The organism is Prescottella soli (genome assembly GCF_040024445.1).
Lineage (GTDB): Bacteria > Actinomycetota > Actinomycetes > Mycobacteriales > Mycobacteriaceae > Prescottella > Prescottella soli.
This window is the reverse complement of the sequence record NZ_CP157276.1, coordinates 113343-169582: the sequence shown is the minus strand read 5'-3', so window position 1 is coordinate 169582 and position 56240 is coordinate 113343. Positions and strand designations below refer to the sequence as shown.

Here is a 56240-nt window from a genome sequence, read left to right as displayed (position 1 = left end):
GTCGTGGATGAGCTGCGCGAGGTCCTCGATCGAGTAGATGTCGTGGTGCGGGGGCGGCGAGATCAAGCCCACCCCGGGTGTGGAGTGCCGGGTCCGCGCGATCCACGGATAGACCTTGTACGCCGGAAGCTGGCCGCCCTCACCGGGCTTGGCGCCCTGGGCCATCTTGATCTGGATGTCGGTCGCGTTCACGAGGTAGTCGCTCGTCACACCGAAGCGACCACTCGCCACCTGCTTGACGGCACTGCGGCGCAGCGGGTCGTACAAACGGTCGACGTCCTCGCCGCCCTCACCGGTGTTCGATCGCCCACCGATCCGGTTCATCGCCACCGCGAGCGTCTCGTGGGCCTCGGCGGAGATGGAGCCGTAACTCATCGCACCGGTGTTGAAGCGCGCGAAGATAGCCTCCGCCGGTTCGACTTCCGACAGGGGGACGGGCGGGCGCAGGCCGCGCCGGAACTCGAACAGCCCGCGCAGCGTGCCGCCCTCGGCGGAGAGCCGATCGACCTCCGTGCAGTACCGGCCGAAGACGTCGTCCCGCCCCGTCCGGGTGGCGTGTTGGAGCAGGAACACCGTCTCGGGTGTGAACAGGTGCAGCTCGCCGTCCCGCCGGTACTGGTAGATGCCGCCGACGTCGAGGCGTCGGTGCACGAGCGACGACGGGTTCTCGGGATGTGCGGCACGGTGCCGCAGTTGTACCTCGCGCGCGAGAACGTCGAGACCGACCCCGCCAAGGCGGCTGACGGTGCCGGTGAAGTACTCGTCGACCACGTCCTGCGAAAGCCCGATCGCCTCGAACACCTGTGCGGCGGTGTAGGACCCGACGGTCGAGATGCCCATCTTGGACATCACCTTCAGCACGCCCTTGCCCAGCGCCGTGAGGTAGTTGCGGACCGCGACCGAGGATTCGACGCCGGTCAACTCGCCCTCGGCGACGAGGTCCTCGATCGACTCCATCGCCAGGTACGGGTTGACGGCGGCCGCCCCGAACCCGATCAGCAGAGCGATGTGGTGCACCTCCCGCGCGTCCCCCGACTCGACCACCAGCGCCACCTTGGTCCGTTCCTTGGTGCGGATCAGATGGTGGTGGACCGCGGACACCGCCAGCAGCGACGGGATCGGGGCGCGCAGGTGGTCGGAGTCCCGGTCCGAGATCACCAACGTCCGGTATCCGTTCGCGATGGCGGCGCTCGCCGCCTCGCGCAGGTCCTCGATCGCCTCGGCCATGCCCTCGCCGCCACTGTCCGCGTCGTACAGCGCGCGCAGCACGGTCGCCGCGAAGCCCGGACAGTCGCCGTCGGCGTTGATGTCGATGATCTTGCCGAGCTCTTCGTTGTCGAGCACCGGCCACGACAGCACGATCTGCCGGCACGACGCAGCGGTCGGCTCGAGCAGGTTCTGCTCCGGCCCCATCACGCGGCGCAGCGACGTGACGATCTCCTCGCGGATCGCGTCGAGCGGCGGGTTGGTGACCTGCGCGAACAGCTCGACGAAGTAGTCGAACAGCAGGCGCGGTCGCTGCGAGAGCACCGCGATGGGCGTGTCGGTCCCCATCGACCCGAGTGGCTCGACGCCCGCCGTCGCCGTCGGCGCCAGGAGCACCCGCTGTTCCTCCTCGGTGTAGCCGAACACCTGCTGGCGTCGCACCACCGACTCGTGATCGTGCGGGATCCGGCCACGGCTCGGCACCGACCGCAGATCCAGCAGGCCGGCGTGCAGCCAATCCCGGTACGGCTGCGCCGCCCCCAACTGCGCCTTGATCTCACTGTCGGGCACGATGCGCCCGGCCGCGGTGTCGACCAGGAACATCTCTCCCGGTTCGAGGCGCCCCTTCGCGATCACCTCGGACTGCGGAATCGGCAGCACACCGCTCTCGGACGCGAGCACGACCCGGCCGTCCGAGGTGTGCCACCACCGCCCCGGCCGCAGCCCGTTGCGGTCGAGGACCGCACCGACGACGGTCCCGTCGGTGAACGTCACGCACGCCGGGCCGTCCCACGGCTCCATCAACGACGCGTGGAACTGGTAGAAGGCGCGCCGCTGGTCGGTCATCGATGTGTGGTTCTCCCACGCCTCCGGAATCATCATCAGGACCGCGTGCGGCAACGAACGCCCACCGAGATGCAGCAGCTCGAGGACCTCGTCGAACGATGCCGAGTCCGAGGCGTCCGGGGTGCAGATCGGGTACAGCCGCTCGAGGTCGCCGGGGATGACGGTGCTCGCCAGCATCGCCTCCCGCGCGCGCATCCGGTTCCGGTTGCCGCGGACGGTGTTGATCTCGCCGTTGTGTGCGATGTAGCGGAACGGGTGCGCCAGCGGCCACGAAGGGAACGTGTTGGTCGAGAACCGGCTGTGGACGACGGCGATCGCGCTCGTCACGCGCGGGTCCCTCAGCTCGGGGAAGTAGAGCGCCAGCTGCGCCGTCGTCAGCATGCCCTTGTAGGTCACGGTCCGGCTCGACAGCGACGGAAAGTACACGCCGGTTCCGGCGTCGTCGATCTCCGACGTCACCCGCTCCGCACGCTTGCGCAGCCCGTACACCCGCCGGTCCAGATCCACGCCGCCGACCCGGACACCGTCCACCGGCGGCAGCGCCACGAACAGGTACGTCATGTACGGCATGCACGACAGCGCGGTCGCGCCGACGTCGGCACCGATCGGATCCACCTGGACGTCGCGCCAGCCGAGGATGTCGACGCCCTCGGCCTCGGCGATCGCGTGGATACGCCGCCGAGCCTCGGCCCGGCGATCGGGGTGCTGCGGTAGGAAACACATCCCGGCGGCGAACGTTTCGGTGCCGTCGGGCAGCGGCACAGGCAGTTCGAACTCGACGACGTCCCGGAAGTACCCGCCGGGAAGCTGGAGCAGGATCCCGGCGCCGTCGCCGCTGTTCACCTCCGCACCGGCGGCACCGCGATGTTCGAGGTTGTCGAGCGCGAGGAGCGCGTCGGCGACGATCGTGTGCGAGCGGCGGCCGTGGACGTCGGCCACCATCGCCACTCCGCACGAATCGGATTCGTGATCTCGGACGTACAGGCCGCGGGAATCGGGTTGCAGAGAGTACAGCACCGAACACCTCCACACCGGCCCGCGCCAAGCTCGGGAGAGCTTCGCTGCGGACCATCGCGCGTCGCGCACTTCTCCGGCGGCTCCCTGGCGGGGGTCGCCAACTACGGGTGCTGACTGCATCGATCGGGGTCCACCGGCACGCTGTCGACCCGTGAAGGTTGCCGAGTTCCATATCCGGCCGGGCCAGTTTACCGCGCCGAGGCCACCCGAAGCGATGGCGAAAATGCGCACCGCCCGCGCCGGAGAACAGCGCGGGCGGTGGGTACGAACGAGTCGTGACCGGCGGGAATCAACTGCGTAGCGGTCTGCCCTGTGGGTCGCGGACGCTGCCGGTGAGCATCAGGATGCCGTCCACGAACGCCCAGATCCAGATGCACGGAAAGATCACGAACCCGATGCCGAAGATCGTCGTGATCAGGCCCAGCCAGAAGACCAGCATCTGGGTGAGGCCGATGCCGATGCTTCCGAGGTAGAGACGACCGATTCCCGGCAGCGAAACGAAGCCCAGCAGAATCTGCAGCAGACCGGCGGTGGTCTTCGACTTGTCGGAGAGGGGTTCACCGGTGATCGGGTCACGCCCGAACGGTGCGCTCGGGTCACCGTATCCGGCGGCGTACCCGGGAACCGCCGGATACCCGGGCGGACTCGGATATCCCGGGACAGGTGCCTGCGGGTAGCCCATCGACGGCGGAGGCGTCGTCTGCTGGCCGTACTCGGGCTGCGGGGTTCCGTAGACGGGCCCGGTCGGGGGCAGGGGCTGGTCGCCCACCGGCGGCGGGTAGGTCGGTCCGGTTCCCCAACCCGGACCGTTGCCGACGCCCGAGAATGTGTCCCAGCCCGGGCCGGCGGTGTTCCCACCCGACGGGGGCACCGACGAGGTCCCGGACGTCGACTCGGTCATCGACGCGTCCGCGGTCGCGTCGTAGTCGAAGGGCGAGCCGAACTCGGGCGGTGTCGGCGTGGACGTCGGGTCCTTCGCCGATTCGTCACCGGACGGCTTGTCCGAGTCCGTCATTTCTTCTTCCCCTTCAATTTCTTCTCCCCCTCCATCTCGGACCGATCGCTGTCGACGCGATCCGACTGCTCTGATTCGTCGTCGGCAGCCGCGGGTCCTGGTGTGCTCACCAATTCGTGTTCGCTCCCGCGGTGCGGCTGCAGATCCGCCGGATCCTCACGTCCCTTGGTGGCGAGGACGAAGTAGGCCACGGCGCAGACGAAGACGATCGCCGACGTGAACGAGTTCACCCGGATGCCCAGGATGTGGCTCGCGTGGTCCGAACGCATCAGCTCGATCCAGAACCGGCCCGCGCAGTATCCGGCCACGTACAGCGCGAACAGTCGCCCGTGGCCGATCTTGAACCGACGGTCGACCACGACCAGCAGCACGACGATGAGCAGGTTCCACACCAGCTCGTAAAGGAACGTCGGGTGGACCACGTGCTGCACCACGCCGTTCGACACACCGTCGAGGGTGTTGATGCGACCCGACGCGTCGGTGCGCTCGTAGATCTCGAGGCCCCACGGCACCGTCGTCTCGCGCCCGTACAACTCCTGGTTGAACCAGTTGCCGAGACGCCCGATCGCCTGCGCGAGGATGATCCCTGGCGCGATCGCGTCGCCGAACGCGGGCAACGGAATCCCGCGGCGACGGCAGCCGATCCAGGCGCCGACGGCGCCGAGCGCCACCGCACCCCAGATCCCCAGGCCGCCCTGCCACACCTTGAGCGCGTCGACCGGGTTACCGCCGGGGCCGAAGTACGTCGGCCAGTCCGTCATCACGTGATACAGGCGGCCACCGATCAGCCCGAACGGCACCGCCCAGACCGCGATGTCCAGGACGGTGCCCTTCTCACCACCGCGGGCGACCCAACGCCGATCGCCCCACACGATCGCGACGATGATGCCGGCGATGATGCACAGCGCGTAGGCGCGCAGGGCCAGCGGCCCCACGTACCAGACGCCCTGCGGTGGGCTCGGGATGTAAGCGAGGATTTGCGTCGAAGTCGCCATCGGAGTCACGGGGCCACGGTAGCCGAGCGCACACCCTCCGCGAGTTCGGCAGTGAGCGCGCGCACAGCGCCCAGGCCCTGCTCGACCGCCGAAACGATCGCCGAACCGACGATCACGGCGTCCGCGTACGACGCGATCTCCGCGGCCTGCGCACCGGAGCGAACGCCCAGGCCGACACCGACCGGGATGTCCGAGTGGGCCCGGATGCGCGCCGTCAGCTCGGGGGCCATCGACGAGACGCTGTCACGCGCACCGGTCACACCCATCGTCGACGCCGCATAGATGAAGCCGCTGCTGGCCTCGAGCGTCATCGCCAGCCGCTCCTCGGTCGACGAGGGCGCGACGAGGAAGATGCGGTCGAGATGGTGCCGCTCGGACGCCTCCATCCAGTCGCCGGCCTCCTCCGGGATCAGGTTCGGCGTGATCATGCCCAGGCCTCCGGCCGACGCCAGGTCGCGGGAGAACGCGTCGACGCCGTACTTGAGCACCGGGTTCCAGTACGTCATCACGACGGCCTTGCCGCCCACCGACGCGATCTGCTCGACGACGGTGAACACGTCGCGGAGCCGCACGCCGTTGCGCAGTGCCGTTTCGGCGGCCGCCTGGATCGTCGGCCCGTCCATGACCGGGTCGGAGTACGCGACCCCGACCTCGATGATGTCGCAGCCCGAATCGACCATCGCCTTGAACACGTCGATCGACGTCGGCACGTCCGGGTAGCCGGCGGGCAGGTAGCCGACTAGGGCCGCCCGATTCTCCTCCCGGCAATGGGCGAACGTCGGCGCCAGGCGTGACTCTCGTTGGCTCACTTGGCCGTACCTTCCTCGTTCGACGCACTCGCAGCGGCGGCGTCTTCGTTGTCGTCGTCGAACAGGCCGAACCACTTCGCGGCGGTGTCCATGTCCTTGTCGCCGCGGCCGGAGAGGCTCACGACGATGATCGCGCCCTCACCGAGTTCGCGACCGAGCTTGAGTGCACCGGCGACCGCGTGGGCGGACTCGATGGCAGGGATGATGCCCTCCGCGCGGGAGAGCAGCAGCAGTGCGTCCATCGCCTCGGTGTCGGTGATGGGCTCGTAGGACGCGCGTCCGGTGTCCTTGAGGTACGCATGCTCGGGACCGACGCCCGGGTAGTCCAGGCCGGCCGAGATCGAGTGCGACTCGATGGTCTGCCCGTCCTCGTCCTGCAGGAGGTAGGAGTACGCACCCTGGAAGGCGCCCGGGGAGCCACCGGCGAAGGTAGCGGCATGGCGACCGGTCGCGATGCCGTCGCCCGCGGCCTCGTATCCGACGAGCTTGACCGCCGGATCGTCGATGAACGCATGGAAGATGCCGATCGCGTTCGATCCGCCGCCGACGCACGCAACGACCGCGTCGGGCAGTCGGCCGGCCATCGCCTGAACCTGTGCCCGCGCCTCGAGGCCTACGACGCGCTGGAAGTCGCGCACCATCATCGGGAACGGGTGCGGTCCGGCAGCGGTACCGAAGCAGTAGTACGTGCGGTCGGCGTTGGTGACCCAGTCACGCAGCGCCTCGTTGATCGCGTCCTTCAGTGTCGCCGAACCGGTTTCGACGGACACCACCTCGGCACCGAGCAGTCGCATGCGGGCGACGTTGAGTGCCTGCCGCGCGGTATCGACCGCGCCCATGTAGACGATGCAATCGAGACCGAGCAACGCACACGCGGTCGCGGTGGCCACGCCGTGCTGGCCGGCGCCGGTCTCGGCGATGATGCGGGTCTTGCCCATCCGCTTGGCGAGCAGCACCTGCCCCAGCACGTTGTTGATCTTGTGAGATCCGGTGTGGTTCAGGTCTTCCCGCTTGAGGACGATCCGCGCGCCGCCGGCATGCTCGCGCAGCCGGGTCGCCTCGAAGATCGGTGACGGGCGGCCGGTGTAGTCGCGCTGGAGACGATCCAGTTCGTGGAGGAACGAATCGTCGGAGCGGGCCTTCTCGTACTCGGCCGTGACCTCCTCGATGACCGCCATGAGCGCCTCGGGAACGTGCCGTCCGCCGTAGACCCCCCAATGGCCGCCGGGGTCCGGCTCGTGACCGGAGCGCTCCGTCAGACCGGCGCTGGCAGTGGGCAGATTCCCACCCTTGGAGACGAGGGCGTCATTGCGTGAAGTCACCCCTCCAGTCTGCCCCAACGCCCACGAGAACGAGTGGTCGGGTCCCGATCCACGCGACGGATCAGCGAGCCGGCTTGGGGCACGACGGATGCGCGCCCGCCGTCACCAGTTCCGCCACGGCGGCCCGCGGGTCGCCGCTGGTCACCAGCCCCTCACCGACGAGAACCGCGTCCGCCCCGGCACCCGCGTACGCGAGCAGATCGGCGGTGCCGCGCACCCCGGACTCGGCGATCTTGACGACGTTCGTCGGCAGCCCCGGCGCGATGCGGCCGAACGTGTCCATGTCGACCTCGAGGGTCTTGAGGTTGCGGGCATTGACGCCGATGACACTGGCGCCGGCCTCGAGCGCCCGGTCCGCCTCCTCCTCGGTGTGGACCTCGACGAGCGCCGTCATGCCCAGCGACTCGGTGCGGTCCAGCAGCGAGGTCAGAGCGCTCTGCTCGAGCGCCGCGACGATGAGCAGGATGACGTCCGCACCGTGCGCCCGCGCCTCGTGGATCTGGTACGGCCCGACGATGAAGTCCTTGCGCAGGATCGGGATGTTCACCGCACGACGGACCGCGTCGAGATCGGCGAGCGATCCGTGGAACCGGCGCTCCTCGGTGAGCACGCTGATCACCCGGGCACCCCCGGCCTCGTACGCGGAGGCGAGCACCGCGGGATCGGGGATGTCGGCGAGTGCACCCTTCGAGGGGCTGGCCCGCTTCACCTCGGCGATGACGCCGATGCCGGAGGCACGCAGCGCGGCCGCGGCGTCCAGCGCGGGCGGCGCGGCGGCGGCAGCGGCCTTCACCGCGGCCATGTCGAGAATGGATTCGCGGGCGGCGACATCGGCGCGCACCCCGTCGAGAATCGAGTCGAGAACGGTCATCGTGGCTCGAGTCCTTTCCGGCATGTCAATACCGATGTGAGGAACCTCATCGGATCTTGACTCAGCCTAGAGGTCGCGGTTATTCGCCCTCCGGGCGGGTACCCGCAGACCCGGTGTCCTTGCTCACATCGTTCACCCGCGGGCTCGACCCATCACTGGTCGGGCCGTCGTCGACACCGTCGACGGTGGGGTCCTCCCCTGCGTCCAGCGCGTCCCACAGCATGCGCTGGGTCTGCTGCTCCGGCTGCCCTCCGTCGGCCCCGCGCTTCGCGGCTGCCTCCTTGCGCGCGGCCGGACTGTCGTACTTCGACGAGAGTCCCCCGGCCGCAGCCGGTTTGCGGATCAGCACGACCGCCGCGGCGAGCGCCACGACCGAGCCGAACAGCACCAACAGTGCCGGCGCGGTCGACACGTCGGTGGCCGTCACCTGCGTTCCGACGCGTTCGAAGCCGGCGATGTCCGCGGCGCGCTCGTTCGACGCCCCACCGGTCAGCAGACCGATCGCCGGAATCGCGGCGACGACCGCGACGACCGCGACCAGGACCCCGAGCACCCGGACCATCCAGCCGCGCACCGCGAACGCGGCGGCGATCGCTGCGACAAGGACGAGCGCGAGCGGCGTGGTCGCGGCCGCCCACGTGCCGCCGTCGAGGTTCGTGACGCGATCCACGCCCAACCCGTCCGACGAGTTGACCGTCACCCACGTCATCCGCGACGCGCCCCACAGGCACACCGCCGCGACCGCGAGCAGCAGCGCCGCGATCCCGACGGCGCGACGACCGCCGGTCCTGTTCTCACTCACCGCTGTTCACCTCCGAGCGACCCCCGAAGGGCCGCAACGTCTGCGCTGCCGCGATGGCACTGAGCACTGCCATCGCCTTGTTCCTCGCCTCGGTGTCCTCGTAGACGGGATCCGAGTCCGCCACCACACCGGCACCGGCCTGCACGTACGCGGTGCCGTCCTTGATCAGCGCCGTGCGGATCGCGATCGCCGTGTCGGCGTCGCCTGCGAAGTCCAGGTAACCGACGATCCCGCCGTAGATCCCGCGCCGCGTCGGCTCGAGCTCGTCGATCAACTCCATCGCCCGCACCTTCGGAGCACCCGAGAGCGTGCCCGCCGGGAAGCATGCCGTCACTGCGTCGAGGGCGTGCTTCCCCGCGGCGAGGCGGCCCGTCACCGTCGAGACCAGGTGCATCACGTGGCTGTAGCGCTCGATGTGCCGGTAGTCGTGCACCTTCACGGTACCCGGCTCGCACACCCGCCCCAGATCGTTGCGTCCGAGGTCCACGAGCATCAGATGCTCGGAGTTCTCCTTCTCGTCGGCGAGCAGGTCCTTCTCGAGCAGGATGTCGTCCTCCTCGGTGGCACCGCGCCACCGCGTGCCCGCGATGGGATGCGTCGTCGCGACGCCCTCCTTCACCGTGACGAGCGATTCGGGGCTCGACCCCACGATCGAGAAGGCCGTCTCCCCGTCTGCGCCGGGGACCTGCACCAGGTACATGTACGGGCTCGGGTTCGACGCCCGCAGCATCCGGTACACGTCGATCGGCTCTGCGGCGCAGTCCATTTCGAACCGCTGCGACAGGACCACCTGGAACGCCTCGCCGGCCTCGATCTCGCCGATGAGTCGGCGCACGTCGATCCCGAAGCCCTCAGTGGTGCGCTGCCGCCGGTAGTCGGGCTCGGTCCGGGCGAACGTCGACACGGTCGACGGCGCGGGTGCGGCGAGCGCGTCGGTCATCCGGTCCAGGCGGGCGACCGCGTCGTCGTAGGCCTCGTCGACCCGTTCGTCGGAGCCGTCCCAGTTGACCGCGTTGGCGATGAGCGTGATGGCGCCCTCGTGATGGTCGACCGCAGCGAGATCCGTCGCGAGCAGCATCACCATCTCGGGGATCTGCAGGTCGTCCACCGCGTGGCTGGGCAGTCGCTCGATCCGCCGGACGGCGTCGTAGCCGAGGAAGCCGACCATGCCGCCGGTCAACGGTGGCAGATCCGGGAGACGTTCGCTGCGCAGCAGTTCGAGTGTGCGCCCGAGCGCGACCAGCGGATCGCCGCCGGACGGGGCACCGACGGGGACGTTGCCGTACCAGGCGGCCTCGCCGTCACAGACCGTGAGTGCGGCCGGGCTGCCCGCGCCGATGAACGACCAGCGCGACCACGATCGGCCGTTCTCGGCCGACTCAAGCAGGAAGGTGCCGGGACGGCTGCCGGCCAGCTTGGTGTACGCCGACAGCGGGGTCTCGGCGTCCGCGAGCACCTTGCGGATGACAGGGACCACACGATGCTCGACGGCCAGCGCGCGGAACTGTTCACGCGAGGTCGTCGAATCGTGTCGGGCTGCCCCGCCGGGAGACGCCGAGGTTGCTGCTGGGATGGTGGTGGACTCGCCGCGCATGCACCCATCATCCCAGGGCGACCGATCGAGGCCGCGGCCACGGGTCCCCAACGGTGGCGACGGCAATTGTCAGTCGACCTGGATCGACCGTTTCGAAAGACCCATCCAGAACCCGTCGATCACCTGCTCGGGGTTGCTCGACGCTCCGCGCGCGACGAACAGGGCCGCGATGACGAGTCTCGCCCGCTGGGAGTTCAGTTTCACGTACGGCGGGTGGGTATCCGCCACGCGTACCGAAGGGAAGGAATGTGATGGCGTCCCCGTGTCAGATGGGCTGTCGGTCAGGTGAATGATCACCACATGTCACAGGCGGACGAGAAGAGCGCCGAGGACCACGAGGTTCTCCGCGCTGGGGCGTTCCGATACGGGTCGTGGTTCTCCGAACCCTGCACGGCGCTGACACCACCCGCTGTCGGCGCCTTCGGGCCGGGCGTGCGCGGCTGGGCGGACCAGCTACTCGCCCGAGTTGAGGAGGATGCGATCGAACACAGTTCGGAGGCTGCTGGGGATGTCGATGGCAGTCGGGAGCGCGGCGACCAGCTCGTCGGCCACCACGCGAAGTTTGACGTTCAGCTCCTGAGATCGCCAGGTGAGAACGTCGAACGCGTGATCGGCATCAATGCCGTAGACGACCATCAGCGCGCCCTTCGCCTGCTCGATGATCGCGCGGGCCTCGACGAGTTCAGGGAGGTTCTCGGTGATGGTGCGGTCGACATCGCGGCGGACAGCGTTGGTGACGTCGACGTAGAAGCCCGACGTCCCGACGGCACGCCCGGCGGCCATGATGCGCTGACCTACCACCACGACGTGATGGACGTTGCCGGCGGTGTCGATGATCCGATGTCTGCTACTGAACGGCTCGCCGTCCTGCAGTACCCGCCGCAGCAGATCCGCCACACCTCCCCGGTCGTCGGGGTGCTTGTGTTCGAGCAGCAGTGCAGTGGTGGGGACGACCTCACCGGGCTCGTAGCCGTGCATGCGGGCGACCGCGTCCGACCATTCCCACCGCTCACCATCGAAGTAGAAGCTGAAGCTCCCGACCCGCTCGAGCCGCCTGGACATCAGGACCCTGAAGTCGTCACTCGGCGTCGCCACCTGTCAAGTTTCGCACCGTTCAACCGGCGCGGTCCAGCAAGAAGGGTTCGCTACCGGACGAGTGTGCATCCGGCGCTGCAGTCGCCTCCAGGGGGTGCCTGACGATCGGGACATTCCACCAATTGGGGTGTCGCGTCGTCTTTCGCCGAACCTCTTTGGTGTGCTTCGCCTTCTCGTGCAGCGCGATCGTCAGTCGACCTGGATCGACCGTTTCGCCAGACCCATCCAGAACCCGTCGATCACCTGCTTCGCCACCTGCTCGGGGTTGCTCGACGCTCCGAGCGTGACGAACAGCGGCGCGAAGTGCTCGACCGTCGGATGCGCGTATGGCATGCCGGGCGCCTGGGCGCGGAAGTCGACGAGGGCGTCGACGTCGCCGGCCGCCAGCCGCTCCCCCGCCCACGCGTCGAACTCCGCCGACCAGCCCGGCGCCGCGGCGTCCGGCGACGGGTCGCGCAGGAAAGGCAGGCCGTGCGTGGTGAAGCCCGATCCGATGATCAGCACACCCTGCTCGCGGAGCGGCCGCAGCCGGCGCCCGAGTTCGAGCAGGCGCTGCGGGTCGAGGGTGGGCATCGAGATCTGCAGAACCGGCACGTCCGCGTCGGGGTACATGACGGTCAGCGGCACGTACGCGCCGTGGTCGAGGCCGCGCCGCGGGTCCTGGTACACCGGCTCGTTGTCGGGCATCAGCGCCGCCACCTGCCGGGCGAGGTCCGGCGCGCCGGGCGAGCGATACGTGACCTCGTAGAAGCGCTGCGGGAAGCCCCCGAAGTCGTAGACGAGCGGGGTACCGGTCTCGATGGCGCCGATCGTCAGCGGCGCCGACTCCCAGTGCGCCGACACCACGAGGATGGCCGTCGGGCGGGGCAGGTCCGCGGACCACTGCGACAGCTCGGCGACCCACCGGTCACTGTCGACCAGCGGCGGTGCGCCGTGGCTGAGGAAGATCGCCGGCATGTCACTCACATGAACTCCTTTGTTGAAGCTTCAAGCTAACATGGGAGTCAACGCACCCGGATACCGCCTGTTCCCCGCCGCACACGCGACGGCACATGTTTGACACGCTGTAGGCATTCACCCGAGATTCTGGCTTTCACTGATCGGAGAACGACCCGATGGGCGCGCAGGACAGCACCGACACCAAGTGGCTCACCGAGGCCCAGCAGGATGCGTGGCGCACGCTCGTCTCGTTCGTCACCCGGTTGCCCGCTGCGCTCGACACCCAGCTGCAGCGCGACTCCGACCTCACCCACTTCGAGTACTTCGTCCTGGCCGTGTTGTCCGAGGCGCCGGATCGTCGGCTGCGCCTGTCGGAGCTGGCGTGCCAGGCGAACGCGTCGCTGTCGCGGCTTTCACACGTCGTCACGCGACTCGAGAAGCGCGGCTGGGCGCGCCGCGAGACGGTGGCCGGCACTCGCGGCGCCTTCGCCGTCCTCACCGACGACGGGATGGCGAAGGTCGTCTCGGCCGCGCCCGGACATGTCGAGACCGTGCAGGCACTGGTGTTCGAGGGCCTCGACGACGATCAGGTCGCCCAGCTGTCCGAGCTGGGCAAGGCGCTGGTCGTGCAACTCGACAAGGGCATCGCCGCGGGCACCGGCAAGGCGTAGGACCGAACCGGCCGCCACTCACCCGAGCGGTTCGCCGCCGACCCCCCAGTTCTCGCGGGGCACCTCGGTGATCGTCACCCACACCTTCGCGGGGTCCTTGCCCGCGGCGTCGGCGTACGCGGTCGTCACCGCGGCGATCACCGCGCGCTTCTGGTCCGCCGTGAGGCCGGGTGTCTGGCTGATCTGAATCATCGGCATGACAAGGATTGTGTCAAACGGTGCCGGGACGAGCCGATCGAACGCATGCCAATGGCCGCGATCCGACCCGTTGCCGTCCGTGACACAGGGCATGTGGGCACGTCCGTGCGGAAGCGTCAGCGTCACAGCACTTCCCACGAGGCCTCCGACCATCCGACCACCGAAACCACCACCCCGCCAATCAAATTCACCTCGCGTACCGAGTCACGTCACGCGGAGCGGCGGCCCCGCCACCACAGGGTTCACCGAGATCGTGCGCACCACGTAGTCAGCCGATGTACCGGACCGGAAGCCAGCCACAGCGCGAGCACTCGACCGCAGCTGCACTGGTGCACACCCATTGGTGCCGCAACCGCGGAATCGGACGACGCGCAGCGGTTCGTACGTTTCGCAGCCGCCGCCGGCGGGAATATCACCCGGGTGGTTGAGCGCTCGGCACGGTTCGAGAGTCGGTGCGCGCTTCCCACGAACACGGAGTGAGGTGCGATCATGATCGTCCTGGGATTGATCTTGTTGGTCATCGGATTTCTGACAGGAGTCTCGATAATCTGGACCATCGGAATCGTTCTGGTCGTAGTCGGCGTGGTCCTTGCACTCATCGGAGCCAGCGGACGCGCAGTCGGCGGCCGACGGTACTGGTACTAGCTCCATCGACACCGCACAGGTCGCCGACGCCCTCTCGGATCCGGTCGAGAGGCGAAGTCCTCACGACTCGCCGCGCAGACGTCCGCGCAAAGGAGTCGCAATCGAAGCGAAAACGATTGCCCTGGCGGGGTCCCAGTACTGACGTCCGGATACCTACCGAGTCACACAACGCGGACCGCCACCACGATCAAGCCCACGGCGACAGCGACTATCGTCGCCGTGCCCGTAACTGGGAAACCCGTGTCGTGGTCAGGCGTGTCGTTGGAGGGACCGGGATCAGTCCCGCGTAGCGCTCGTGGATCGGTGATGGTGTCCTGATGATTTTTTCCTCCAATTTCGTGTTTGTCGCCGGGCCAGGTGGGCTAACCCTCGGGAGGACATCTGCGATCCGGACCGACAGGGCACCGGACACGCGTCTTCAACCCACGGAGGAGTCATGAAAGGTGGTATGCGAGTCGCTCTTGCGGTCGCGGTCGGCTACTTCCTCGGTCGCACAAAGAAGATGAAGGCCGCGCTTATGCTCGCCGGCGCGGGAGCGACTGGTCGGCTTCCGAGCAGTTCACGGGAGTTGGTACGTGAGGGCGTCAAACGGCTCGGCGATTCCGGGGAGGTCTCGAAGCTCGCGGAAAGCGTGCGTGGCGAATTGGCCGACGCCGCCAAGAACGCCGCGATCGCAGCAGCGAGCAACCGGATCGACGCTCTGACGAGTCGGATCGAAGGAACGACCGAAGTTTTGACCAAAGGAGCCGAGGGTTTGACCGAAGGACTGACGGGTGTGCTCGCGCCCGAGGCAGAACACGCGGACACCGAGGAACCCGAGTCCGGCGAGAACACCACGCAGGAAAGGGAAACCGCGGGCGAGCATCGGCACGGCCCGGCAGCCGCCGATCGAGGCGACGATGACCGAGCAGGCGATCGGGAGGACACGAACGCCCCCGCCGGAGCACCACGGCGCCGAAGCACAACTAGCCGGGCGAGATCCACCTCCTCGCGCAGTAGCACGGCGCGAACACGCAAGGCCGCCCAATCGAAGACCACCCAACCGAAGGCGCGGACGAGTGCACGATCTGCCGCGTCGGACGACGCACCGGTTCGCCGGACCGGGAGGTGAACGGCGTGTCCACAACCCAGGAAGAAAAGAAGCCGACAGGCGGTGCGGACCAACTCAAGGACTCGCTTCAGCACCTCGTCGGTGCAGTCGCCGAGAAGGGTGTGAAGTCACTGACCGACACCGTGACGTCGACGGTGGGGAACCTCGACGCGTTCGCCGCAGGCGGCGGTAAAGGGGGGCTCGCCACCGCGGTGTCGGGGTTGGCGCAGGGCGATTCTCCGGCCAAGGCGGCGATGAAGGCCGGATGGTCAAGTATCACCGGCAAGATCAAGGAGAAGGGCCGCGACCTCAAGGAGACCCTGACCGGAGGCAAAGGCAAGGGGAAGGGCAAGGGCGGCAAGATCACCAATATCGTCGAACAGATCGACATCGGAGCCCCGGTCGACCTCGTGTACGACCAATGGACACAGTTCACCGATTTCCCGAAGTTCATGAAGAAACTCGAACAGGTGGAGCAGGTCTCGGACGAGAAACTGCGGTGGAAGGGGCAGGTCTTCTGGTCGCATCGATCGTGGGAATCGACGATCGTCGAACAGGTACCCGACGAACGCATCGTGTGGCGTTCCAAGGGAGACAAGGGTTATCTCGACGGCGCCATCACCTTCCACGAACTCGCACCCGGCCTGACGCGGGTTCAGGTGATCATCGAGTACCACCCACAGGGCTTCTTCGAGAAGACCGGCAACATCTGGCGGGCCCAGGGACGTCGGATCAGATTGGAGCTCAAGCACTTCCAGCGTCACGTCATGACGCAAACGGTGCTGCACCCGGACGATGTGGAGGGGTGGCACGGCGAGATCCACGACAGTCAGGTCGTGCCGCTCGAGGAACTCGAAGACCGGGACGAGGAAGAGCAGGACGAACTCGAGGAACCCGAAGAAGAACCGGAGGAGGAAGAAGAGGAGGAGGATCGCGACCGCGACAACGCGGAGGAAGATTCCGACGAGCCGGCCGATGACGAGCGAGGAGACGAGCAGCCGTCCGACGACGAACACGAGGACGAGAACGAGGACGCGGTGGCGCCACGGCCGAGGCGGCGCCGGAAGCAGGAGGCAACCCGATGACCATGGTGCAAGGTGGTGGAGGCGCAGGTGGTGGACCGAGTTCCAGCAGCCTCGCCGACGTGATCGACACAATCCTGGACAAGGGTCTCGTCATCGACGCCTACGTCCGCGTGTCGCTGGTGGGTATCGAAGTCCTCACAATCGACGCCCGAGTCGTGGTCGCAAGCGTCGATACATATCTGCGTTTCGCCGAGGCCGTCAACCGGTTGGAGATCTCCGGCTCCGAACCGCAGGGCCTACCGGACATGGTGGAGGGCATGACGCAGGGTGCCGCCCACTCGAAGTCGAAGGGCGCTATCGAGGCGGCCGGCGAGAAGGTGGCCGACTTCCTCGGCAGCGTCGAGGAGGCCCGAGAGAAGCAGCCACGAGGACGATCCCGCGGAGGCAGCGAGCAATGACAGAGCAGAAATCCGAGAACGGCGACCGCCCAGCGGTATACGTCTACGGCCTGGTGCCGGCGGATGTCGAGGTGAAACCGGACGCGACCGGCATCGGCACACCCCCACGCCCGCTTGCCACCGTCACGTTCGACGACATTGCCGCACTCGTCAGCGAGATCGATCCGGATGCGCAACTGGGGACACCGGACGACCTTCGGGCCCACGCGAGGATTCTCGACACCACGGCCATGGTCGCACCTGTGCTGCCGTTCCGGTTCGGCGCCGTGATGACCGATAGCGACGCGGTCGTGTCCGAACTCCTGGAACCGTACCGGGACGAGTTCCAACAGGCGCTCGACCAGCTCGAGGGGCTCGTCCAGTACGTGGTGAAGGGACGATACGTCGAGGACTCCATCCTCCGCGAGATCCTGTCCGAGGACGAGGAGACCGCCCGGCTCCGGGAGATCATTCGGGAGCAACCGGAGGACGTCACGCGCGATGAACGACTGGCGCTCGGCGAGCGCATCAGCCAGACGTTGTCCGCCAAGCGTGACCACGACACGCAGCGACTGGTCGAGGCGCTCGAGCCGGTGGCGAAGGAACTGCGGGTCCGCGACGCAACCAACGAGGAGGATGCCGGTTCCGTCGCCGTGCTGATTGCCACGGACGAGATCGACACTCTGGACAAGACGGTCACGCAGCTGGCCCAGGATTGGCAGGATCGCGTCGATCTCACCGTCCTCGGCCCCCTCGCTGCCTACGACTTCACGAAGACCCGAGCGCCCGGGACCTGAGCATGGGCATCTTCACCGCAATATTCGGGCTTCCTCTCGCACCTGTTCGCGGGGTGATGTGGATCAGTGAGATCGTGCGCCGCCAGGTGGAGGAGGAAATGTACAGTCCGGCCGCCCTGCGGCGCCGTCTGGAAGAGGTCGACGACGCTCGATCGTCGGGACAACTGTCCGAGGAGGAGGCTGCGCTGGCCGAGAAACAAATCCTCGACTCGATGACGCACCCTGAGGGTGCCGACGACGCCGGTCGACAGGAGTGAGCCATGACGGGACCACATGACCCGGACATAGCCCGCGACGCCGGCGAGGACGCCGGCGAGGGTATCGACCTGACAGCCCCGCAGGCCGCCGCCGAAGCGGCCCGCCAGATCGCCCAACTCACCGGGCGAACTCCGCTCGGCGCGGTATCCGTCGCGCCGAGCGACGAAGGATGGTCCGTGGAGGTGGAGGTCCTCGAGGACCGCCGCATCCCGTCGTCGTCCGACGTCCTGGCCATCTACGCCGTCGTCCTGGATCTGGACGGGATGCTGTTGTCCTACCAGCGAATTCGTCAGTACACGCGGGGACATTCGAAGGGTTCGGGGTCGTGACGCGGGCGGGAGGCTCCGGCTACCCACAGCCCTACAGTCAGGGACTCGGCGGCGCCGGACACGAACCGGCCAACCTCGCAGACATTCTCGAGCGCGTCCTCGACAAGGGAATCGTCATTGCGGGTGACATCCGCGTCAACCTACTCGACATCGAATTGCTGACCATCAAGCTCCGATTGGTGATCGCCTCTTTGGAGACGGCTCGCGAGGTCGGAATCAACTGGTGGGAGCACGACCCGTGGCTCACCGGGCGCAGCAACGACCTCGAGATGGAGAATCAGCGCTTGCGTGACCGTATTGCGGCACTGGAATCGGGCGACCACGCCGCTGCGGACCTCACCACCTCGCACCAACCGGCAGAGGCCGACCGGGCGATCGCCGAGGAGCAGCACCGTGACCAGGAATGAGGGCGTGTGGGTCTATGCGGTCACGACCGACAGTTCCTTTCCCAACGGGATCTCCGGAATCCGTGGTGTAGCAGGCGAGCAGTTGCGCACGGTGGCCGCCGGCGGCTTCACCGCTGTAGTGGGGTCGGTCGATCTCGGCGAGTATGGTGAGGACGCACTGCGACGCAATCTCGAAGACCTCGATTGGCTCTCGGACGCCGCGCGCCGTCACGACGCAGTCGTAGCCGCCATCTGTGCCGGCGGCGCAACGGTCCCCCTTCGCCTTGCGACGGTCTACTACGACGACGAACGAGTGCGAATCATGTTGCGCGAGAATGTCAACGACTTCACGGACGCGCTGGATCGGATCGCGGACCGAGCGGAATGGGGTGTCAGGGCCTACGCCGATCGCGGCAAGTCCACCGAGCGCGGTGACACCTCGGACGAGAACGGAACGAGCTCAGGAACGGCGTATCTCATGCGCCGGCGGGCGCAAGCAGCTGCTCGCAGAGACGCGGAGTCTGTTGCTGCGAGACAGGCGGACGAGATCTACGCCCAACTCGCGAATCTCGCAGTCGCCGCGACGCGGCAACCGCCCACCGCGCCGACCCTCTCCCCTCACCGGGCATGGGAAATCCTCAACGCGACATATCTGGTCGACAACCGCCGGACCCACGAATTCGCCACGGCGGTCGACGACATCAATGCTCGTGTCGACGGGGTCGAGACCGTCCTCACAGGTCCGTGGCCGCCGTACTCGTTCACGTTTGTCGAATCGAGCGGGGGATGAACGTTCCCGCCTACCCGGATCGCCGGATCGCGCTGGTGGATCTGCTCGATCGGGTCCTCGGCGGTGGCGTGGTGGTCGCCGGCGAGATCACCCTCTCGATCGCGGACGTGGACATGGTCCACATCTCGCTCAGGACGCTGGTCTCCTCGGTCAGTGCGCTGACGCCTTCGCCGGGCCGGACGCCCGAGAGCGGCCCGTGAACGAGATTCCCGACCCATCGCACACCACGGAGGACGATTCGCTCCGCGAGCGCGGTCCGTCGTTGCGACAACGGATCGATTCTGATCCCGAATCGGTCGAGCGCGGCCTCGTGGCGCTGGTGCTCACTTTGGTCGAACTGCTGCGTCAGCTAATGGAGCGGCAGGCCCTGCGCCGGGTCGATGCCGGCGATCTGTCCGAAGAGCAGATCGAACGCATCGGTACGACGTTGATGTTGCTCGAGGAGAAGATGGAGGAGCTGCGCGAGCATTTCGGACTCACGCCCGAGGATCTGAACATCGACCTGGGCCCGCTCGGACCGTTGCTCGCCGACGAATGACGTCCCGGGAGCGCCGACATGATCGATGCCCACCGATCGTCGTTTGTCGCGGAAGGTCGCCGATGAAGATCGCGATGGTCTCGGATTACGCCAGTCCAATCGCCGCCCCGGGTGGACCGGATGCCGGCGGACAGAACGTCCATGTGGCCGCCTTGTCCGCGGCTTTGGTCCGACACGGTCACGAGGTTGTCGTCTTCACCCGCCGGGAGAGCGAATCGGTGCCGGAACGGCTGCGGGCACCCGAGGGCTACGACGTGATACACGTGTCGGCCGGACCAGTCGAGACGATTCCGAAGGACGACTTGCTGCCGCACCTGCGGCAGTTCGCACATCGAGTTCGAGACTATTTCTCCCACTCGGAATTCGACGTCGTCCATTCGCATTTCTGGACGTCCGGACTGACCGCTGGGCTGGCCGGACGGACCTGTCATCTCCCGATCGTCCACACCTTCCACGCATTGGGCATCGTGCAGAAACGCTACGAGGGAGCAGGCGATACGAGCCCCCCGGAACGGATCCCGCTGGAGTGCAAGGTCGGCAGGAGTGTTGACGCAGTCGTCGCGACATCGTCGGACGAGGTGTTCGAACTGGTTCGGATGGGCATTCCGCGTTCACGCATCGCCGTGGTGCCGTGTGGCGTCGACGTCGACGAGTTCCGACCGGACGGTCCACGCACTCGTCGTAGCAATCGCTCGCGGCTCACCAGCGTCGGACGCCTGGTCCCCCGAAAGGGATTCGACGTCGCGATCCGCGCACTCGCGAAGCTCGCGAACACCGAACTCGTGATTGCCGGTGGCCCTACCGACGGTGCAGTCCGGGAGGATGCCGAAGCACGAAGATTGTCGGATCTCGCCGCACGGCTCGGGGTGGCCGAGAGACTGGCGATGCCGGGTCGGGTTCCGCGGAATCTGATGCCCAGGCTGTTGCGCTCGACCGATGTGGTCGTCTGCTCACCGTGGTACGAGCCGTTCGGGATCGTGCCTCTCGAAGCGATGGCGTGTTCGAAACCGGTGGTCGCCAGCGCCGTCGGAGGGCTGGCCGACACCGTCGTCGACGGTATCACCGGAATCCATGTTCCACCACGCAATTCCGACGCACTCGCGCATGCCGTGCATACCCTCCTGCGCGAGCCGCTGCGGCGGGAACAGTACGGGTACGCCGGGCGGGACCGGGCGGTACAACGCTACGCGTGGGATCGCATTGCCGACGAAACCGAGCGGATATACCGCACGGTCTCGGGGCAGCTACTTCCCCACTCGACCGGCGGTGTCGGTCGATGAACCCACGGCATCGAACCGTCCTCCGAAATCCCCGACTCGGGGTTTGGAGGCGCCCGGCGGCGGGAACTTCTGAGGTGTCGGTGCCGATCGAAACACGCGGCAATCCCGCCTCGTGCCCGGGCGACCTTCGGAGCGAGGAATCATGACTCAAACCTCCGCAACCTCGAGGAAGTCCGAGAACTTGGGACCTGTGATCGAACTGCGAACTCCGGCCGAAGCCTCGCAGCTGGCCCCGATTCGAGGTGTGTCCGCAGCACTGGCCGGGCAGTGCAACATGAGCCTCGACCAGATCGCCGATCTGCGACTCGCCGTTGACGAGGCGTGCAGCACTCTCTTCAGAATCGCAATTCAAGGCTCCGAGATCTTCTGCAAGTATCGGCTGTCCTCGGACGCGTTCAACTTCTCCGCCGGTGTCGCCACCACCCGAACGGAGGTCGACCGGCCATATGAGCGTCGATTCGGTTGGCACGTACTTCGCACACTCACCGACGATTTGGAACTGCATCGACATCATGGCAACGGTAACGGCAAATCCTCGACAGTGACGATTTCGTTCACCATCGTAGCGGTGTCATGACGTGAGCCGCACAGCCGATCGCCCCGACGAATACAGCGATGTGAAGCCGATATTCATATCCCTGAAGTCGATGGACCCGGACGATCCGGCGCGTCAGGAACTGCGCCGGGACATCATCACCCGGTGCCTGCCACTGGCCGAACACATCGCGCGCCACTTCGACAAACGGGGAGAACCGTTCGACGATCTGGTTCAGGTCGCCAGCTTGGGTCTCGTCAACGCGGTGGATCGGTTCGATGTGGACCGCGGATCCGATTTCCTCGCTTTCGCGGTACCGACGATCATGGGCGAGGTACGCCGACATTTCCGGGACGCAGGTTGGGTGGTTCGCGTTCCGAGACACTTGAAAGAATTGCACCTGGATCTCAACCGGGTGAGTTCGACTCTGGCTCAGCGGCTGGGGCGTTCCCCGACCACTCGCGAGATGGCTGCCGAGTTGGGTGTCAGCGACGAAGATGTCGCGCAGGGTCTTCAAGCGGCAAACGGCTATCAGGCAATCTCGGTGGACGCGGGCATGAGCGGAACTGAGACCACCCTGACGCTCGCCGAAGTGTTGGGCGACACCGACAGCGCGCTGGCCGACGTCGAGGACCACGAGGTAATTCGGGTACTCCTGGAAGAACTGCCCGCACGGGAACGGACCGTTCTGCTTCTTCGCTTCTTCGGCAACCAGACGCAATCGCAGATCGCCGATCGGATCGGAGTCTCGCAGATGCACGTCTCGCGCATCCTGTCGGACACCCTCACGAAGCTCCGAGAACGGGCAGAGAGGTGAATCTCGCACTCGGCCACCGGACCGCCCCCTTCCGTTCACGAGCCTGCCGAGGTCATCCCGCACGGCTCGCTGAAACCACGCGTCGGTTCGGAAGACCCGCGAACCGTCACCGGAAACCCCGCGGCGGCGCCGCGCTACCTGTACATAGGGTCAAGTCAGTGTTAGAAACGTAGAAGGTTGAGCAAGCAGCCTGTCGCCACACAGGAAACGACTCTCATGGCTTCCGTCGCCGGTCCGGCGAACCGAAACGCCAGGGACGCGTTCGGATGAGATGGAGGCATGGCGTGCCTGATCTCTCTATTTCAGCAAACACCCTGATTCTGACCGACGGCCACACTACTGACGAGCGGTCTCCGACGCCGCTTCCAGCTGCCGCGTTGGTCATCGAGCTCGCTACCAGTCTTGACATGAGTACGGCCGACGGTTTCCGCCATGCGTACCTCGACTTGGTCGACGCAGCCTCCGCGGACGGCCTCCCAGCGGGAAGCCCCATCGTCCTCGACCTGTCGCGCGTCGACTTCGTCAGCATCGAGGCCACATCGGCACTCATCGAGGCGAAGGAGCTCGCCTCCTGCCGTGGTTTCGACTTCAAACTCGTCATCGCGACGCGGGGCGTCGAGCACGCCCTCGCCGCTACCGAGACACGCCGGCGTTTCTCGTGTCACCCGACCGTCGAATCGGCTGTCGGCTCCGAGATCGTCGGAGGGATGTCCGAACCAACGGAGCACGACAACGAGCGAGTGCACTGATGGGCTACCCGGACGACTCCTACGATGAACTGGGCGAACGCTTCGACGATCTCAACGAGGCGTTGCAACAGTTGTCCGACGTCCTGGACGAATACGACGAACTCACCGTGGTTCTCCAGCATCTCGTTGAGACCGCTGTTCGAATCGTTCCCGACGCCGACCTGGCAGGCGTGACACTCCTGAATGAGGGAACGGCCCCTGAAACCGTTGCCGCAAACCATCCCAACGTGAGGGAAGTCGACGCCGCGCAGTATGCCGGCAACCGCGGTCCCGGCCTCGTAGCTGCTCGCGAGGGTCGGAGCGTGGTGGCGGACGTAGACGAAGTGCGTGCATTGTGGCCGGAACTGGAGGAACCCGCCGCACGAGTCGGTGTCAAGAGCTTCATCGCATTTCCGCTCTCCCTGTCGGATGAGACGCAGGGTTCGTTCAACTTGTACAGCAGCGATCCCCAAGGTTTCAGGTCGCTGGACGAATCGCTGCTCGAGGTATTCACCACGGCCGCGGTGACCGCATTGCTGCAGGCCGAACGCCACCGTCGGGCGGTCCGTTCCATTCGCAACCTCCAGCAAGCGCTGACCTCCCGAGCCGACATCGACCACGCGATCGGCGTCGTCATGGCCCTGCACAGCATCTCGTCGCAGGAAGCTTTCGACCGACTGGTCGGCAAGTCGCAAGAGTCGAATGTCAAATTGCGTGTGGTGGCCCGCCAACTCCTGGACAAGGTGACCAACGGTTCGGATTGACAGCGAATTACGAGAAGACGGAATCATTTGCGTCGCATGGCTACTGGTCGGATCGCACAGCGTTCTTGCCGCGCTTCGGCATCGAACGGCCCGAGAATGCCGCGCGAGCCGAACATCTCGGCCCACGAGCCATGCCGACTACTATTCGATGTTTGCCCGGAAACGTCACGGGTAGCCCTCTGAGAACAGATCTCCTCTGCATGAAGGGAATTGATGATCATGTCGGACAAGAAGAAGTCGGGTCCCGCAGAAGGCGTCAAGGGAGTCGTCGAGGACGTGAAGGGAAAGGTCAAGGAGGCGGCAGGTGCAGTCTCCGGTCAGGACGATATGGTCCGCGAGGGAAAGGCCCAGCAGGACAAGGCCAAGTCCCAGCGCGAGGCCGCGGGCAAGGAAGCCGCCGCGGAGAAGGCACGCGGCAAGGCTGCCGCCCACGAAGCGCGTCAGCGCGCCGAACAAGAGAAGTAGCGTCTGCGCAAACAGAAGTAGCGTCTGCGCGGCGGGCGAGAGACCATCACGGCGCGGCACGTGACGTCGGCCCACCCGACGCGGCGCAGCCATTCAGATCAGTCAGGGTGCCGGGGTGTGTCCACTCCAGCCGAACAACTGCTGCCGGAGGACTCTACCCAGACTCGGCGGCAAGCAGGACGTCGGTGTCGAAGCAGGTGTGGGTGCCGGTGTGGCACGCGGCGCCTTCCTGGTCGACGATCAGCAGGACGCTGTCGCCGTCGCAGTCCAGGCGCACCTCGTGCACGTACTGGGTGTGGCCGGACGTCTCGCCCTTGACCCAGTACTGCTGCCGCGAGCGCGAGTAGTAGGTGCCCTTGCGGGTCTCGAGGGTGCGCGCGAGGGCCTCGTCGTCCATCCACGCGACCATCAGCACGTCGCCGGTGGACTTCTCCTGCGCCACCGCGCTGAACAGGCCGGCCTCGTTGCGCTTGAGGCGGGCGGCGATCGCCGGGTCGAGGCTCATCGGACGGTGATCCCTTCTGCACGCATGGACGCCTTGACGTCCCCGATCGTCATGTCCCCGAAGTGGAAGACACTGGCGGCGAGGACGGCGTCGGCGCCGGCCTCGACGGCGGGCGCGAAGTGTTCGACCGCTCCGGCGCCGCCGCTGGCGATCACCGGCACGTGCACCGCTGCGCGGACGGCCCGGATCATCTTCAGGTCGAAGCCCGCCTTGGTGCCGTCGGCGTCCATCGAGTTGAGCAGGATCTCCCCCACCCCCAACTCTGCGCCGCGGATCGCCCACTCGACCGCGTCGATGCCGGTACCGCGCTTGCCGCCGTGCGTGGTGACCTCCCACCCGGACGGCGTCGGCTCCTGCCCCTCCGGGACGGTGCGGGCGTCGACCGACAGCACGATGCACTGCGAACCGAACCGCTCCGACATCTCCCGCAGCACCTCGGGGCGGGCGATCGCGGCGGTGTTGACGCTGACCTTGTCGGCGCCGGCGCGCAGCAGGCGGTCGACGTCCGCGACGGTGCGCACACCGCCGCCGACGGTGAGCGGGATGAAGACCTGCTCGGCGGTGCGGGTGACGACGTCGAGCATCGTGCCGCGGTCACCGCTCGAGGCGGTGACGTCGAGGAACGTCAGTTCGTCCGCGCCCTGCGCGTCGTAGGTCGCCGCGAGCTCGACGGGATCGCCTGCGTCACGCAGGTTCTCGAAGTTGACGCCCTTGACGACGCGACCCGCGTCGACGTCGAGACACGGGATCACCCGAACAGCCAATGTCATTGTCGTGGCCCTCCTTCAGGCCGCTCCTCCGGATTACCCAGAGAGTGGAGAATGTCGAGCAGTTCAGCGTGCACGCCGGGCGCCGCGGCGAGCACCGACCGGGAGCCGACGTGCCAGTCGTCGCCACGCAGGTCCGTGGCGACGCCGCCGGCCGCCCGCACGAGCGCTACACCGGCGGCGTTGTCCCACACGTGGTGGCCGAACACCACCGCACCGTCCAGGATGCCCGCGGCGGTGTAGGCCAGGTCGGCGCCGGTCGATCCGTGCATCCGGATCCGCGACGACACCCGGCTGAGCTGACCGAGCAGCTCGAAGCGGTACGCCCCCGGGATCCGGCCACGGCTGTCGATGTTGAACGCACCGAACCCGATCATGGCGTCGGACAGCGCGCTCGGCTGGAGCTGAGGCAGCGCGACGCCGTTGCGGAACAGCGGACCGCCCTCGGCCGCGGCGAATCGTTCGTCCGTCAGCGGCAGCCACGTCAGCCCCAGTACCGGGACGCCCCCGCGCAGCAGCGCCAGCAGCATGCCCGCGGTGGGCAGGCCGGCCGAGTAGTTGAACGTGCCGTCGATGGGGTCGAGGATCCACACGTCTCCGACGGACAACTCGGGCCCACCGAATTCCTCGCCGTGCACCTCGATCCCGGTGCGGCGCTCGAGCTCCGCGGATATCGACTTTTCGAGTTCGAGGTCGACGGCGGTCGCGAAGTCCCTGGGGCCCTTGCGAACCGCGCTGGGGGCACCGAGCCCGGCGACGAACCGGTCCCGGGCACCGTCGAGGACGTCGCTCGCCATCGCGAGCAGCTCGAGCGGGTCCCGGGGCAGGCTCATCGCGTCGTTCCTAGCGCGAGACCGCGGCCAGGGCCTCGGGAAGCGTGAATCGTCCGGCGTAGAGCGCCTTTCCGACGATCGAGCCCTCGACGCCCTCGCCGACGAGACCGGCGATGGCCTCGAGGTCGGCGATCGTCGAGACACCACCCGACGCGACGACCGGCGCGTCGGTGGCTGCGCACACCGCGCTGAGCAGCTCGAGGTTCGGTCCGGTGAGGGTGCCGTCCTTGCTGACGTCGGTGACGACGTAGCGCGAGCAGCCGTCACGGTTGAGGCGCTCGAGGACCTCCCACAGGTCGCCACCGTCGGACACCCAGCCGCGGCCACGCAGGCGGTAGTCGCCGTCGATCAGCTTGACGTCGAGGCCGACGGCGATGCGCTCGCCGTGCTTGGCGATGGCTCGCGCGCACCAGTCGGGGTTCTCGACGGCGGCCGTGCCGAGGTTGACGCGGGCGCAGCCCGTAGCGAGGGCGGCCTCGAGGGACTCGTCGTCGCGGATGCCACCGGACAGCTCGACCTTCACGTCGAGCTCGCCGACGACCGCGGCCAGCAGGTCACGGTTGGATCCACGCCCGAACGCGGCGTCGAGGTCGACCAGATGCACCCACTCGGCACCGTCGTTCTGCCACGCGAGGGCGGCTTCGCGGGGCGCACCGTAACTGGTCTCGCTCCCCGCCTCTCCCTGAACGAGGCGAACAGCTTCACCGTTGGCGACATCTACAGCAGGCAAAAGGACCAGGCTCACTGCGCCGATCCTAGTGGGTCATCGCCCACGACCGGGCCCCGGGTCGTCACCGGGCTCGTCGTGTCGACGTCCCTGGTCGCCGTACGCGCGCCTGGTCATGCGTTTCGAAACCGCACCCATCGCTGCGATGGCGACGACGATGCCGACGAGGGCGATCACGAGCCCCACGACCGGCCCCGGTTCCAGGATCACGATCAGCGCCGCGACCACGACGAGAACCGCGGCGGCAGTCCCCATCGTCGCGAGCGCGAGCCCCGCGATCGACAGGTCCCTGCCCGCCCGGTCGCCGGGGCCGCCGATCACAGGCTGCGGACCCAGTTCTCCAGCAGTTGGGCGCCGGCGTCACCGGACTTCTCGGGGTGGAACTGGGTGGCGGAGAGCGGACCGTTCTCGACGGCCGCGAGGAAGCGGTCGCCGTGCTCGGCCCACGTCAGCTTGGGCGGCGCGATGAGATCCGATGGGGGCAGCTCCCACCTGCGCACGCCGTAGGAGTGCACGAAGTAGAAGCGGGTGTCCGGGTCCATGCCGGCGAACAGGACGCTGCCCTCGGGCGCCTCGACGGTGTTCCAGCCCATGTGCGGCAGGACGTCGGCCTCGAGGCGCTCGACGGTGCCGGGCCACTCGCCGCACCCCTCGGCCTCGACGCCGAACTCGACGCCACGCTCGAAAAGGATCTGCATGCCGACACAGATACCGAGGACCGGGCGGCCGCCCGCGAGTCGCTGGCCGATGATCCGATCACCCTTGACCTTCAGCAGGCCCTCCATGCACGCGGCGTAGGCGCCGACGCCGGGAACCACGAGGCCGTCCGCGGCGAGCGCGACCTGCGGGTCCGCGGTCACCTCGATCTGCGCACCGGTGCGGGCGAGGGCGCGCTGGGCCGAGTGCAGATTTCCGGAGCCGTAATCGAGAAGGGCAACCTTGCGTGCGGTCATGGGGAAACTCTATCGATGCCCCTCTCCCGCACCTCGCCCCAACCTCCCCGACGGGCCACTTTCGATCGACCAGGCTGTCGTCTTCGGAGGGAACCACGCAGCCCGCCGTTGTCTTCGATACAGCACGCACGGCCTCTTCTGAGCTGTTCATCGCTACTCTTGCTCTCACGATTATCGCCCGCTGATTCTGCGGTCGTGATGCACGCCTCCGCGTTCGCGGCGTCGGAGCGGCTCTGCCAGGTTTGCCCGTGATGTCAGCGGGTACGGCGGGAAGCGGCCAGTGCCTGCAGCGCGGTCCGAAGCCCGTATCGGGACGCTGGACCCGTTCTGTCATGCTCACGCAAGGGGGTGCGGAGGAATTTCAGTTCCGAGGCTGTCTCCGGGGCGTCGTCGGGGGTCGCGGCCAGGAATCGGTCGGGAAACGCGAGTTTGTGGATGGTGCGCAGGGTCAGAAGATACTGCCGGGCAAGGGAACCGGTGGTGTACGGCAGGTCGTAGCTGTCACACAGTGCGCGCACCTGAGGGGCGATCTGCGCGTAGCGATTGCTGGGGAGGTCGGGAAACAGGTGATGCTCGATCTGGTAGCAGAGGTTGCCGCTGAGGAACGCCAGCACCGGTCCGGCACGAAAGTTCGCCGCGCCGAGCATCTGCCGCAGATACCATTCCGCCTGGCTTTCGTTCTCGAGTTCGGTTGCGGTGAATTTCTCGGCGCCGTCAGGGAAGTGCCCGCAGAAGATCACCACGTAGGCCCACACGTTCCTCAGCAGATTCGCGGCCAAATTCGCTTTCAAGGTTCGCCGCCAGCGACGCCCGCTGAGGGCGGGAAAGAACAGGTAGTCCTTGCCGGCCTGGCGGACGATCTTGCCGATCAGTGCCCGGGTGTGGGCGGACTTCTCGCCGTCGGTGTTGGTGCGGGCATGTTCTGAATGCAAGCCGTGCAGAGCGATGCCCCATTCGAACGTGGCAGCCAGCAACAGATTCCGCAGCGGTTGCAGCAGATGGTGGGGCTTCCACGGTTGGTCGCGGGTGACGCGGAGGACACCGTAGCCGAGGTCCTCGTCCATCCCGACGACGTTGCTGAACACGTGGTGGCGATAGTTGTGGGAGTAGCGCCACTGCGACGAAAGGCCTGCCATGTCCCATTCCCAGTTGCGGGAGTGGATTTCCGGATCGTTCATCCAGTCCCATTGCCCGTGGGAGATGTTGTGCCCGAGTTCCATGTTCTCCACACTCTTGGCCACCGCAAGGGCCGCCGTTCCGAGTATCCACCCGGTTGCGCTCCGACTGCCGTAGATGACCAACCGTGCCGCGGCATCGAGCACTCTCTGGCAGGCAATGACGCGGCGAATGTAGGCCGCGTCTCGCCCACCGAGGGACGTGACGACATCGCAGCGAATCCGGTTCAGTGCATCGCTGAGCGCCTCGACGTCTTCCCCGGTCAGGTGCGCATACTCCCTGATATCGGAGATCGCCATACATACTCCCGCGGGGTCGAAGCCGGCCCGCCACAACGGAGGAAGTCATGTCGTTCCCAGGCGCAACCCTGCCTACGGGGTCAGTAGTAGTGGCGTCGACCAGCCACCGGGTGGCCCGTCATTCCCATGATCTCGAGCACTACACCGACGACGATCAACGCCACCCCGACGTACAAGAGGATGGGAACGCTGACGATCGCACCCACGACGGCGAGCACGATTCCTAGAATGATCATGACGACCACCTGCTTTCGGTTGTTGGAAGAGAAGAGGCCCGATGCGCCCGGCGATGCTGGATGCGGCATGGCACCGAGGTGAATTGCATGACCTGATGGATCAACGGAGCCCTGTTTTGCCTCAATGTGCCGGTCGGGGAGTGGACGGAGGTCCCTGCTGTCTTCCGAAGGGGTGTTTCCAGCTCCGAGCACTGCCGGTGGTGGTGTCGGCATGCCGGACCGTGCTTGTTTGTGTCCCTGCGTCTGCGAGGGCGTCGCGCTGTTGGGCCAAAGCGGCCTCGTTGCGGCGTGATCGCTCGAGCTCGTTTCGCGCGGCGCGTCCCCGTCGCGATGTCCGTCGAGCCCCCGTGAGTAGGAGGCTGAGTCCGACGACGCCGACCGCGCCGACGACGATTCCGTAGAGGAACAGCGCTCCTGTGGATCCGGTGACGTGGTAGCCGAACACTGTGAAATCGCCGGTCAACGCGTGTTCGGCACCCGCGTTGGCGAGCACTCCCGCGACTCCGATGACGATGGCGGCGACCATAATGATGAGGCCGATGAGGATCATGGCAGCTCCCGATCATGTCGTGGGACGGATGTCGGGCGTCGGACCGGTCACTCAATCTGCCTCGCGAGGGTGATCCTCACCCGTACGCCAGACTGGTGCGCCGGCCCTGTCCCTTCGTCGGTTTCTGTGGGCTTGGATTCCTCGGCCGGGGGCGCTCGTGCCGCCAGAGTTTGCTCCTCGCACCGACTTTCCAGCCTTGGCTTCTTGTTCCTCGACAGACTGTGCTGTGTTGGCGCGTCCCTCGTACGGGGTACCTCGGCCGCGTCCGGGCTTGGCCTCCGAGTATCGGGCCGAGTCCACCCGGGCTCACCGCTCGAGGTGACGATCTCGTCGTCGAACGAACCAGACGGCCTGTCGGTCTCGCCGCCTCCCGGTTCGTCCGAGCCTGTGTCACGGGACCCGGGCGCGCCACGCGCGGATTGGGGTTCTTCGCTTGGCGTCGCGTCCTTGTCGTTCACTGTCAGCGCTCCTCACTACCTGCCGGCGAGGTCCGGCACGATATCGAGTACCCGTTCGAGCCCGGTCTACACCCTTGAGGGGAATGGTCACGCTGGGTGTCGGTGGGGCGCCGCGGGGACGCCTCTCGCGCGCAATGCACCCTCGCCCGCCAGCCCGCCGAGCGTGCAGATTCGCCGTTACTGCAGGCTGTCTGACGACTCATGATTCGCGGTCAGCGGCTCGCTCGAATCGATACGCTGAATGGGCGGAGGCGTCCCCGACTGAGCCGCTGTCGATCCATCGAGGTCGGTCGCAGGCCCCCTAACGGCCCGACGACCGCCTTACGTCGTCAGCCAGTCGCCGGATCTCGTCCAGACCGACGTCGCCGCGTACGAGTGGCTCACGGAGGACGCGCCTGCCGACTTCACGCTCGCGCTCACACTGGTGACGGCCCACGCGGCACTGTTCCCGAACGACGCCGCGGATGAACGGTGCAGATTCGGACCCTTTGGGTGATTCCCCATGGGACAGCGGCCTGACACTGTCCCCGAAACTTCGGAGGTTCTGATATTCGATCCGCTTCGGACTCGTGCCATCGAGACTCAGGGCGTGTCTGACAAAGATGGGAACTGACAACGCTCGCGGCACCCTGACACAAGCAATGGCCCTGGCAGGTACTTGATGACGCGAAGTTGCTCGAGCGCCGCGAGCTCGCACCGAACAGCGAGGCGTTGGACCGCACCGAACACCTCCGCAATCCACTCATCCGCCGCAACACCCACGATGCCGACGAGCCCAGACTCGAGCGGCAGATGTCCGAGCAGGACTCCCTCGATGTTCTCGGGGGCTCTCGATGATCCACCGCCGACTCGACCACGCATCGGGTCAGTGCTTCACGGAGAGGGGACGCTACCTCGCAATGCAACCGGCACGACTGCGAGCGCGAGTACCGATGCCAGTGCGAACACCGTCGGGTAGCCCGAGAGTCCCGCGACCACTCCGAGCGCGAGGGACCCGACGCCGGTACCGCCGTCGTACGCGATGTTCCAGGCGGCGCTCGCCGCCCCCACCCGGTCGCGTCCGGCCGAGGCGAGCAGCGTGAGCAGCGCCTCGTTCTGCACCGCACCGAAACCCGCGCCGAACAACAGTGCGCCGGCGATCAGCGCGACATCAGCGCCGCCGACGCCGACAACCGCCAGCGCCAGCAGGCCCATTCCGACCGCGGCGAGGAGGAGGGCCGGCACCATGGTCCGCCCGGCGCCGATTCGGTCGGCGATCACGCCGGCGCCGTAGCGGCCGACGAGCATCGCGCCGGCGGACGCCGACAGAGCGAGTCCCGCGATCGCGGCACGGTTCTCCGACGCGATCGGCAGCAGCGAGGACATGCCGCCGTAGGCCGCGGCGACCACGAACATCGCCAGGCACGGAACCACCAGCACGCTCACCGGCAGGCCCTTGCGCCCCGCCGGCAGACCGGGCTTCGGGACCACCGGCAGGCGGGTGATCGTCAGCAGCGACACCAACGGGACCGCGGTACCCAGCACGAACACGACGGCGTGGTGGCCGGATTGGTACAGCGCCAGCCCGAGCGGTAGGACGATCATCTGGGCTGCCGCGATCGCCACACCGTTCGCGCCGGTGACGCGGCCGAGCAGGTTCGGCGGCGCCAACTCGGCCAGCAGCCCGATGCCGGCGACGGTGACCAGACCGAATCCGATGCCCCGGATCGCGGAGATGATCAGCGCGGGAGCGGTTGCCGTGCTCCACAGGAATCCGAGTGCCGGGAGCCCGAGCAGCAGGCAACCGATCGCGAGCACGACCCGGTAGCCGTGGCGGCGCAGCAGCGCCGGCACCTTCAACTGGGTCGCGACCGTCGTCGCCATGAACACCGCCGTCGACCCGCCGGCCGCCGCGGCTGACCCGCCGCCGTCGGCGATGGCCAGCGGGACGACCGGCAGCAGCAGCGACCACCCACCGAACGTGGTGGCGCCCATGAGGAGAGCAACCAGGATCCCGCGGGCTCGCAGGAGTTCACGCATCAGATCAGCCGCAGGATGCCCGACGCCGCCGCGAGGATCGCGAGTGCCACGAGCACACCCGAGGCCAGCTTGTTGATCTTCCACAGCGAGTACGCGCCGCCGATGGCGAAGCCGGCACCCAGGAACAGGATGTAGATGAAGACGGTATCCATGCCCTACAGCGCACCCTTGGTCGACGGCACGCCCGTCACCCGGGGGTCCGGTTCGACGGCCTCGCGCAGCGCGCGAGCGACAGCCTTGAACTCGGCCTCGGTGATGTGGTGCTGATCGCGCCCGTACAGCACGCGCACGTGCAGCGCGATCCGCGCGTTGAGCGCGATCGACTCGAACACGTGACGGTTGAGCACCGTCGGGTACGGCACCCCCGGGTAGCCGCCGATCACGCTGTGCAGCAGGTGCTCCGGCTCGCCGGTGTGCACACAGTAGGGACGACCGGAGACGTCGACGGAGGCGTGGGCGAGGGTCTCGTCCATCGGGATGAACGAGTCGCCGAAGCGCCGGATGCCGCGCTTGTCGCCGAGCGCCTGGCCGAGCGCCTGACCGAGCACGATCGCGGTGTCCTCGACGGTGTGGTGCGCGTCGATCTCGATGTCGCCCTTCGCCTCGACGGTCAGGTCGAAGCTGGCGTGGGCGCCGAGCGCGGTGAGCATGTGGTCGAAGAACGGGATTCCTGTCGACACAGATACGTTCCCGGTGCCGTCGAGATTGAGCTCGACGACGATGCTCGATTCCTTGGTGGTCCGCTCCACCCGTGCGATCCGATCACTCATCGCAGTCCTTCAACCCTTCAATTCGGTGGAGGCAAGTTTCCTGCTGACCCGCAGCAGCTCGTCGTTCTCGGCCACCAGGCCGATCGTGGCACGCAGGTGCCCGGGGATGCCGACGTCGCGGATCAGGACACCCTCGTCGAGGTAGCGCTGCCACGTGCGGGCGGCGTCCTCGAACAGCCCGAACAGGATGAAGTTGGCGTCGCTGGGAACCACGGTGTACCCCATCGCGGTCAGCTCGGCGCTCACGCGGTCACGCTCGGACGCCAGCTCGGCGACACTGCCGAGCGTCTCGTCGGCGTGGCGCAGCGCGGCGCGCGCCGCGGCCTGCGTGACGACCGACAGGTGATAGGGCAAGCGCACCAACAGCATTGCGTCGATGAACGCCGGCGCCGCGACCAGGTAGCCGAGCCGGCCACCGGCGAACGCGAACGCCTTGCTCATCGTCCGGCTCACGACCAGCTTGGTCGGGAACTCGTCGATCAGGCTCACCGCGCTCGGCACCGACGAGAACTCGGCGTACGCCTCGTCCACGATCACGATGCCCGGCGCGGCCGCCAGGATCTGCTTCAGGTCCTCGAGCCCGATGCTGTGCCCGGTCGGGTTGTTCGGGCTCGTGACGAACACGACGTCGGGACGGCGCTCCTCGATCACGCGCACGGCGGTGTCGGCGTCGAGCGAGAAGTCCTCCCGTCGCGGCGCCGGAAGCCACTCGGTCTGCGTGCCGGTCACCAGCAGCGGGTGCATCGAGTACGACGGCACGAAACCGACGGCCGTACGCCCCGGACCGCCGAACGCCTGCAGCAACTGCTGCAGGACCTCGTTGGATCCGTTGGCCGCCCACAGATTCGAGACGTCGAGCGCGACACCGGTCTGCCGGGACATGTACTCGGCCAGGTCGGTGCGCAGCGCGACCGCGTCCCGGTCCGGGTAGCGGTGCAGGTCCGCCGCCGCGGCACGCACGGCCTCGGCGACGTCGTCGACGAGCGCCTTCGACGGCGGGTGCGGGTTCTCGTTGGTGTTGAGCTGCACGGGCACCGTCAACTGCGGTGCACCGTAGGGCGACTGGCCGCGCAGGTTCTCCCGGATGGGCAGATCGTCGATGCCGACGGCGGATCCGGGGACGGACCCCGCGCTCACTTGAGTGCCTCGAAGCGCAGACGGACGGCCTCGCCGTGCGCCGGCAGGTCCTCGGCGTTGGCGAGCGTGATGACGTGCCCGGCAACGTCCTTCAGGGCCGCCTCGGAGTAGTCGACCACGTGGATGCCGCGCAGGAACGTCTGCACACTCAGGCCCGACGAGTGCCGCGCGCACCCGGCGGTGGGCAGCACGTGGTTGGACCCGGCGCAGTAGTCGCCGAGGCTCACCGGCGCCCACGGGCCCACGAAGATGGCACCGGCGGACCGCACCTGCGCGGCCACGGCGGACGCGTTCTCGGTCTGGATCTCGAGGTGCTCGGCGGCGTAGGCGTTGACGACCTTGAGGCCGGCCGCGACGTCGTCGACGAGGACGGTGCCGGACTGGCTGCCGCTCAGCGCAGTCTCGACGCGCTCACGGTGCTTGGTGAGCTCGAGCTGCGCGGCGAGCGCCTTGTCGACGGCGTCGGCCAGTTCGGTCGACGTGGTGACCAGGACACTCGCGGCCATGACGTCGTGCTCGGCCTGGCTGATCATGTCGGCGGCCACGTGCACCGGGTCGGCGGTGTGGTCGGCGAGGATCGCGATCTCGGTCGGGCCGGCCTCGGCGTCGATGCCGACGAGCCCGCGGCACAGGCGCTTGGCGGCAGTGACGTAGATGTTGCCGGGCCCGGTGATGAGGTCGACGGGGGCGAGCTCGGCGCCGTCGGTGTCGGTGCCGCCGTAGGTGAGCAGGGCGACGGCCTGGGCGCCACCCACGGCCCACACCTCCTCGACGCCGAGCAGCGCGGCCGCGGCGAGGATCGTCGGGTGCGGCAGGCCACCGAACGCGGCCTGCGGCGGGGAGACGACGACGAGCGACTCGACGCCGGCGGCCTGCGCGGGGACGACGTTCATCACGACGGACGACGGGTACACGGCGTTGCCGCCCGGCACGTACAGGCCGACGCGCTCGACCGGCACCCACCGCTCGGTGACGGTGCCGCCGGGGACGACCTCGGTGACGGTGTCGGTGCGGCGCTGATCGGCGTGCACCTTGCGGGTCCGCTCGATCGCGACCTCGAGTGCGGCGCGGACGTCGGCGTCGAGCTCGGCGAGCGCGCGGCCGAGCTCGGCCTGCGGGACGCGGACCGTCGTGGGACGGACGCCGTCGAACTTCTCGCCGTACTCGAGGGCGGCCTCGGCGCCGCGGGCCCGGATGTCCTCGACGACGGGACGGACCTGATGCAGCACCGCGTCCACGTCCACTCCGCCACGAGGCAGCGCGCCCCGGAGCTCAGCGGTGGAAGGGGTACGACCTCGAAGGTCGGTGCGGGCAAGCATGAAGGGTCCTCTCTGGAGAACGGGGTTTACACCGATTATCCGTGATCGCTGCAAGTTCTTTCGTTCCGGCCCCACACGCGCGTCGAACGGATCCCCCACCGCGGTGAACGGTGTGCCTGAACTGCGATTTACCCGAAAGACACCACACTGGACACGTGTCCACCATAGAGTCCCGACCGGCGAGACCTCGTCGGACGCGAACGCAGGGAGCCGCAGTGACCACACACCCCGATCCGGCCGTGCCCACCCGACACGGAGTGACGCGACGCATGTTCCTCGGCGGCCTCGGCGGGACCGCCGCAGCCACGATCGCCGCGGCCGCCACGCACCCTGCTGCCGCCGCGCCGCCGCAGGGCCCGGCGGTGACCGAGGAGCGGCGCCGCGCCGTCGTCGTCGGCAGCGGGTTCGGCGGCTCGATCGCCGCGCTGCACCTCGCGCGCGCCGGCGTCGACACGCTGATCCTGGAGCGCGGCATCTGGTGGCCCACCGGCCCCGACGCGGAGACCTTCCCCCACATGTTCGCGCCCGACCAGCGGTCGGCGTGGCTGCAGCCGCACCCGGTGATGACCGGCGCTCCCCCGGCGGTGTTCGCGCCGTTCACCGGGATCATGGAACGAATCCCGGGTAACGGCATGGACGTCCTGTGCGGCGCCGGAGTCGGCGGCGGCTCGTTGGTCTACCACGGCATGACGATGCAGCCGAACGCCGCGAACTTCGCCGACTGCGTCTCGTCATCCATCGATTACCAACTGATGGACGAGGTCTACTACCCGCGGGTGGCACGCATGCTGCGCATCGCGACGATCCCGGACGACGTCCTCGCGAGTCCGCAGTACCTGTCGTCTCGCCAGTTCCTGGAGGCGGCCAGGGCGCAGGGCCTCGACACGTTCCGGGTACCGATGCCGATCGACTGGGAGTTCGCGCGCCGGGAACTGCGCGGCGAGATGCGCCCGTCGTACACCAACGGCGACGTCATCTACGGCGTCAACAACGGCGGCAAGCACTCGCTCGATGTCACGTATCTCGCCGAGGCCCAGGCCACCGGGCGGGTCGAGGTGGCGCCGCTGCACCGGGTGAACGACGTCGAACTCGGCCGCGACGGGACGTGGATCGTGCACTGCGACCGCATCGGCACGGACGGCACCGTGCTCGAGCGCAAGCGGGTGGTGACCGACGCCCTGTTCCTCGCCGCCGGCTCCCCCGGCACGACACGGCTGCTGGTGAAGGCACGGGCGAAGAACCTCGTCCCCGACCTACCCGACGCCGTCGGCACCGGCTGGGGCAACAACGGCGACCGCATCTTCATGGTCACCCGCGCCGACGGCAGCCCCGGCGCGTGGCAGGGCGGGCCCGCGTGTGTCGGCGTCAAGGACTGGGACAACCCGGCTGGTGCGCTGACGATCGTCACGGGCCCGGTGCCCTTCCCCGTCGACGTGCACACGACGTCGGTCATCGGCTACGGCGTGGTGCCGGGTCTCGGCGTGTGGAACCACGACCCGAACCGCGACGACGCCGTCCTCACCTGGAACCAGGCGTACGACAAGGGACTGACCGACGCGATCCGAGCCCGGATCGAGCAGATCGTCGGCGCCGGGTTCGGGGTACTCGCCGTCGATGTGAATGCGTTCGACACCAACACGTTCCATCCGCTCGGCGGTGCCCCGTTCGGTTCGGTGTGCGACGACGCCGGGCGCGTCCACGGGCACCGGGGCCTGTATGTCCTCGACGGCGCACGCATTCCCGGCTCGACGGGCGCGTGCAATCCGTCGATGACGATCGCGGCGCTCGCCGAACACAGCATGGACACCCTCGTGACCGCCGACGTCGGCGCCGTCTTCTGAAGGAGCAAGCGTGAAGACCGTTCTGCGCTCCGCGATCGTCGCCCTGGCCGCGACGCTCCTCGCCGCACCCGTCGCCCACGCCGGACCGCTCGGCGACGACTTCCTGTGGGGCGTCGCCACGTCCGGCTTCCAGTCCGAGGGGTCGTCCCCGGACAGCAACTGGGCGCGGTACTCGGCGTCGGGCAAGACGCACGACAAGGTCGGTGATTCGGTGGACTTCCGGCACCGGTACGGCGAGGACATCGACAACGCCGCCGCGATGGGGGTCGACGTGTTCCGCTTCGGCATCGAGTGGGCCCGGGTGCAGCCGAGCCCGGGGACGTGGGACGAGGCCGAGTTCGCCTATTACGACGACGTGGTCCGGCGCATCCGCAGTCACGGGATGACGCCGATGATCACTCTCGACCACTGGGTGTATCCGGGCTGGATCGCGGACCGTGGCGGGTGGGCCGACCCCCGGACGCCCGACGACTGGCTGGTGAACGCGGAGAAGGTCGTCGACCGCTACAAGGACGCCGGCGCGATCTGGATCACCTTCAACGAGCCGACGGCGTACGCACAGAAGGAAATGACCTTCGGCGGGATCTCGCTGGGTGACGCGCCGAAGATGTTCGACGGGCTGGTGCGGGCCCACCGCGCGATCTACGACCGGATCCACCAACTCGATCCGACGGCACGGGTCGGCAGCAATCTCGCGTTCATCCCGGCGGTCTTCGGGACGCTCGACAGGTCGTTCGTCGACCGGGTGACCGACAAGCTGGATTTCCTCGGAATCGACTACTACTACGGCGTCTCACTCGACAACACGTCGGCGATCGCCGCGGCCACCGACCGCTTCTACGACGTGGTGCCGCAACCGGACGGGATCTACCACGCGCTCATGGCGTACCACCGGAAGCTGCCCGGCATGCCGCTGTACGTCGTGGAGAACGGCATGCCCACCGACGACGGCAAACCCCGCCCCGACGGATATACCCGCTCCGACCACCTGCGCGATCACGTCTACTGGATCGAGCGCGCCCGGGAGGACGGCGCCGACGTGATCGGCTACAACTACTGGTCGATCACCGACAACTACGAATGGGGCACGTACCGTCCCCGATTCGGGTTGTACACGGTCGATGCACTCACCGATTCGACGCTGACCCGTCGTGCCACGGACGCCGTCGCGACGTACCGGACCACCATCGCGGACGGCGGGGTACCGGCGGACTACCGGCCAGTGATTCCCCCGGCGTTCTGCTCGCTCGTCGATCCGCCGGCAAGTTGCCTCGCCTCCGGCTCCTCGAACGGATCGGCGGGCGGCTCGTAGGCGCCCCACCGCGGTCCACCGGCACGGGCGGGCATAGACTCTGCGCCCGTGTCGTGGCAGATCTGGTTGGCGTTCTTCGGCGCCAGCTGGGTGATCAGTTTGTCACCGGGAGCCGGCGCGATCGCGTCGATGTCGACTGGCCTGCGGCACGGCTTCCTGCGCGGCTACTGGAACATCCTCGGCCTCCAGCTCGCGCTACTGCTGCAGATCGTGATCGTCGCGGCCGGCGTCGGAGCTCTGCTGGCCGGCTCCACGACGGCGTTCCTGATCGTGAAGTGGTTCGGCGTCGCGTACCTCGCGTATCTCGGCGTGCGGCAGTGGCGCTCGGCGCCCACTCCGATCGAGGCCGAACCGGACGACAGCCGGGCCACCGCCGCGGCGTTGGTGCTGCGGGCATTCCTGATCAACTCGAGCAACCCGAAGGCGATCGTCTTCATGCTGGCGGTATTGCCGCAGTTCCTGAACCCGGCGGCACCGCTCCTACCGCAGTACGCACTCATGGCGGCCACGATGGTCGCCGTCGACACCGTCGTGATGACCGGATACACCGGTCTCGCGGCACGGGTGCTCCGGGTACTGCGCTCGCCGCGTCAACAGCAGGTCACCAGCCGCGTCTTCGCGACCCTGTTCTTCACCGCCGCCGCGGCCCTCGCCACCGCGGTGTGATTCGGCCGGATCACGGCCTACCGCCAGGGACCGTTCTGTGCCTACGCTGACGGGACAGTATGTGCGGGCGCGGACGCGGACGTCGGTCGGCTGCCCGCCGACTATCGGGAGCGACCATGTCCACGAGCCCGCGGACCATTGCCGAACGACCGCCAGCCCTCCCACCCGGCGACGATCTCGAACGGTTCGCCGGATACGGGGTGATGGGCCTGCCATTCGCCAGCGGCCACTGCCTCGCCTTCCGGCACTTCCCGGCGAGCTCGATCGGTCCCGGATACGACTCGGTCTGGCACCGGAATCCGGCCGGCCGGTGGGTCATGTACACCAGCGGCGCGACACAGTCCGGTTGTCCGCGCTACTTCGGGCAGGCCCTGACCGAATCGCGAACCGCGGAGATCACCGTCACCTGGACCGGACCGGACGACTTCCGCGTGTCCGTGGCCGACACGATCGACTGGTCGGTGACGCTGACGCGCTCCCTCGCCTCCCGCGCGATGACCGCTGCCGGATCGCTCCTGCCCGCCGCGCTGTGGCGCAACGACCGCGTGCTGGCGCTGATGTCCCGGGTTGCCGGTCCGCTGCTCGGGGCGGGCCGGGTCGGCTTGACGGGGAAGACCCCGAACGGGCAGTCGTTCCGGGCCAATCCGCGCCGGGTGTGGGTCGTGCAGCGCAGCCGGGCGACAGTCGACGGCGTCGACCTCGGACCACCGGGCGCCCTCACCGAGCAGGCGCGGCTCGGTGGGTTCTGGCTGCCGCAGCGGGGGATGTTCGCGGTCGGCGAGGCCTACTTCACGCCCGTGTGAGTCACGCGGCGGCGTATCGCGCGCGGAGGTGCTCGAGGGTCGAGGTGATGCCCTGCTCGTTCTTCGCGCGGAAGCCCATCAGCTGCACCCACTGCGGGAACCTGACCATCGAATAGTCGAACACCTCGGTCACCTCGGTGTGCCCGGGAGTGGTCTCCTCGAACTCCCACCGCCAGTGATGCCCGAGGGGGTGTTTCCATTCGACAACATGTCCGTCCTCGAAGTCGACCACCCGGCTCTTGATCCGGTACGGCGCGCCGTACATCTTCATCGAGACGGTGAACGTGGCGCCCGTGTCGAGACGGTCCGGGCCCGACACCGTGCCCTGCACCGTCCCGGACCCGTCGAGCTCGTGGTGGCGCCGCGGGTCTGCGATCAGGTCGAAGACCGCCGAGGCGGGTGCGTCGACGGTGACCCGGCGGGCAATTCTGCGCGGTCCTCGATCGACCGCCGTGACGTTCGAGTCGCTCATGCGTCAACGGTACGTCGCACCGAGTCGATCGGCACCCGAACGGGGCGGCGAGCACCCGTTCGGCGGCCGACATCGCGTCGAGCGCAACGAAACATTTCGGTGAACGTAATCCCAACGGACGTAAGCGCGGTCGTCGAATCACACCCGTCTTCCCCTGCACAACAAGCCGATTCGATCAACCCACCGGCAGCCCTTTGGTCCGATTCCTCACATCACCACAGAACACGACCTATACTGCCGCACATGCTGATTCACCCGACTCTGCGGATGCAATCGTGGGGATTCACGATCGGCTCGCTACTCTTCGCACTCGGTTCCGCGCCGGTCCTCGCACCGGCCCTCGGAACGGCCACCGCCAACACGGCCTTCTTCGTCGGCTCGTGGTTCTTCACCTACGCGGCGTTCATCCAGCTGATACTCAGCGGCGCGGCCACGACGACGGATACAGACACCGGCAAGCCCGCGATCCGCGCGGAATGGCTCGCTGCGGCCACCCAGTTCCTGGGCACCGTGCTGTTCAACGTCAGCACCGGGGCCGCATTGCACGCCCACACCATCGCCGGCGAGAAGCATCTGGTGTGGACACCGAACGCGGAGGGTTCGATTGCGTTCCTGATCAGCAGTTATCTGGCGATACTCATGCTCGTCCGCGCAAAGCAGTACTGGGCTCCGCGCTCGCTCGACTGGCAGAGCGGCTGGTTCAACGCCCTGGGTTCGCTCGCCTTCGGCCTCTCCGCTGTAGGCGCGTTCATCACGCAGTCGGGAAGCGTCGAGGACGCATCCCTCGCCAACTCCGGCACCTTCGTGGGGGCCCTGTTCTTCTTCGGAGCCTCCGTCATCTTCCTCGGTGCACCGCGGAGTTCGTCGAAGGAGCCCGTCGAGTCCATCTGACCCAGGTCCACGGCCGATCCCGCTGCCGCGACGCGATGTCGAACGGCAGCGGGATCGGCCGTTTCGCGCCCGGAATCCTTTGCGTGACAATCACACTTTCCGCGCACTCGCGTCCGCGCCGGTGGCCCTTCCCGCCACCTCGGGAACGGGTGATATAGGGGGTTATTTCTGCTCCGCCGGCGATCACCCCGGAGGGCTCGCTGTTAGCTTTGCGAGGTATGACGACTCTTCCGGAAAGCAAGAAGCGTTTACTGTTTCGCAACGTCCGGGTGTTCGACGGCGTATCGGCGGAACTCAGCAACGGGGACGTACTGATCGACGGCCACACGATCGCCGCCGTGTCGACGTCCCCCGTCGGGGACGAGCCCGGCAGGGACACTGTCGTCATCGACGGTGGCGGGCGGGTGTTGATGCCCGGCATGAGCGATGCCCATGTCCACCTGGTGGGGAACGCCAATTCCTACATCGACCTCTTGATGGGCACCGAGGGACACATCACCCTCAACGGCGTCGCCGAGGCCAAGAACATGCTGATGCGAGGGTTCACCGCCGTTCGCGACATGGCCGGCGACACCGCGAGCATCAAGTCAGCCATCGACCGCGGACAGTTCCCGGGGCCCCGCATCTACCCGTGTCAGGCCGCGATCTCGCAGACCAGCGGTCACGGCGACTTCGGCAACGTCTACGACACTCCGTCCGCTCTCGGAGGAGCCGAGAATCGCTCGGAAACAATCGGTTTCATGCGTATCGCCGACGGCGAGGAGCGCGTCCTGGCCGCGGTGCGCGAGCAGCTCAAGAAGGGCGCCTCGCAGATCAAGATGATGGTCGGCGGCGGAGCCGCGTCGACGTACGACCCGCTGTACACAGTGCAGTTCACGGACGCCGAACTGCGAGCAGGGGTCAACGCCGCAACCGACTACGGCACCTACGTCGCCACTCACGTCTACAACGTGACCGGCATCCGGCGTGCGATCGAGGCCGGAGTCAAGTCGATCGAGCACGGCCACCTGTCTGACGAGGCCACCGTCAAGTTGATGGCAGAGCGCGAAGTCTGGCTGTCGATGCAGCCCTTCGCGGAGGACGATCACCACTACCCCGACCCCGACCGCGCCGAGAAGAACCGCCAGATCTGCAGCGGCGTGGACCGGATCTACGGCTGGGCCCAGAAGTACGGGGTGAAGGTGGCCTTCGGCACCGATCTGCTGCTCGAGCCGCAATTCGCGAAGCGACAGAGCGAGATGGCGGCCAGACTGGGCGACTTCTACAGCAATGTCGAGGCGCTGCGCATGCTGACCTCGGGCAACGCACAGCTCTTCCGGCTCGCCGGTGAACGCGATCCGTACCGGGACGCCCCGTTCGGGGTCGTGGCGCAGGGGGCCTGGGCCGACGTGCTGCTCGTGGACGGCAACCCGCTCGACGACCTGAGCGTGCTTGCCGACCCGGAGAAGTACCTGTCGGTGATCGTCAAGAACGGTCAGGTCGTCAAGAACAGCCTGTGACGGTCTGACGGCCCGCGGGCCGATCCGACGTCGGTTTCGAAACAGTGAGAGACAAGGACAGCAGCCGAACATGTCGTCGTTCACCCAACGACGAGGGAATGTGGAGTGCGAATTGGTCGAAACACAGGTCGAGGGGTACCAACCCCCGTGGGAACCGGTCTCAGGAACATTGTTGTCCGCCAGAGCAATCGAACTTCACGGCCCATGGGGCCACGTGTTCGGGCCGCTCGATCTCGACATCGACATCGGCGGAGTGACGGTGCTCGCCGCACCGGCCGGTGCCGCGCGTACGGCCCTGTTGATGGCGCTGTGCGGACGGATGCGCCTGACCGCCGGATCCCTCACCGTCCTCGGGTTCGAGGACAAGCCCATGGCGGTGTTCCGCAACTCGACCATCGCGTGCCTCAACGAACTGGACGAGGTCCGCCCATCGGTCACCGTTCGAGATCTCGTCACCGAACAACTGCGGTGGGATTCGCCGTGGTACCGATTCGTCCCGCGCGTCGGGACAAGCGGTGTCGAGGACATGTGCGGCGAGGTGTTCGGCGACGTTCCGCTGCCGCCGCTCAACGCCTTCGTCGACGACCTCCCCGAGATCCAGCAGTTGTTGTTGCGGATCGCGGTCGCGAACACGCGACGACCTCCCCTGCTCGTCGTCGGCAGGATCGACAAGATCGCCGACGACGAAGAGCGCCTCATGGTTCTGGAACGGCTTGTGGCACTTGGCCAAACCCAGTCCGTGATCACCGCCGACGTGAATCCTCTCCCACCGGGGAGTTCCGTCCGCGCCGTCGTGGACCTGCACCAGCTTCTGAACGCCGGCGACATCGGCGTCATGACCGAGGCGAGGTAGCCGATGCTTGCAGGAATTTCCCTGGGCAGCGATTCGAAGCGCTACTTCCGTGGCACGATGCCGCGAATCGCCATCATCACGATCATCCTCATGCCGTTGCTCTACGGCGCGATGTACCTCTGGGCGTTCTGGAATCCGTTCGGCGCGGTGGACAAGATCCCGGCCGCGATCGTCAACAACGACACGGGCAAGACGGCGGACGGCCAGGAACTCGACGCCGGCGACCAGGTCGTGAAGTCCCTGATCGCGTCCGGCCAACTCGATCTCGCGGAAGTGTCCCAGGAAGACGCCGCGAAGGGCCTCTCGGACGGCAAGTACTACTACACGATCACCCTTCCCGAGAACTTCAGCGCCGCGGTCTCGTCACCCAACGGCGACCACCCCGAGAAGGCAGATCTCATCTTCACCTTCAACGACGCGAACAACTATCTCGCGACAATCATCGGCCAGGACGCGTCGGAACAGGTGATCAACCAAGTCAATTCGACCATCGGAGCGCAGGGCGTGGGGCAGGTCCTCACCGGCCTGCAGAGCGCCGGGTCCGGCCTGGGGAAGGCCGCGGACGGGGCCGAACAGCTCGCCACGGGTATCGACCAGGCCAACAGCGGCGCCGATCAGCTCGCGTCAGGTGCCCACACCCTCGCCGACAACATGGTCACGGCACGAAACGGCTCGGACGCCCTGGCTGCGGGTGCCTCCCAGCTGGCGGCGGCGGTCGACGGCGTCGCCGACCCGCTGCTCAGTGCGCTCGAGGGGGGCGCACTGCCGAACGTCGGCGGACAGGTGGCGCAGCTGCGCCAGTCGCTCGCCGATCTGGCGACCCGGGTCCCGAACGCGGAACAACCACCGACACAGACCGTGCAGGCCGTCGAACAGGTCATCAACGTCCTCAACCGCAGTTCGGATCCGATCGTGCAGCAGGCCGTCGCGGCGCTCACACCACTCACCCGCCCGGCTGCTGCGACCGCGGGAACGGCGGATCTGCGTGGGGAACTCGAAGCGCTGCACTCCGACGCCCAGGCACTCGAGTACCAGCTGACCGATCCGAACAGTCCCCTGCAGAGCGGCCTGGCAATGCTGCAGAACGGCGGACTCGCGTCCGACGTGCGGCAACTACGCAACGGTGCCGACCAACTCAGCTCCGGGGCCTCGACGCTCAGTCAGGGCATGGGGCAGCTGACGGACGGCAGTTTCCAGCTGGCCGGCGGCGCGGACAAGCTCGCGGCCGGAACCGCTCAGTTGCAGTCGGGGTCGAAGGAACTGGCCTCGGCCCTGCAGCAGGGCGCGGGTCAGGTGCCGAGCTGGACCGACGATCAGCGCACCGCGACGGCCGAGACGCTGTCCACTCCGGTCGCGCTCCAGCAGGAGTACACGAACGTGGCTCCGACCTTCGGAACCGGCTTCGCACCGTTCTTCCTGTCGTTGGCGCTCTTCGTCGGTGGCATCATCACCTGGATGTTGTTGACCCCGTTGCAGTCCCGCCCCACCGTCGGTGGCGTCGGGCTGTACCGGACCGTGCTCGCGTCGTACTGGCCGGCACTCCTGGTCGGCATCCTGCAGGTGGTCGTGATGTACACGGTCGTGCACTTCGGCGTCGGTCTCGACGTCAAACACGTCCTCGGCACGATCTTGTTCCTGATGTTGATCTCGGCGACGTACCTCGCGATGATCCAGGCGTTCAACGCGCTGTTCGGAGTCGCCGTCGGCCGTGTGGTCACCTTGGCCTTCCTCATGCTCCAGCTCGTGTCGGCGGGTGGCATCTACCCGGTACCGACGACCGCGACGCCCTTCCAGGTCATCCATCCGTTCGACCCGATGACCTACACGGTGAACGGTCTTCGCCAGCTGACCGTCGGTGAGCACGTCGACTCACGACTCTGGATTGCGATCGCCGTGCTCACAGGCATCCTGCTCGTGAGCCTCACCGTCAGCGCCCTCTCCGTCCGCCGTAATCGGCGGTACACGATGGAGCGCCTGTACCCGCCCATCGAGGTCTGAATCCAGACCTGCACCTTGAGTTTCCGGCACAATCACGACCAGTTCCATCCACAGATCGTTCGAAGTATCGGAGGAGAGAAGATGTCGAACAACTTTGCCGCTCCCACTGAGACGCTGGCACCCGCATACACGGGACGACTGGGAACCGATCCGATTCCCGCCTTGCGAATGCCCAAGGCCGAGACCGAGCCCGAAGCGGCCTACCGGTTCATCCACGACGAGTTGATGTTGGACGGAAGCTCGCGACTGAACCTGGCCACCTTCGTGACCACCTGGATGGATCCGCAGGCCGACCGCCTGATGGCGGAGACGTTCGACAAGAACATGATCGACAAGGACGAGTACCCGGCGACCGCCGAGATCGAAACCCGTTGCGTCAACATGGTCGCCGCCCTCTTCAACGCGGAGGAACTCTCCGAGTCCGATCCGACCTCGGCCACCGGTGTCTCGACCGTCGGCTCGTCCGAGGCGGTGATGCTGGCGGGCCTGGCACTCAAGTGGAGGTGGCGGGAGGCCCGCCGGGCGGCCGGCAAGGACACGGACCGTCCGAACCTCGTCCTCGGCAGCAACGTCCAGGTGGTGTGGGAGAAGTTCTGCCGCTACTTCGACGTCGAGCCGAAGTACCTGCCGATGGAGAAGGGACGCTACGTCATCACGCCGGAGCAGGTACGCGAAGCGGTCGACGAGAACACCATCGGTGTGGTGGCCATCCTCGGGACCACATTCACCGGCGAGCTCGAGCCGGTCGCCGAGATCGCGGCAACACTCGACGAGTTGGCGGCTGCGGGCGGGCCGGACGTGCCCATGCACGTCGACGCCGCGAGCGGCGGATTCGTGGTCCCCTTCCTGCACCCGGAACTGGAGTGGGACTTCCGGATTCCGCGGGTCGTCTCCATCAACGTGAGCGGCCACAAGTACGGAATGACCTACCCCGGAATCGGATTCGTCGTGTGGCGGTCGAAGGAGCACCTGCCGGAGGACCTCGTGTTCCGGGTCAACTACCTCGGCGGCGACATGCCGACGTTCACACTCAACTTCTCGCGGCCCGGTAACCAGGTCGTCGGGCAGTACTACAACCTGGTCCGGCTCGGGGTCGCCGGCTACACGCAGATCATGGAGTCGCTGCGCGACACCGCGCTGATGCTGTCCAGCGAGATCTCGAAGATCGACAACATGGAGATCATCACCGACGGCAGTGCCATTCCGGTCCTCTCGTTCGAGGTCGTCGGCGATCCCGGCTTCACGGTCTTCGACATTTCGCATGAACTGCGGGCCCGCGGCTTTCAGGTTCCCGCCTACACGATGCCGGCGAACGCCGAGGACGTCGCCGTACTGCGCATCGTGCTGAGGGAGGGCTTCAGCCGAGACCTCGCCTGGAAGCTCGTCGTCGCGATCAAGGACGTCATCGAACATCTCCGCGCCGGTACGGGACACGCTGCGCAGGCCTTCTCGCACTGAGACACCCGGTAGGCGGGGCGGGGCGCCAGTCGCCCCGCCCCGCCTTCGTGTGAGACGGGACCGGGGGTCAGAGCAGCCGACGGCGTGCCGCAACCTCCAGCGCCTCGGCCCGGCTGGACGCGTCGAGCTTGCGATAGACGTTTCGGGTGTGCGTACGAACGGTGTTGAGCGAGACGTGCAACTGCTGAGCGATTACTCGCAGCGGTTTGCCGGTGCGCAGTTCGGCCAGAATGACCTTCTCGGTTCGGGTCAGCCCCGGGTTGCGGCCCTCGTGCGCCTCGACGAGTTTCGCCTGCACGTGGTCGAGGAAGACGCGCGTGTGGTCGGTCCCTGGAGGGATCCGGGAGAGCAGTTCCGCGGCATCACCGGCACAGTCGACGAAGGGACTGACGATCCCGTTCGGTTCGGCGAGCTCGAGTGCCTTACGCACCGCCCCTGCCGCGTCGGCGGATCTATTCTCGCGATGCGCCACGACGGCGCGCAACATCCAGGCACGCACGCCCAGCGCCGGATGCTGAACCTCCGGCGCCTCGAGCACCGAGTCCAGAAGCTCGTGGCCGGATGCCGAGTCTCCCTGCACGATGAAGATCATCGCTCGGGCCACCCGCACGTCGAGGTTCTCACCGAACACCCGATGCGCCGTGTCGACGACGTCGGCCGCCGAGGCCACCCGTCCCGCATCCAGCAGCACGGCGATGGTGGGTGTGAGGAAGGTGTTGCTCAAGCCTGCCTGCGCGCCCCGGGTGAGCATGCCCGTCATGGCCCGGGCGACGGCGTCGGCGTCGTCGACGGTCGGGATGGGGTTGCGTCGCGCTTCGAGAATCGCGAACGCGACCTCCGCATGGCCGCCCGAGATCGGGGCGGTGGTTCCGTCGGGACGCTGATGCCGCCCCGGACCGGACACGAGCGCGTAGATCGGACTGTCGTCGGGCAGCTGCTCAGACCGAAGATGCTTGTCCATGCAGACGGCGGCGGCGCACTGAAAGGCATCGATCCGATGGAGCTGCCCCTGATCGACCGCGTACCGAAGCGCGTGCTCCGCGCGGGTGGTCATCGTCACCAGATCCCCACGAATGCCAGCAACGATGGAAAGCCTTGCCAGACAGCGCAGTACGAGTCGAGGGTGAGCGCCCAGGTCGGCGAACGCCAGGGCCTGCCGGAGCAGTCGTTCGCTGCCGATGAGGTCGCCTGTGAACATGCATGCGGCCGCACGCTGTGTCGTGACGTAGCAGTCCAGATCGACGCTGCCGGTGCCGGACCGCAAGTCGCGCGCGGCATCCGCGCCGGTCGGCATGGGCTGCCCGGAGATCACGGCGATCTCGACGGCCAGCGCGGCGGCGAACGCTTTGGCCAGTTCTGGGCGGAGCGCGACCGCATCCGTGGCCACTGCGGTACCGAAGTACGTCCGGGCGGCATCGGGATAGTTCCGCTCGAGCGCATCGAGGGCGCGGAGGAGTCGGACACCCTGTTTGTCGCCGTGGCGCGGGCCGACCAGATCCAGCAGCGCGTCGCCGTGTCCGTCACACACCGCCGCTATGCCGTGCTTGTAGACGAAGTCCACGATCGCCAGGGCGTCCCCGGCCTCCAGCAGGTGTTCGATCGCGACGATCGGCTGTCCCGCACGGGCGAACCAGCCACCCGCCGCCGCATGCAGTCGCGCCAGGCGGTCCGGGTCGGTGGCACGCAGTTGCGATCGCATGTGCGCACGGACCAGTGGGTGCCACGCATACTGCAGTTCGTCACCGGACCAGACCCGATGGATCGGCACGCAGAACCGTTCCCGCTCGGCGAGCGCCAGGTCCACGTTCACGTCGTCCAGGCACGCGGCGAGATCGGGGCCGAACCGATCGACGATGCTGGTCGCCTCCACGAATCGCCGGAGCCCGTCGGGCAGGCCCGAGACCATCTCCCCGATCACGTGTTCGGAGATCGACTGCGGGTACCGCGCCAGGTCGGCGATGCCGCTGGTGAGGTCGCCGAGCGGCGCCAGCCGGGTCGCAGCGATACGCACCGGAACCGCCCAGCCTCCGGTCAGATCCAGGACCGCGTCGAGTTCCGACGTCGAGACCGCGCACCGGTGCTCGGCGAAGATTGCAGCGGCCGCGGCGCGGTCGAGAGCGAGGTCCTCCCAACCGATCAAGGTGAGGGAACCGTCCGCCGCGTACCGCACCCACGGCAGCTCGGGAGCAAACCGTGAGGCGAGGACCACCGTCAGGTTTGCCGGCGTTGCGTCCAAAAGGTGTTCCAGCAGTCGGAGAGAGTCCTCGTTCTCGACACCGTGCACGTCGTCGAGAACGAGGACCGCGTCGCGCGACGATTCGGACACGAGTCGCACGGATTCGAGGAGCGAGCGTGTACGGGAGGACTCACCGCCTCGCGACGCCACGAACCGCAGCGCCACTGCAAGCCTGTCTTCCAGCAGGTCCGGATCGTTGTCCAGGGCGTCGAGTGTCAACCACGCGACGGCGGGACCATCGCCTTCGCCGACTCGCGCGCTCCAGTCGGCCAGCAGCGCAGTCTTTCCGGTACCCGCAGGCGAACAAACGAATACCCGGCCGGGCGCGGGCGTGACGACGAGGCGGTCGAGCAGTGCGCACAGATCGTCGCGCGGCTGGACGGCAACCGACAATCTCGGCGGGAGCGGATCCGCACTCTCGGCGAGCGCCCCCTCCGAGGGCCGCGCGGCATCGCCCTGGGGCGCTGCGCGATTCGAAACTTGCTGTGCCACAGCACCCCTCCGCTCGTCCGCCATGCATCCCCCGACTAGTGAGTCTTACCAGACATTTCAGTCACCAAAGGAACTATCAAGATCAACTGTGAGCGAGGACGCACCGGGCGGGACGTCCAGGTGAAGGAACGATGCAAGCAGCGCGGACCACTGACCCGACAGTCCGCGCGGATACGAACGGTCGGGTCGCCGGAATTTCCGCCCGACCGCACCATGCCGGGACCATACCGCTCGAACCGGGGAACACGAAGATAAAACAGCGCCGCCGGGCCGTGTCGTCACGGTCCGGCGGCAGGGCTGAGCTGTGGCGACCTACATGTCCAGGCCGAGATCGAGGACCGCGACCGAATGCGTGAGCGCCCCCACCGCGACGAAGTCGACACCTGTCCGCGCGTAGTCCGCGGCCACATCCAGGGTGAGGCCGCCCGACGACTCGAGCTTGGTGCCCGGCGAGACTGCGTCGCGGCGTTGCACCGCAGACTGGGTCTGCCACAGCGGGAAATTGTCCAGCAGAATGAGGTCGACGCCCTCGGCGAGCACCTCGTCGAGCTGGGCGAGGGTGTCGACCTCCACCTCGCACTCGATATCCGGAGCGGCCGCGCGCACTGCGTGGAGCGCGGCGACGACGGAACCGGCGGCCGCCACGTGGTTGTCCTTGATGAGGGCGGCGTCGCCCAGGCCCATCCGGTGGTTCACGCCGCCACCGACCCGCACCGCGTACTTCTGCAGGCCACGCAGGCCGGGAATGGTCTTGCGGGTGTCGCGGATCTTGCAGTCGGTCCCGGCAACCGCGTCGACCCACGCGGACGTGGCGGTGGCGATGCCGGACAGGTGGCACATCAGGTTCAGCATTGTCCGCTCGGCGGTCAGCAGGCCGCGCGTCGGCGCGTTGACGGTGAGCACGGCGTCGCCGGGCTGCACACGGGTTCCGTCGGCGACCCGGTCGAGCACGTCGTAGTTGCCCGCGCCGATCACCTCGTCGAGCACCGAGAGCCCGACGTCGACTCCGGCGACCGTACCGGCGGCACGGGCCACGACGGACGCCTTGGCGACGGCACCCTCGGGGACCGTCGCGACCGACGTGACGTCCGGTCCGTAGCGGAGGTCCTCGTCGAGTGCAGTGCGCACCAGTGCGAGCGTCTCCTCGGGATCGAGTCGGTCCAGCGCGATCATCGTGCTCCTATCGGTTGCAATTCGTGTACTTCGAGTTCGCCGTCACGTCCGATGCGCACCGGGATGCTGCGCCGAAATTCGTCGGACGTCTCCGGGTAATCCGCACGGGTGTGGCAGCCGCGGCTTTCGCGCCGCACCGACGCCGCCATCACGAGGGCGGAGGCCGCCACCGTGAGCGAGGTGTCCTCGAGCGCCCGACCGCTGCCGGCCACCACGACTTCACTTCGCGCCAATTCCACTGCTGCGCTGTCGAGTCCGCCACCATCGCGCACGACGGAGGCGTGTGCGGTCATGAGCGCCTGCACGCGCTCGCGAGGTGCCCGCCGCCGGAACGGAAGCAGCAGGTCGTCGGCCTCGACGGAAACCCCGACACGCTCGGCCGCGGCGCGCCCGACACGCTCGCCCACCACGAGGCCCTCGAGAAGACTGTTCGACGCGAGCCGGTTCGCGCCGTGCAGGCCGGTCCGGGCCACCTCGCCCACCGCGTACAGCCCCGGGACCTCCGTGCGCCCGTGGACGTCAGTGACCACTCCGCCGCACGAATAGTGCGCGGCTGGCGCCACCGGGATCAGTTGTTCGGCCGGATCGATGCCCGCGGCCAGGCACGACGCGGTCACGGTCGGGAAACGCGTCGCGAATCCCGACAGGTGCCGTGCGTCGAGGTACACGTGATCGGTCCCGCTCTCCAACAGGCGACGCGCGATCGCACGCGAGACGACATCGCGCGGGGCCAGATCGCCCTGTGGGTGCACCCCGTCGGTGATCGAACGGCCTTCCCCGTCGACGAGTCGTGCACCCTCACCGCGCACCGCCTCGCTGATCAGGGGCCGACGGCCGACGCCGCCCGGCGCGTACAGCACCGTGGGATGGAACTGCACGAACTCGAGGTCGGCGACGCTCGCACCGGCCTCGAGCGCCAGGGCGATGCCGTCGGCGGTCGCGCCCTCAGGGTTGGTGCTGCACGAGTACAGCTGCCCCAGCCCTCCGGTCGCCAGCGCCACCGCGGGGGCATGGATGACGCCGAGCCCCTTCTCGGACAACACGATCAGGCCCGTGACACCGCGCCGATCGGTCGTCACCCGGGCCGCCGCGGCGCCGAACAGGACGGGCATCCCGGCCGCATTCAGCGCGCGCTGCACCTCGGCCCCGGTCGCGTCACCACCGGCGTGGACGATCCGGCGGGTGCTGTGACCGCCCTCGCGGGTCCGGGACACGTTGCCGTCGGACCCGACGTCGAACACCGCGCCCAGGGCGGTGAGGGCGGCGAGCGCTTCGCGGCCGGAGGACACGATCGACCGGACGGCCGCCTCGTCGCACAACCCGACGCCAGCGACACACGTGTCGCCGGTGTGCGAGTCCACCGAGTCGGTGCGCGGGTCCCCTACGACCGCGATGCCGCCCTGCGCGTACTGGGTGGCGGTGTCGGTGGGGCCGCCCTTGCTGACCACGAGGACCCGGAGCCCCTGCTCGGCAGCGGTCCGCGCCGCGGTCAGCCCGGCGACGCCTCCCCCGACGACGACCAGATCCGCGCGCGCCTCCCACACGACGCCGTCACCCCCGGGTCCGGCGACCATTACTCCCCGCCGCCGGGGTTTCCGATCTCGATCATGCGCTGCACGGACTTTCGCGCGCGTTCCGCGACATCGGGAGCGACGTGAACCTCGTCCTTGCCCTCGACGAGGCATCGCAGCAACGCCGCCGGCGTGATCATCTTCATGTAGGGGCACGACGCGCGGTCGTTGACGGCCTGGAAGTCGACGCCCGGAGCGGCCTTGCGCAGTTGGTGCAGCATGCCGACCTCGGTGGCGACGAGCACCTGACGGGCGCCGGTCTCGCGCGCCGCGTCGAGCATGCCGCCGGTCGAGAGGATCTTGACCTTGTCCTCGGGGACGAAGCCCTCACCGGCCAGGTAGAGCGCCGACGTGGCGCAGCCGCACTCGGGGTGCACGAACAGCTCGGCGTCCGGGTGGCTCTTGGCCTTCGCGGTGAGCTCGTCGCCGTTGATGCCGGCGTGCACGTGGCACTCACCCGCCCAGATGTGCATGTTCTCGCGGCCGGTCACGCGCTTGACGTGCGCGCCGAGGAACTGGTCCGGCAGGAACAGCACCTCCCGGTCGGGGTCGATCGAGGCGACGACGTCGACCGCGTTGGACGACGTGCAGCAGATGTCGGTCAGGCCCTTCACCTCGGCGGTGGTGTTGACGTACGACACCACCAGCGCGTCGGGGTGCTCGGCCTTCCACTCGCGGAGCTGGTCGGCGGTGATCGAGTCGGCGAGCGAGCAGCCGGCCCGCTCGTCCGGGATCAGCACGGTCTTCTCGGGACTGAGGATCTTGGCGGTCTCGGCCATGAAATGGACACCGCAGAACACGATGGTGCCCTCTTCCGCCTCGGCGGCGATGCGCGAGAGCGCCAGCGAGTCACCGACGTGGTCGGCCACATCCTGGATCTCCGGCAGCTGGTAGTTGTGCGCCAGGATCGTGGCGTTACGTTCCTTCGCCAGGCGGCGCACCTCGGCGGCCCACTCGGGCCCGGCCTCGACGCCGGTGTACCCACCGGGGCCGTCCACGATCTGTCCTGCACCCGCCCACAACGTCGAGGTCATGGCCACTCCTTCTTCCGAAGCCTCTTCGACAGCTCCGTCACTACAACCCGGGCGGGCTGGCCCGAATTTCCGAAATCGAGGTTTTCGACTTAGGATCGAAAACATGCCACATGGTAGCACCGTCCACGAAGTGCTCACCGCGGTGTTCCAGGTTCGACCGGTGGTGGAACCCATCACCGCAGGTGACGGGCATCACGGACCGAACGGATGCCGAACCGACGAGCTGATGGTCCTGCTGTGGCAGCGCGCACTCGACCCGCAGAAGGGCACCTGGTCGCTGCCCGGCGGCACCCTGCGCGCCGACGAGGACCTCAAGACGTCGGCCAGGCGACAGCTCGCCGAGAAGGTCGACGTCCGCGAGGTCGCGCATCTCGAGCAGTTGTCGGTGTTCAGCGATCCGCACCGCGTGCCCGGCGACCGCCGCATCGCCTCGACCTACCTCGGACTGGTCCCCCTCCCCGCCGATCCCCAGCTACCGCCCGACACGGCCTGGCACCCGGTCTCGGCGCTGCCGGCGATGTCGTTCGACCACGGCACCGTCGTGGAGCACGCCCGGACCCGGCTCGCGGCGAAGCTGTCGTACACCAACATCGCCTTCGCCCTCGCGCCGGACGAGTTCACGATGTCGACCCTGCGCGAGATCTACTGCGCCGCTTTGGGATACCAGGTCGACACGACCAACCTCCAGCGAGTCCTCGCCCGGCGCGGGGTCATCACCGCCACCGGCCGCACCGCTCGGTCGGGACGCTCCGGCGGACGACCCGCGGCGCTGTACCGCTTCACGGACGCGCAACTGCGGGTGACCGACGAATTCGCGGCACTACGACCGCCGGTCTGAACGAGGCCACGCTCCGATACGCGACACGTGGTCGTTATCCGCCGACGTCGAAATGTCATCCTTTGTCCGACCTGAGTCGTCTCACCACCACGGCGGTGAGCACGATTGCGCCACCGGTCACGGCAAGCATCCACCACCGTGGGGTGCCGACGTCGCTGATACCGACGCTGTCGTGCTGTGGGTCAGGCGCGTGTGGCGCCCCGTACACGGTCACGGCAGCCTGGCGGGTCCGCTCGTTGGTCGACGTCGTCGTGGCCGAGCAGCTTTCGACCGACCACGGCGCGCCGTGGGTCTCGTACGACGAAGCGAAAACCAGGTACTCGTCGCCGATCTCGAACCCGCGCCCGCACGCGCTGCTTTGCGTACTCGACGACACCACGGTCGTCGTCCCGACGTCGCCTGAGAAGACTTCGCGGACATCGAATTCGTAGAACACTGTCGAGCCGTTGGTTCGCTCGACCGTCGTGGTTCCGGTGAAGACGGCCGCAGCGTGCGAGACGTGCTCGATGATCTGCGATCCGTCAGGTGGGTAGGCGCACGAACAGGCGAATGCGGTTGTGGGCGTGAATATCGGAAGCGCTCCCGCTAGCCCTACCACCGCGAGTATCGACAGCAACCACCGCACAACGCCCCCTGGTTCGGTCGACTCGGTCGCCGACCCGGTCCGATGCTATGCGGGCAGATGGTCGAGCGCTGTCAAACGAGCGACACCTTTTCGCCGCCCGAACATCCAGCCACCGCGACTCGAATGACCTCGATGGAAATATCAAGCCCCTCTTACGAACTGAGCCCGGTCTCGGACCGCGTGGAGCCGGGTGCACGCGGCGGTCCGGGACGGACGCCCTGGCCGGTCAGGTCCGCGGCGTCAGCGCGACCTTCCGGATCTTGCCTGCCGGCGTCATCGGCAGGCCGTCGACCACCTCTACCCGGTCAGGCACCTTGAATTTGGCTAGAGTGCGCCGACACCGCTCGAGCAGCGACTCGGCGTCCACCACGGCACCGGGCGCCGGCACCACGAAGGCGTACCCGGTCTCGCCGAAGGTCTCGTCCGGCACCCCGATCACCGCGCACATCGCCACCGTCGGGTCCG

At 67.6% G+C, this 56240-nt stretch carries 60 protein-coding genes and 1 pseudogene (2 of these 61 cut by a window edge); 28 read left to right on the top strand and 33 right to left on the bottom strand.

All coding sequences use genetic code 11. The annotated features are described in order from the left end of the window. The 11 genes and pseudogenes from gltB to ABI214_RS00875 all read right to left on the bottom strand — a co-directional run. On the bottom strand, positions 1–3069 hold the 5' portion of the coding sequence (gltB, locus tag ABI214_RS00925) for a glutamate synthase large subunit (RefSeq protein WP_348605348.1). Its footprint begins 1515 nt before the window's first position; the window shows 3069 of its 4584 coding nt (coding positions 1–3069); it begins with the start codon at positions 3067–3069; its stop codon lies off the left edge, out of view. A gap of 289 nt (positions 3070–3358) precedes the next feature. Next, positions 3359–4084 (bottom strand): TM2 domain-containing protein, encoded by a 726-nt coding sequence (locus tag ABI214_RS00920; RefSeq protein ID WP_348605347.1) that lies wholly within the window; start codon positions 4082–4084, stop codon positions 3359–3361. Then, complete coding sequence (gene lgt, locus ABI214_RS00915; RefSeq protein ID WP_348605345.1) at positions 4081–5079, bottom strand: prolipoprotein diacylglyceryl transferase; 999 nt, start codon at positions 5077–5079, stop codon at positions 4081–4083. Before lgt ends, ABI214_RS00920 begins: the two co-directional genes overlap by 4 nt. Before the next feature lie 5 nt (positions 5080–5084). Beyond that, entirely contained in the window at positions 5085–5888 is an 804-nt protein-coding gene (gene trpA, locus ABI214_RS00910) for a tryptophan synthase subunit alpha (protein WP_348605343.1), read from the bottom strand. Next, on the bottom strand, positions 5885–7210 hold the full coding sequence (trpB, locus tag ABI214_RS00905) for a tryptophan synthase subunit beta (RefSeq protein ID WP_348605342.1): 1326 nt from the start codon (positions 7208–7210) through the stop codon (positions 5885–5887). The genes trpA and trpB overlap by 4 nt, the downstream gene beginning before the upstream one ends. A gap of 61 nt (positions 7211–7271) precedes the next feature. Next, entirely contained in the window at positions 7272–8081 is an 810-nt protein-coding gene (gene trpC, locus ABI214_RS00900; protein ID WP_348605340.1) for an indole-3-glycerol phosphate synthase TrpC, read from the bottom strand. Between the two features lie 79 nt (positions 8082–8160). Further along, the gene (locus ABI214_RS00895) at positions 8161–8883 is read right to left on the bottom strand and encodes a TIGR02234 family membrane protein (RefSeq protein WP_348605339.1); all 723 of its coding nucleotides are present in this window, start codon (positions 8881–8883) and stop codon (positions 8161–8163) included. Then, positions 8876–10477, bottom strand: a complete 1602-nt coding sequence (locus ABI214_RS00890; protein WP_348605337.1) for an anthranilate synthase component I — start codon at positions 10475–10477, stop codon at positions 8876–8878. The genes ABI214_RS00895 and ABI214_RS00890 overlap by 8 nt, the downstream gene beginning before the upstream one ends. A 69-nt stretch (positions 10478–10546) precedes the next feature. Continuing rightward, positions 10547–10645 (bottom strand): annotated as a pseudogene (locus tag ABI214_RS00885) (dioxygenase); the annotation flags it as partial. A gap of 285 nt (positions 10646–10930) precedes the next feature. Continuing rightward, positions 10931–11539, bottom strand: a complete 609-nt coding sequence (locus tag ABI214_RS00880) for a PAS and ANTAR domain-containing protein (protein ID WP_348612073.1) — start codon at positions 11537–11539, stop codon at positions 10931–10933. A 222-nt stretch (positions 11540–11761) separates the two neighbouring features. Continuing rightward, on the bottom strand, positions 11762–12529 hold the full coding sequence (locus ABI214_RS00875; RefSeq protein ID WP_348612070.1) for a dioxygenase family protein: 768 nt from the start codon (positions 12527–12529) through the stop codon (positions 11762–11764). Between the two features lie 158 nt (positions 12530–12687). Here ABI214_RS00875 and ABI214_RS00870 point away from each other — a divergent pair, with 158 nt between their 5' ends. After that, complete coding sequence (locus tag ABI214_RS00870) at positions 12688–13182, top strand: MarR family winged helix-turn-helix transcriptional regulator (protein ID WP_348605336.1); 495 nt, start codon at positions 12688–12690, stop codon at positions 13180–13182. 18 nt (positions 13183–13200) lie between these two features. Here the strand turns inward: ABI214_RS00870 and ABI214_RS00865 are convergent, their stop codons facing one another. Next, on the bottom strand, positions 13201–13380 hold the full coding sequence (locus tag ABI214_RS00865) for a tautomerase family protein (RefSeq protein ID WP_348605335.1): 180 nt from the start codon (positions 13378–13380) through the stop codon (positions 13201–13203). A 489-nt stretch (positions 13381–13869) separates the two neighbouring features. On the opposite strand from ABI214_RS00865, the gene ABI214_RS00860 reads away from it, so the two are divergent. The 17 genes from ABI214_RS00860 to mbp1 all read left to right on the top strand — a co-directional run bounded on the left by ABI214_RS00860 (position 13870) and on the right by mbp1 (position 24264). Continuing rightward, on the top strand, positions 13870–14025 hold the full coding sequence (locus tag ABI214_RS00860) for a DUF6131 family protein (protein WP_348605334.1): 156 nt from the start codon (positions 13870–13872) through the stop codon (positions 14023–14025). 448 nt (positions 14026–14473) lie between these two features. Next, the gene (locus ABI214_RS00855; protein ID WP_348605333.1) at positions 14474–15136 is read left to right on the top strand and encodes a hypothetical protein; all 663 of its coding nucleotides are present in this window, start codon (positions 14474–14476) and stop codon (positions 15134–15136) included. 5 nt (positions 15137–15141) lie between these two features. After that, positions 15142–16200 (top strand): SRPBCC family protein, encoded by a 1059-nt coding sequence (locus ABI214_RS00850; RefSeq protein WP_348605332.1) that lies wholly within the window; start codon positions 15142–15144, stop codon positions 16198–16200. Next, the gene (gene gvpJ, locus ABI214_RS00845; RefSeq protein WP_348605331.1) at positions 16197–16598 is read left to right on the top strand and encodes a gas vesicle protein GvpJ; all 402 of its coding nucleotides are present in this window, start codon (positions 16197–16199) and stop codon (positions 16596–16598) included. The genes ABI214_RS00850 and gvpJ (ABI214_RS00845) overlap by 4 nt, the downstream gene beginning before the upstream one ends. Then, positions 16595–17374, top strand: coding sequence for a GvpL/GvpF family gas vesicle protein (locus ABI214_RS00840; protein ID WP_348605329.1), 780 nt, complete (start codon positions 16595–16597; stop codon positions 17372–17374). The genes gvpJ (ABI214_RS00845) and ABI214_RS00840 overlap by 4 nt, the downstream gene beginning before the upstream one ends. Before the next feature lie 2 nt (positions 17375–17376). After that, positions 17377–17631: a gas vesicle protein GvpG gene (locus ABI214_RS00835; RefSeq protein ID WP_348605328.1), complete on the top strand. Its 255-nt coding sequence runs from the start codon at positions 17377–17379 to the stop codon at positions 17629–17631. A 3-nt stretch (positions 17632–17634) separates the two neighbouring features. Next, positions 17635–17961, top strand: a complete 327-nt coding sequence (gene gvpO, locus ABI214_RS00830; protein WP_348605326.1) for a gas vesicle protein GvpO — start codon at positions 17635–17637, stop codon at positions 17959–17961. Continuing rightward, the gene (locus ABI214_RS00825) at positions 17958–18368 is read left to right on the top strand and encodes a gas vesicle protein (protein WP_348605325.1); all 411 of its coding nucleotides are present in this window, start codon (positions 17958–17960) and stop codon (positions 18366–18368) included. Before gvpO ends, ABI214_RS00825 begins: the two co-directional genes overlap by 4 nt. Next, a complete protein-coding gene (locus tag ABI214_RS00820) occupies positions 18355–19137 on the top strand; it encodes a GvpL/GvpF family gas vesicle protein (RefSeq protein WP_348605324.1) in 783 nt (260 codons plus the stop codon). The genes ABI214_RS00825 and ABI214_RS00820 overlap by 14 nt, the downstream gene beginning before the upstream one ends. Beyond that, positions 19134–19337 carry a gas vesicle protein GvpJ gene (gvpJ, locus tag ABI214_RS00815; protein ID WP_348605323.1) on the top strand — a complete coding sequence of 68 codons (204 nt, stop codon included), beginning with the start codon at positions 19134–19136 and terminating at the stop codon, positions 19335–19337. Before ABI214_RS00820 ends, gvpJ (ABI214_RS00815) begins: the two co-directional genes overlap by 4 nt. Positions 19338–19399: 62 nt before the next feature. Further along, positions 19400–19675: a gas vesicle protein K gene (locus ABI214_RS00810; RefSeq protein ID WP_348612067.1), complete on the top strand. Its 276-nt coding sequence runs from the start codon at positions 19400–19402 to the stop codon at positions 19673–19675. A gap of 62 nt (positions 19676–19737) precedes the next feature. Further along, positions 19738–20955, top strand: coding sequence for a glycosyltransferase (locus ABI214_RS00805; RefSeq protein WP_348605321.1), 1218 nt, complete (start codon positions 19738–19740; stop codon positions 20953–20955). 190 nt (positions 20956–21145) lie between these two features. Next, the gene (locus tag ABI214_RS00800; protein ID WP_348605320.1) at positions 21146–21532 is read left to right on the top strand and encodes an ATP-binding protein; all 387 of its coding nucleotides are present in this window, start codon (positions 21146–21148) and stop codon (positions 21530–21532) included. Between the two features lies 1 nt (position 21533). Next, complete coding sequence (locus ABI214_RS00795; RefSeq protein ID WP_348605318.1) at positions 21534–22307, top strand: SigB/SigF/SigG family RNA polymerase sigma factor; 774 nt, start codon at positions 21534–21536, stop codon at positions 22305–22307. A 284-nt stretch (positions 22308–22591) separates the two neighbouring features. Then, positions 22592–23056 (top strand): STAS domain-containing protein, encoded by a 465-nt coding sequence (locus ABI214_RS00790; RefSeq protein ID WP_348605317.1) that lies wholly within the window; start codon positions 22592–22594, stop codon positions 23054–23056. Next, positions 23056–23799 (top strand): GAF and ANTAR domain-containing protein, encoded by a 744-nt coding sequence (locus ABI214_RS00785; RefSeq protein WP_348605316.1) that lies wholly within the window; start codon positions 23056–23058, stop codon positions 23797–23799. The genes ABI214_RS00790 and ABI214_RS00785 overlap by 1 nt, the downstream gene beginning before the upstream one ends. A 219-nt stretch (positions 23800–24018) precedes the next feature. Next, entirely contained in the window at positions 24019–24264 is a 246-nt protein-coding gene (gene mbp1 / locus ABI214_RS00780) for a microaggregate-binding protein 1 (RefSeq protein WP_348605315.1), read from the top strand. 154 nt (positions 24265–24418) lie between these two features. Here mbp1 and hisI read toward each other — a convergent pair whose 3' ends face one another. The 14 genes from hisI to hisD form a co-directional block, all read right to left on the bottom strand. After that, complete coding sequence (gene hisI / locus ABI214_RS00775; protein WP_348605314.1) at positions 24419–24769, bottom strand: phosphoribosyl-AMP cyclohydrolase; 351 nt, start codon at positions 24767–24769, stop codon at positions 24419–24421. Next, positions 24766–25539, bottom strand: coding sequence for an imidazole glycerol phosphate synthase subunit HisF (gene hisF / locus ABI214_RS00770; RefSeq protein ID WP_348605312.1), 774 nt, complete (start codon positions 25537–25539; stop codon positions 24766–24768). Before hisF ends, hisI begins: the two co-directional genes overlap by 4 nt. Beyond that, positions 25536–26369: an inositol monophosphatase family protein gene (locus ABI214_RS00765; protein WP_348605311.1), complete on the bottom strand. Its 834-nt coding sequence runs from the start codon at positions 26367–26369 to the stop codon at positions 25536–25538. Before ABI214_RS00765 ends, hisF begins: the two co-directional genes overlap by 4 nt. A 10-nt stretch (positions 26370–26379) precedes the next feature. Further along, positions 26380–27114 (bottom strand): bifunctional 1-(5-phosphoribosyl)-5-((5-phosphoribosylamino)methylideneamino)imidazole-4-carboxamide isomerase/phosphoribosylanthranilate isomerase PriA, encoded by a 735-nt coding sequence (priA, locus tag ABI214_RS00760; RefSeq protein ID WP_280759355.1) that lies wholly within the window; start codon positions 27112–27114, stop codon positions 26380–26382. An 18-nt stretch (positions 27115–27132) separates the two neighbouring features. Then, entirely contained in the window at positions 27133–27351 is a 219-nt protein-coding gene (locus tag ABI214_RS00755) for a hypothetical protein (RefSeq protein ID WP_408587482.1), read from the bottom strand. A gap of 62 nt (positions 27352–27413) precedes the next feature. Beyond that, positions 27414–28049, bottom strand: coding sequence for an imidazole glycerol phosphate synthase subunit HisH (hisH, locus tag ABI214_RS00750; protein WP_348605310.1), 636 nt, complete (start codon positions 28047–28049; stop codon positions 27414–27416). Between the two features lie 254 nt (positions 28050–28303). Further along, the gene (locus tag ABI214_RS00745; RefSeq protein WP_348605309.1) at positions 28304–29524 is read right to left on the bottom strand and encodes a fatty acid desaturase family protein; all 1221 of its coding nucleotides are present in this window, start codon (positions 29522–29524) and stop codon (positions 28304–28306) included. 80 nt (positions 29525–29604) lie between these two features. Further along, a complete protein-coding gene (locus ABI214_RS00740; protein WP_348605308.1) occupies positions 29605–29760 on the bottom strand; it encodes a DUF6131 family protein in 156 nt (51 codons plus the stop codon). 121 nt (positions 29761–29881) lie between these two features. Then, the gene (locus ABI214_RS00735) at positions 29882–30310 is read right to left on the bottom strand and encodes a hypothetical protein (RefSeq protein ID WP_348605307.1); all 429 of its coding nucleotides are present in this window, start codon (positions 30308–30310) and stop codon (positions 29882–29884) included. Positions 30311–31641: 1331 nt separating this feature from the next. Further along, positions 31642–32787: an MFS transporter gene (locus tag ABI214_RS00730; protein WP_348605306.1), complete on the bottom strand. Its 1146-nt coding sequence runs from the start codon at positions 32785–32787 to the stop codon at positions 31642–31644. Continuing rightward, entirely contained in the window at positions 32787–32939 is a 153-nt protein-coding gene (locus ABI214_RS00725; RefSeq protein WP_280759348.1) for a hypothetical protein, read from the bottom strand. The genes ABI214_RS00730 and ABI214_RS00725 overlap by 1 nt, the downstream gene beginning before the upstream one ends. 3 nt (positions 32940–32942) lie before the next feature. After that, a complete protein-coding gene (hisB, locus tag ABI214_RS00720; protein ID WP_348605305.1) occupies positions 32943–33557 on the bottom strand; it encodes an imidazoleglycerol-phosphate dehydratase HisB in 615 nt (204 codons plus the stop codon). A 9-nt stretch (positions 33558–33566) separates the two neighbouring features. Further along, positions 33567–34694: a histidinol-phosphate transaminase gene (locus ABI214_RS00715; protein ID WP_348605304.1), complete on the bottom strand. Its 1128-nt coding sequence runs from the start codon at positions 34692–34694 to the stop codon at positions 33567–33569. Further along, positions 34691–36013 (bottom strand): histidinol dehydrogenase, encoded by a 1323-nt coding sequence (hisD, locus tag ABI214_RS00710; RefSeq protein ID WP_348605303.1) that lies wholly within the window; start codon positions 36011–36013, stop codon positions 34691–34693. The genes ABI214_RS00715 and hisD overlap by 4 nt, the downstream gene beginning before the upstream one ends. Before the next feature lie 269 nt (positions 36014–36282). On the opposite strand from hisD, the gene ABI214_RS00705 reads away from it, so the two are divergent. The 4 genes from ABI214_RS00705 to ABI214_RS00690 all read left to right on the top strand — a co-directional run bounded on the left by ABI214_RS00705 (position 36283) and on the right by ABI214_RS00690 (position 40635). Next, a complete protein-coding gene (locus tag ABI214_RS00705; protein ID WP_348612061.1) occupies positions 36283–37854 on the top strand; it encodes a GMC oxidoreductase in 1572 nt (523 codons plus the stop codon). A gap of 10 nt (positions 37855–37864) precedes the next feature. Next, positions 37865–39166 (top strand): glycoside hydrolase family 1 protein, encoded by a 1302-nt coding sequence (locus ABI214_RS00700; RefSeq protein WP_408587439.1) that lies wholly within the window; start codon positions 37865–37867, stop codon positions 39164–39166. Positions 39167–39214: 48 nt separating this feature from the next. Continuing rightward, the gene (locus ABI214_RS00695; RefSeq protein ID WP_348605301.1) at positions 39215–39832 is read left to right on the top strand and encodes a LysE family transporter; all 618 of its coding nucleotides are present in this window, start codon (positions 39215–39217) and stop codon (positions 39830–39832) included. Positions 39833–39948: 116 nt separating this feature from the next. Continuing rightward, on the top strand, positions 39949–40635 hold the full coding sequence (locus tag ABI214_RS00690; protein ID WP_348605299.1) for a hypothetical protein: 687 nt from the start codon (positions 39949–39951) through the stop codon (positions 40633–40635). A gap of 1 nt (position 40636) precedes the next feature. On the opposite strand, the gene ABI214_RS00685 is transcribed toward ABI214_RS00690, so the two are convergent. Continuing rightward, entirely contained in the window at positions 40637–41107 is a 471-nt protein-coding gene (locus ABI214_RS00685; RefSeq protein ID WP_348605298.1) for an SRPBCC family protein, read from the bottom strand. Positions 41108–41350: 243 nt separating this feature from the next. On the opposite strand from ABI214_RS00685, the gene ABI214_RS00680 reads away from it, so the two are divergent. The 5 genes from ABI214_RS00680 (at position 41351) to ABI214_RS00660 (ending at position 47806) form a co-directional block, all read left to right on the top strand. Beyond that, positions 41351–41998 (top strand): hypothetical protein, encoded by a 648-nt coding sequence (locus tag ABI214_RS00680; RefSeq protein ID WP_348605297.1) that lies wholly within the window; start codon positions 41351–41353, stop codon positions 41996–41998. Positions 41999–42216: 218 nt separating this feature from the next. Next, the gene (locus tag ABI214_RS00675; RefSeq protein WP_348605296.1) at positions 42217–43497 is read left to right on the top strand and encodes a metal-dependent hydrolase family protein; all 1281 of its coding nucleotides are present in this window, start codon (positions 42217–42219) and stop codon (positions 43495–43497) included. Between the two features lie 172 nt (positions 43498–43669). Next, positions 43670–44350, top strand: coding sequence for a hypothetical protein (locus ABI214_RS00670; RefSeq protein ID WP_348605295.1), 681 nt, complete (start codon positions 43670–43672; stop codon positions 44348–44350). 3 nt (positions 44351–44353) lie between these two features. Beyond that, a complete protein-coding gene (locus tag ABI214_RS00665; RefSeq protein ID WP_348605294.1) occupies positions 44354–46348 on the top strand; it encodes a YhgE/Pip domain-containing protein in 1995 nt (664 codons plus the stop codon). Positions 46349–46429: 81 nt separating this feature from the next. Next, a complete protein-coding gene (locus ABI214_RS00660) occupies positions 46430–47806 on the top strand; it encodes a glutamate decarboxylase (RefSeq protein WP_348605293.1) in 1377 nt (458 codons plus the stop codon). A 67-nt stretch (positions 47807–47873) separates the two neighbouring features. On the opposite strand, the gene ABI214_RS00655 is transcribed toward ABI214_RS00660, so the two are convergent. The 4 genes from ABI214_RS00655 to nadA form a co-directional block, all read right to left on the bottom strand. Further along, positions 47874–50534 (bottom strand): helix-turn-helix transcriptional regulator, encoded by a 2661-nt coding sequence (locus tag ABI214_RS00655; protein ID WP_348605292.1) that lies wholly within the window; start codon positions 50532–50534, stop codon positions 47874–47876. 312 nt (positions 50535–50846) lie between these two features. Next, positions 50847–51707: a carboxylating nicotinate-nucleotide diphosphorylase gene (gene nadC / locus ABI214_RS00650; RefSeq protein WP_348605291.1), complete on the bottom strand. Its 861-nt coding sequence runs from the start codon at positions 51705–51707 to the stop codon at positions 50847–50849. Beyond that, positions 51704–53281, bottom strand: a complete 1578-nt coding sequence (locus tag ABI214_RS00645; RefSeq protein ID WP_348605290.1) for an L-aspartate oxidase — start codon at positions 53279–53281, stop codon at positions 51704–51706. The genes nadC and ABI214_RS00645 overlap by 4 nt, the downstream gene beginning before the upstream one ends. Further along, positions 53281–54312 carry a quinolinate synthase NadA gene (nadA, locus tag ABI214_RS00640; RefSeq protein ID WP_348605289.1) on the bottom strand — a complete coding sequence of 344 codons (1032 nt, stop codon included), beginning with the start codon at positions 54310–54312 and terminating at the stop codon, positions 53281–53283. The genes ABI214_RS00645 and nadA overlap by 1 nt, the downstream gene beginning before the upstream one ends. A gap of 103 nt (positions 54313–54415) precedes the next feature. Here nadA and ABI214_RS00635 point away from each other — a divergent pair, with 103 nt between their 5' ends. Beyond that, the gene (locus ABI214_RS00635; protein ID WP_348605288.1) at positions 54416–55150 is read left to right on the top strand and encodes an NUDIX hydrolase; all 735 of its coding nucleotides are present in this window, start codon (positions 54416–54418) and stop codon (positions 55148–55150) included. 55 nt (positions 55151–55205) lie between these two features. On the opposite strand, the gene ABI214_RS00630 is transcribed toward ABI214_RS00635, so the two are convergent. Both ABI214_RS00630 and ABI214_RS00625 read right to left on the bottom strand, forming a co-directional pair. Beyond that, on the bottom strand, positions 55206–55586 hold the full coding sequence (locus ABI214_RS00630; protein ID WP_348605287.1) for a hypothetical protein: 381 nt from the start codon (positions 55584–55586) through the stop codon (positions 55206–55208). 415 nt (positions 55587–56001) lie between these two features. Next, a protein-coding gene (locus ABI214_RS00625; protein ID WP_348605286.1) for a class I adenylate-forming enzyme family protein crosses the window boundary here: on the bottom strand, positions 56002–56240 show its end. Its footprint extends 1333 nt past the window's final position; the window shows 239 of its 1572 coding nt (coding positions 1334–1572); its start codon lies off the right edge, out of view — the gene reads right to left on this strand; its stop codon occupies positions 56002–56004.

Excerpts from the sequence above, each read along its gene's own strand:
- ABI214_RS00920 (WP_348605347.1), bottom strand. The coding sequence starts at position 4,084 with ATGACGGACTCGGACAAGCCGTCCGGTGACGAATCGGCGAAGGACCCG.
- lgt (WP_348605345.1), bottom strand. The coding sequence starts at position 5,079 with ATGGCGACTTCGACGCAAATCCTCGCTTACATCCCGAGCCCACCGCAG.
- trpC (WP_348605340.1), bottom strand. The coding sequence starts at position 8,081 with ATGACCGTTCTCGACTCGATTCTCGACGGGGTGCGCGCCGATGTCGCC.
- ABI214_RS00890 (WP_348605337.1), bottom strand. The coding sequence starts at position 10,477 with ATGCGCGGCGAGTCCACCACCATCCCAGCAGCAACCTCGGCGTCTCCC.
- ABI214_RS00880 (WP_348612073.1), bottom strand. The coding sequence starts at position 11,539 with ATGTCCAGGCGGCTCGAGCGGGTCGGGAGCTTCAGCTTCTACTTCGAT.
- ABI214_RS00875 (WP_348612070.1), bottom strand. The coding sequence starts at position 12,529 with ATGCCGGCGATCTTCCTCAGCCACGGCGCACCGCCGCTGGTCGACAGT.
- ABI214_RS00870 (WP_348605336.1), top strand. The coding sequence starts at position 12,688 with ATGGGCGCGCAGGACAGCACCGACACCAAGTGGCTCACCGAGGCCCAG.
- ABI214_RS00865 (WP_348605335.1), bottom strand. The coding sequence starts at position 13,380 with ATGCCGATGATTCAGATCAGCCAGACACCCGGCCTCACGGCGGACCAG.
- ABI214_RS00860 (WP_348605334.1), top strand. The coding sequence starts at position 13,870 with ATGATCGTCCTGGGATTGATCTTGTTGGTCATCGGATTTCTGACAGGA.
- ABI214_RS00855 (WP_348605333.1), top strand. The coding sequence starts at position 14,474 with ATGCGAGTCGCTCTTGCGGTCGCGGTCGGCTACTTCCTCGGTCGCACA.
- gvpJ (WP_348605331.1), top strand. The coding sequence starts at position 16,197 with ATGACCATGGTGCAAGGTGGTGGAGGCGCAGGTGGTGGACCGAGTTCC.
- ABI214_RS00840 (WP_348605329.1), top strand. The coding sequence starts at position 16,595 with ATGACAGAGCAGAAATCCGAGAACGGCGACCGCCCAGCGGTATACGTC.
- ABI214_RS00835 (WP_348605328.1), top strand. The coding sequence starts at position 17,377 with ATGGGCATCTTCACCGCAATATTCGGGCTTCCTCTCGCACCTGTTCGC.
- gvpO (WP_348605326.1), top strand. The coding sequence starts at position 17,635 with ATGACGGGACCACATGACCCGGACATAGCCCGCGACGCCGGCGAGGAC.
- gvpJ (WP_348605323.1), top strand. The coding sequence starts at position 19,134 with ATGAACGTTCCCGCCTACCCGGATCGCCGGATCGCGCTGGTGGATCTG.
- ABI214_RS00805 (WP_348605321.1), top strand. The coding sequence starts at position 19,738 with ATGAAGATCGCGATGGTCTCGGATTACGCCAGTCCAATCGCCGCCCCG.
- ABI214_RS00785 (WP_348605316.1), top strand. The coding sequence starts at position 23,056 with ATGGGCTACCCGGACGACTCCTACGATGAACTGGGCGAACGCTTCGAC.
- mbp1 (WP_348605315.1), top strand. The coding sequence starts at position 24,019 with ATGTCGGACAAGAAGAAGTCGGGTCCCGCAGAAGGCGTCAAGGGAGTC.
- hisI (WP_348605314.1), bottom strand. The coding sequence starts at position 24,769 with ATGAGCCTCGACCCGGCGATCGCCGCCCGCCTCAAGCGCAACGAGGCC.
- hisF (WP_348605312.1), bottom strand. The coding sequence starts at position 25,539 with ATGACATTGGCTGTTCGGGTGATCCCGTGTCTCGACGTCGACGCGGGT.
- ABI214_RS00765 (WP_348605311.1), bottom strand. The coding sequence starts at position 26,369 with ATGAGCCTGCCCCGGGACCCGCTCGAGCTGCTCGCGATGGCGAGCGAC.
- ABI214_RS00755 (WP_408587482.1), bottom strand. The coding sequence starts at position 27,351 with ATGGGGACTGCCGCCGCGGTTCTCGTCGTGGTCGCGGCGCTGATCGTG.
- hisH (WP_348605310.1), bottom strand. The coding sequence starts at position 28,049 with ATGACCGCACGCAAGGTTGCCCTTCTCGATTACGGCTCCGGAAATCTG.
- ABI214_RS00745 (WP_348605309.1), bottom strand. The coding sequence starts at position 29,524 with ATGGCGATCTCCGATATCAGGGAGTATGCGCACCTGACCGGGGAAGAC.
- ABI214_RS00740 (WP_348605308.1), bottom strand. The coding sequence starts at position 29,760 with ATGATCATTCTAGGAATCGTGCTCGCCGTCGTGGGTGCGATCGTCAGC.
- ABI214_RS00735 (WP_348605307.1), bottom strand. The coding sequence starts at position 30,310 with ATGATCCTCATCGGCCTCATCATTATGGTCGCCGCCATCGTCATCGGA.
- ABI214_RS00730 (WP_348605306.1), bottom strand. The coding sequence starts at position 32,787 with ATGCGTGAACTCCTGCGAGCCCGCGGGATCCTGGTTGCTCTCCTCATG.
- ABI214_RS00725 (WP_280759348.1), bottom strand. The coding sequence starts at position 32,939 with ATGGATACCGTCTTCATCTACATCCTGTTCCTGGGTGCCGGCTTCGCC.
- hisB (WP_348605305.1), bottom strand. The coding sequence starts at position 33,557 with ATGAGTGATCGGATCGCACGGGTGGAGCGGACCACCAAGGAATCGAGC.
- hisD (WP_348605303.1), bottom strand. The coding sequence starts at position 36,013 with ATGCTTGCCCGCACCGACCTTCGAGGTCGTACCCCTTCCACCGCTGAG.
- ABI214_RS00705 (WP_348612061.1), top strand. The coding sequence starts at position 36,283 with ATGTTCCTCGGCGGCCTCGGCGGGACCGCCGCAGCCACGATCGCCGCG.
- ABI214_RS00690 (WP_348605299.1), top strand. The coding sequence starts at position 39,949 with ATGTCCACGAGCCCGCGGACCATTGCCGAACGACCGCCAGCCCTCCCA.
- ABI214_RS00685 (WP_348605298.1), bottom strand. The coding sequence starts at position 41,107 with ATGAGCGACTCGAACGTCACGGCGGTCGATCGAGGACCGCGCAGAATT.
- ABI214_RS00680 (WP_348605297.1), top strand. The coding sequence starts at position 41,351 with ATGCTGATTCACCCGACTCTGCGGATGCAATCGTGGGGATTCACGATC.
- ABI214_RS00675 (WP_348605296.1), top strand. The coding sequence starts at position 42,217 with ATGACGACTCTTCCGGAAAGCAAGAAGCGTTTACTGTTTCGCAACGTC.
- ABI214_RS00665 (WP_348605294.1), top strand. The coding sequence starts at position 44,354 with ATGCTTGCAGGAATTTCCCTGGGCAGCGATTCGAAGCGCTACTTCCGT.
- ABI214_RS00660 (WP_348605293.1), top strand. The coding sequence starts at position 46,430 with ATGTCGAACAACTTTGCCGCTCCCACTGAGACGCTGGCACCCGCATAC.
- nadC (WP_348605291.1), bottom strand. The coding sequence starts at position 51,707 with ATGATCGCGCTGGACCGACTCGATCCCGAGGAGACGCTCGCACTGGTG.
- ABI214_RS00645 (WP_348605290.1), bottom strand. The coding sequence starts at position 53,281 with ATGGTCGCCGGACCCGGGGGTGACGGCGTCGTGTGGGAGGCGCGCGCG.
- nadA (WP_348605289.1), bottom strand. The coding sequence starts at position 54,312 with ATGACCTCGACGTTGTGGGCGGGTGCAGGACAGATCGTGGACGGCCCC.
- ABI214_RS00635 (WP_348605288.1), top strand. The coding sequence starts at position 54,416 with ATGCCACATGGTAGCACCGTCCACGAAGTGCTCACCGCGGTGTTCCAG.